Genomic DNA, 55,618 nt, shown 5'->3' on the forward strand with positions numbered 1-55,618 from the left:
GGCTGGCCGGCCGTGGGGTTCTCGTTACTGGGTTCGGTGCGCTGGCCGACGAAGCTGCCCAGGTTGGGGATCGTGTAGATGAGTTTCTCCTCGCGCAGTCGCTGCATGGCTTTGCGGAGGGTGCCGCGGGCTACGCCGAACTCCTGCATGAGTTGCACCTCGGACAGTAGGTGCTTGGGCCGGTAGGTGCCATCGCTGATGCGCTGGCGGAGGGTGTCGGCGATCTGCTCCCACCTGAAGCGATCGGGCTCGAACTCAATCACTCTCTAACCATAGGAATACCTGCACATACAGCTCGTTCCAACCCATGTGTTGTCATGGCATGGACAGGCCTGTACAGGGCTGGTTAGAGTGAAGCCATGGCGATGCGCAGCTATGACCTCGACGTTCTTCGCGCGGCGTTTCCGGCCTGGTCGCTCTTCAGCAGTGATGCGGGTGTGTTCTATGCCACCAGGCGCGGTGTGCGGCTCCGCAACGCGCAGATCGATGCGGGCCTTCACCAGACGGTGAGTGCCGATGATGCGGCGACGTTTGTGGCGCTGCTCCACGACCAGTGCGCCGGGCGGTGATGTCGTGGTCACCTGGACGATCCTGGCCGACTACCACGGGCTGCATATAGCGGCTCCGCACGTACAGGCCGAGTCGGTGGGCTGGCAGCAGAGCCGGCCACGGGCGAATCGGATGCGGGTGCGCGAGCACACGTGCAGCTGTCAGCGCCCGATCTTCGAGCTGTGTACGTCGGGCGGGCTCTGGTTCGTCCGGCGCATCTCCGGCGAGGGCCCATCAGAAGTCGTGGAGAGTGCCTGGCTGTCGGCCCGAGATGCCAGGGATCTGTGGGTGCAGATCTTGACTGGTCAAGCGCAGTGACCCATCAGCGGCACCTGCTCTTCGACCATGGCGTCCATCACCTACCGGGCGATCTCCTCAGGCGCGGCCTGGTCGGTGCAGAAGTGACGATGAAACAGCCCGTTGCCAGCGCAGTGCAGGTCGACGAATGTCTCACCCCACGTTTGCGCACGGTCAACGGAAGACGCGGCACTCAGGCTGCTGGGAGTCACCCCGGCGAGGAGGAGAGGAGAAAGGGCTTGAGTTGCTTGGCGAACTCGACGGCGTCGGCGCGAATGTCCCGACCGGGTGCGCCTCGTGCGATCCTGACGGAAAGCAGCTTGGATCCATCAGGCACCCATGCCAGCGCATAGGCGCCCACTGGGGTCCCCTCCTTATCCTTGATCAAGGCGCTGAACCCGGGCCCTAGACCGTTCGGCAGAGACACTCCCTTGTCGCTTGCCTTGGTGGCTTCGAGACTCTGGATGGACGTAGCCATCGGAGCTCGCAGCTCTATCAACATCCATGCGGGCTCTGAAGTGTCCGGCGCTCTCGTCACTTGGCAGTATGCGAAGTGCGCTATCGAGTCCGTTCCATCCGCATAGAAGTCATGTAAGCCTGTGGCGCGAGCAATGGCATCGCGGGAGATGAGGCCACATTCACGAGGCTCGGCGGTTACGTTACCCAACGGACGCCGATCCTGTTGTACAGGAGGGGATGAGCAGCCAGTCGTGAGCAGGAGAGCGGCGAGAGCGGCTGACAGCAAGACACGGCTGCTCATTCGTCCGCCTTCGGATCTGGTGGCGACCCTGGGGGAGTGAATCCGCTTCGGACCGAGGAGTCGATGCCGCTGAAGATCCGCGACGCCTTCGATTGTCCTAGCCATTCTGTATATGCGAAATCCTCTGTGGCGTCCATGGTGCTGCGCGGCTTGAGCTGTCCGTCCTTATTGAGGAAGTCTCCCGGTGAATCTTTGGCGTAGTTGCGGAAGGCGTGTGGATGTGTGCCGCCAGGGGTGGAATCCTCGCCGAACAGCCCGTGTCGTAGCATTGCGCCCGCGACAAGATCTTTGAACAAGTTCTGACTTTCGATTAGTGTAGATCCGGCTTGGGCTCGTGCTTTCTTGCCCTCCTCGAACTTGAAGGCGTCATCAAGGCTGTCCTGCATGCCCTCGTATCCCGCAACGACTTCATCTCCGGCGGGCGTGAGAACCATCTTTGTCGTATTTATGATCGCATCACTAAACGCCTCGTAGGATTCGTCCTTCCGATCCGCCTTATTGATGTCGGAAAGATTGCCTGCATCTACTACGAGGTAGAGGGATCTGCTCAGATTGAAAACCTTGGCCTTGAATTCTTCGGCCGTGGCGCTGACCATGCCCGCTTCGAGATTTTTCTGCCACTCTTTGGCAAGCTCGGCCTTGGTGGCGTTCGGATGGCTTCTCTGCCACTCTTTAAATGCTTTGGTGCTTGCCTCTTCAATTTGGTCTGCTTGTGCGTCCACAACCTTCAGGCTGTATCTGCCGTGAGCTTCGGTGATCGTCTTGAGCGCCTGGGGATCACCAAATGCCCACGTCATCATATCTTTGAGAGCCTTGCGTTCGAACTGGGCGCCGTACGGTTGCTGACCCGGCAGATTTGGATCCGAGTCAGCCAGGGGCGTAACACCCATGGTTTCTTTGGGGCTGCTTCCGGGGATTCGATTAACGTCGCTGATGTAGGCGGACAGGACGCGTGCTGCGCTCAGTTGCGTCTTTGGAAGCACCCACTGAGCTTTGTTGTCGGCCCAGAAGTGCACTGCCCATGAGGCGATCAAGGCTGACTTGTACCCTCGAGAATTTTCCGGAGGTTCGGCATGGTCTCGATACGTGGTCGTGGCGGCTTCGATCGCTCGTCCCATCTCCCGACCGCCGTCATCCCAACGGTTGTTCCGCATCAAGAAAGCGAGCGGTTTTCGCGCTGGGTCGGCGAAGAAATCTTGCGCAACCCTAGGATTGTTGGCCAGAGCCGCTGCCAGGCCTGAGCCAAACCCTATTATGCCTCCTCGATCACCAGGGCTCTTCTGCGTGTTGTCATATACCTTGTTCGCCAGGTCGCGCAGAAATGCGTCATCGAAGGTGCCGTGTCTCAGCAGCTCGTTCACGGTGGAGCTGTCTCGAACATCCTTGTTGCTGATCAACTGGTCGCCGTACCCCTTGGGCAACTTCATGTCGCCGACTCCGCGGGACGCCGTTCCTAATATGGTTCCGAGGGTGCTCAGAAGTCGCTGTGCATCAGACTCAGGCCCTTTATCATCCTTGCCGATGAGCATGGTTGCTTGAGACTGATCGAGGTCTCTGAGGAGCTCTTTGAGCTCCTCAGGTGGCATCTCTTTAGCGAACGCGATGGCAAAGTACGGATCATGCTGATGCTTCTCCAGCGCATCGAGCGTCTTGCCGCTGAGAGGTCGCTGTAGGAAGGGGAAGTTTCGTCGCGCGGCGCGCAACTCGTCGGCTACCTGCTTGGCCGCTGCCGCACCGCTGGTGGGCGAGTTCGACACCCAGAGCGACTCATCCGCCCAAACCACACCCTTGTCGAGCCCGATCTTCTGGGTCGCAATGATGAGGTCCAGGCGTCGCTGTAAATCGGGAATCCGCTCGCCGATCTGGAAGCTGATGTCCCTTAACATGCCTGGTCCGGACATGTTCGTGTCGGCTGCGCGCAAGGCGCTGCCGATCTGGTTGTCAATCTCAGGCCATGACTGCTTCAGTCGCCGAATCTCGTTGATCAGCTGATTCATCAGCGCTGGGTCTATACCGATGCGTGTCGGATGCGGGCTCATCAGCGAGGCGCCCCGGGATCGGTGCGAAAGGGAAGTTGTCCCCGCCCGCGTCCTAGGAGGTCGGTGGGCGACTCGGCGGAGCCGGGGGTCACGGGTGTGGATTCGAGCAATGCGAGTGCCCGGTGAAAGACGCCTTTGTAGGCGGCCTCCCAGGCTTGGCAGTCCTCGACAAGCTTGTCCGCTGCCTTGCCCTTCATCGCGCCGCTTTGGAGCAGACCGATGAGCTTACGCAGATCATTGGCATGCTGGTCGCGTAACTGCTCGATCGTGCGCCGAGCGGCGCTGATCTGTTCCTGTGTCGCCATCATCCGGAAACCCTGGATCTCTGCGGACGACTATCTGTGGGATCAATGTGACAATAAGGGACGCTCGGAGCTTCGTCGAGTGGAACTACTGAAGCGGCATTGGTGGCACGCTCGATTCGACTGGCTGCCCCCTCTTCCGCAACTCGGGCCTTGAGGTAGTTCTCCATCGCCAGCGGAGTATGGGCGACGTACAGGGTGAAGTTGGCCAGCGGTTGCCAGTCCGGTCGCCCGTTGCCGCGGCGGAGCATGACCAACTGGTCGAGCCAGTCGATGCACTCCGGACAGCCGGCACGGTGTTGGACCAGAGGTGGCGAGCGCGCACCACACAAGCCGCCCCTCCTGTAAGCCCTCGGCCACTTTCAGGGACAAGGCAACCGCCCTGTCCCGTTCAGCGCTACCAAGCTCGAGCTCAAGAAACTGCTCAAGGCGTACGGTCCACTCCGCGACACCAGCTCTGGTTAACCCTTCCACATCTCCTAGCGGTCAGTTGCTCCGGCGGCATCGTCACTGTGGGGCGCGCAGGCTACGGTGCTGATCGTGGGCGCTGCCCGACGACGGAGAGCGGCCCCTTAGCACCACCGGCGTCGGCTGCAGAATCGCGATTCGCCTCCGTCGCCGACGTGTACGTCAATATCCGTGTTGCCGTATCTCGTGTCCCCAGTGCTGGTGGACGACTCGTAGTTGTAGCCGATCACGAGCTTGATCTTCTGACCCAGTTTCAACGGCTTTCCGGCTTTCGGGGACTGCGCTAGCACCAAATGCTTCCCGGCGGGCACCTTTCGGCTCTCCCGTGTGGCCGTATCGTCGACTGCTGCTTCAACGGGCTCGAAGAAGCGCTCCGCCTTCTCCTCTGACCAGCCCACCACTTTCGGCATCTTTCGATGCTTATTGTACCAGGTTCGCTCCTCGCTGGTCGCCCATGTGACCGACGCTTCTCCGAACTTTTCCACCACGGCGCCCGGTTTGGGAGACATCCGGAATATGATGCAGTCGGTCTTGTCGTGACAGGAGCTGATCATGCCGATGCCCTCGTCGTCCAAGCGGATGTCCATCGTCCGGGCGGTGTTCTGAGCCTCGGTGAGGGACTTGCCGACCAGATCCGGCAGGCCAGCTGCTCGCGCAGTCTCGGCTATGGCTGCAGCCTTTCGGATTCGGTTTCGTAGCCGAACAGCCGCATGCAACCGCCCACGACGGCCAGGATCGCAAAGAGTGTGAGGCATCCGGCGGCCTTCGAGTTACCTGCCATATAGTGCGCTCCCGTGCTGGTGTGGAACGGCCCTCTGACCTGCCATCGTGATGCTTGCGTCACTTAAGCGATGAGCAACGACAGCGATCTCTAGTCGCCTCATCTGACGCTCTGGTGCCCGCGTGGGTTTACGCCACTGCTCATCGGCCGATCTGACGGACCACACCGGTCCCTACAAGGCGGGTGAGGCCAAACGCGATCCTGTCGGGTATGACTGCTGCATCTCGAATGAAAAGCAGAGCCTCTTCTTCACAAGTTACGACGTTTCACGCTCCCGAAGGACCATCGAGCAATACCTCGACTGGGCGCAGAAGAGCAGTCCGGCCGAACTGCCCAGAGAACTGGCCAAGGGATTGATCGCTGACTTCGAGGTCCGGCTCAATCCGTACCGGACGGTGGAAGCCTGGTTCCGCTGTGGATCCAACAACTCACTCATCGCCATCACCGTCAAACGGAACCCCGCACGAGACCAGGACCACGACCTCATTCAGCTCATGCAAATCGCCCAGCGGCGGTTCGCCGAGATGTTCAACTGCGAACCTGGCGGCTACCCAACCGGCAAATGACTCAGTCCGCTGCCAACGAGGGTGAGCACCTCCTGCTCGCGTGGGGTCGAGCGAACCTGGCTCACGGGGCCGGGACAGCAACTGCGAGACCACGACGGGGTCGAGTACGGTCTGTCCGGCCGCCACGCGACGCCCGGACTCCGGATCGCCGGTCCACAGCTGAGGACTGTTGACGTGCCCGCGCTGGATCATCGGTTCACGCTCGTACCAGTCCCTGAGTCGCGCCCGCATGGAACTACCTTTTGTTCTGGTTGGTCATGCTGGCTACTGTTTTCGGCATGCCGGAGTCTTTCGATCAACTGTCCTTTGACGCTGGTGACTGCCTCCCGCCAGCATCTCGCGATGGGATGGTGCCGGGATTGCGCTACATCGCCGGCTGGTTCACTCCCGACGCCTGCGCGTCACTGCTTTCATTCATCGACGCCGCCGAATGGTCGACACAACTGCGACGACGAGTGCAACACTACGGCCACCGCTACGACTACGGCCGCCGGAGTGTGGCGAGGAATCCCCTGGTCGCCGCCGCTCCGCCGATCCCGGCATGGGCACGACAGGACGCCATGCGCCTGTTCCGCGAAGGAATCATGGACAGCGAAGCGAACCAAGTGATCATCAACGAGTACCAGCCGGGACAGGGCATCAGCCCACACGTCGACTGCGTGCCCTGCTTTGGCCCGGTCGTCGCCGCGATCTCCCTGGGCTCCGCTTGCGTCATGGACTTCACCCATCCGGCGGACGGTACGAAGGTGGCGATATCTCTCGCCCCCGGCAGCCTGTGCGTCATGTCAGGACCTGCCCGCTACACCTGGCGTCACAGCATTGCCGCACGCAAGAGCGACCCCACCACGGCAGGCCGCATCTCGCGCACGCGGCGCGTGTCAGTAACCTTCCGCACGGTCAACGACCCGGCGCTGTAATCGGACTCTCGGGCTCCTGTCGGCCAAGGCCATAACAGGCGAACGTTGCTTGAGGCGGCACTAGCTGTGTAACGCGGGTCGAACGTATGGTCGACTGGTCGCGGTCCGGCTAGCATGGCGTGCCATGGCGGTCACCGAGGAGTTGATCTCGAGGCTGCGGGCCGCGGCCACCGCAGGGGATCCGGACTCCGCTCGCGAATTGGGCCGCCTGCTGTGCATGCTGAGGGCCGACTCCCTGGAAGAGCTCATGAACGGGGAGTTCCTCGCTACTTGGCCGGAGGAGCCATGGCTGCGCGCCGCCATGCGCGCCCGCCCCGACGATCAGCTCGCCGCCGTCATGCTCGCCGGGCGGCTCGTTCAGCAGATCGCCTACTGGCACATCGATGATGACCACGCGATCGCGCATGGTGAGGACGACCGCACTCTCGCCCGTAGGCGGGACGAAGCACACGCCCTCTACGCGCGGGTGCTGAACGCGGACCCCGGCAATCTCGCCGCGCGCGCCGGAGTCGCCACCCTGAGGGCCTTGGTCGACAGAACCGGCCCCATCGACGTACTGGAGAAGGAGCCTCCCTTCTCGTACTACGAGCTCCATCTGGAGATGGGGTCAGGCTCGTTCAGCCATTCCGAGCGTGTGGTCACCACTCATCCGGACGAGGTGCGCTGGGCCTGCTCCTGGCTCATGGCTCCGGTGGTGGCGGAGGTGGAAGAACCGCCCTTCGGCGTAGACCTTCATCTCTTCGCCTACACGGAGGGTCAGTTCGGCGGCACGATCCATCTCGGCGAGCATTTCCATGCAGACGGCACACTCAACTGGGACGCGGTCGAGATCCCACCGCTCATCGGCGAGCCACTTCCCGTGGGTCACCCGGCCGGCACGAGCCATTACGGCTACTCCTGCGATTGGGGATAAGTTCGGTCCGGCCTTTCAAACGCGGGTCTGAACCGATCCCGGTGGTCGAGAAACCACAGGTCTCGCCCGAAGTCGCCGGTCTTGGGGGTTGCGGCCTGCTTTGTCATGGGCGTCGGGGGCTTTCTATGCTCAGCGTGTGCTGGGGAGAGACGACGAGACCGAGGTGCTTGAGTCGTTGCTGCGGCACGTCGCCGAGGGACGCGGCGGCGGGGTGATCCTGCAGGGTGAGCCCGGAATCGGCAAGACGGCGCTGCTGTCCTACATCGAGGAGCGGGCCACCGGCTTCCAGGTGCTGCGCGCAGTCGGCGTCGCGCCGGAGTCCGGTTTCGCCTACGCGACGTTGCACCAGCTGCTGCTTCCCGTGCTCGGCTTGGTCGACGGGCTGCCGGGTCCGCAGGCACGGGCCATGAACATCCTGTTCGGGCGCGCGCACGGAGCACCGCCCGATCCGTTCCTGGTGGCGCTGTCGGTCCTGTCGCTGCTGTCTCTGCTGGCCGACCGCCAACCGGTGCTGTGCGTCGTCGACGACGCACACTGGGCGGATCAGCCGACGCTGAAGACCCTGGCATTCGTCGCCCGCCGCCTGGACAACGAGCCTGTCGCGCTGGTGCTGGCCGCACGGGTCGATGAGGGACACGGCATCGACCTGCCCGACCTGCGCCGCGTCCCGCTCATGGGTCTCGACCGGGAAGCGGCCAAGGCCCTGCTCGCCGAGCGCTTCGGCGAGCGACGACTGACCGAAAGCGCACTGAACCACTTGCTGGCTGCCACTGGCGGGAACCCACTGGCCCTGATCGAGCTCGCGGGAAGCCGGATACCGCCAGAGGGGACGCACGAGCCGCCGGCCATGACCGACGAACTCCAGCGGTCGTTCCTGACCAAGGTTCGAGCGCGGCACACCGAATCGCTGCCGCTGCTCCAGCTGATCGCCGCTGACGGCTCGGGCAGCACCGACGTCATTGAGAAGGCGGCCGCTTCGCTGCGGGTCGACATCGGCCCACTCCACCGCGGCGAGCTTGATGAGCTCCTGACCCATGACGGGCCCCGCCTGGTGTTCCGGCATCCGCTGATCCGATCCGCGATCCATCACAGCGCCACAGCGGACCGGCAGGCGGCGATCCACCGTGCCCTCGCTTCGGCCTTCGACGATCCGGCCGACCAGCATCGTCGTGCCTGGCACCTCGGGCAGGCCGCCGTCGACCACGATGAGCAGGCCGCCGAGCAGCTCGAGCGCTCGGCAGAACAGGCTGCCCTGCGCGGTGGCCCGGCCGCGGCCATGGCCGCGCTGTCGAGGGCGGCCGAGCTCACCGCGGACGGTCCGCGCCGGGGACGGCGGCTGTGGACCGCCGCGCACGCCGCACTCCATGGCGGGTTCACCGCCAAGGCCGAAGAACTGCTGGATCGAGCCGAGCGCGAACCCCACCTGAAAGAGGAGGACCGGATACCCCTGGCCGTGATGCGAGCCATCGTGGCCGTGTTCGCCGGCTCACCCGAGGACGCGCTGGACCTCATCCGACCGTGGATGCCGCGCGCGCTGCATCTCGACCGGCGCCGCTTCGCCCCGACTGTCGCGATGTACGGCGACCTCGGCATCCGCGCCCTCCGACCGCAGGCATGGTCGGACCTGGGCGGCTGGCTGGAGGAGATCACGCCGGCGCCGGACGACCCGGAGGAGGCGGTGCTGCTGCTCCTGCGCCGTGCCTGCCGGGCTCGTACCGGCCGCGATCCGGAACCCGCGGTACGGGACACCGCCGTGCTCGGGTCGCTCACCGATCCGATCACGATGACCCTGGCCGGGGCCGTCGCTCGCGGGCTCGGAGAGCACGAGCTGGGCAGGCGTCTGTACCGCGACGCCGGACGGCTGGCCCGCACCAGCGGATCACTCGGTGCGCTGGCCTGGAACCTCGAGTACCAGGCCGCCGACGAGATCGCGCGGGGCAGGTACGGCCTCGCCGAGGCTCACGCGGAGGAGGGCTGCCAGTTCGCCACCGAGGTCGGTCAGTCGAGCACAGCCTGCCGCAACCGAGGGCTGCTTGCCTTTTGCGCGGCCGTCCGGGGCCGTCCGGACGCCGGTGAGCTGGCCACCGAAGTGCTGGCCGAGGGGAGCGACCGCAGGCTGGCCGACGCGATGTCCTATGCCTGGCGGGCTCTCGGCCTGATCGAGTTGGGTGCCGGCAGATACCGCGAAGCCGTACGGCACTTCGAGGCGGTTGGCGCCTGGGACATCGACGCGCCCGCGGACCTGGTGATGGGCACCGTACCCGACCTCGTCGAGGCACTGGTCCGCGCCGGTGAGCGCGACCGGGCCGCCGCGGCCACGGCCCGCTACGCCCAGTGGAGCCGGCACACGGCCGCACCGGAGCTCGGCGCCCTCGCGGCTCGCTGCCGGGCGCTGACCTGCACCGATGGAGCGGCCGACGTTCACTATGCGGAAAGCCTGCGCCTGCACGCCAGTTCCGACTCCCCGCTGGAGCAGGCCAGGACCGAACTGCTGTTCGGTGAGTGGCTGCGGCGTGACCGGCGACGTTCGCAGGCCCAGCGACACCTGCGTGGCGCGGCGGAGACGTTCCGTCGCATCGGCGCGCTCGCCTGGGCGGATCGCGCGCTGGGTGAGTTGCGCGCCACCGGGGAATCGGTACGGGCCCCCGAGGCAGGTGCGCTGAGCTCGCTCACCCCGCAGGAACTGCGCATCACGCTGGCCGTCGGCGAAGGTCTGACCAACCGGGAGATCGCCGCGCAGCTGTTCCTCAGCCCGCGGACCGTGGACTACCACCTGCGCAAGGTCTTCCAGAAGGCCGACATCACCTCGCGAGCCGAACTCATGCGGCTGGTCCTCACCGAAAGCCCAGCCGGATACCAGACCTGAAACCAGCCTGAGACCGGCGAGTTCACTGATGCGGCGACCACCTGGATCTTCTTAGCGTTGGCGACGTCACGGCCGACGCCCTTGGCGGGCGCCCGGCGATTCGTCAACCCGGAGTGTGCCGAATGGCTCGCTCCCGGGAGCTCACCGAAGGAACACACACTCATGTCATCCGTGGATCTAGACGACGGCCGCCGCGCCGGTCTCAGACAATGGGCAGGGCTGGTGGTGTTGGTCCTGCCCGCCATGTTGCTGTTCATGATGCTCACCATTTTGTTCCTGGCCATCCCTCAGCTGACGGCCGAACTGCGGCCGACCAGTACCCAGGCCCTGTGGATCATCGACATCTACGGCTTCCTGATGGCCGGTCTCCTGGTCACCATGGGCACCCTCGGGGACAGGATCGGCCATCGCCGGCTGCTGATCGCGGGTGCGGCCGTCTTCGCCGTCGTCTCGGTGATCGCCGCCAACACCTCCGATCCCGCCCTGATGATCGTCTGGCGGGCGGTGCTGGGCATCGCCGCTGCCACCCAGATGCCCGCCACCCTCGGGCTGATCTTCTCCACGTTCGCCGACCCGCGGCAACGAGGCATCGCGGTCGGCATCTGGTCGGGCGGCATCTCCGTCGGCACCGGACTCGGCCCGGTGATCGGCGGGGCGCTGCTGGAGGCGTTCTCCTGGCGCGGGGCCTTCCTGGTCGCGGTGCCCATCATGGCCATCGTGGCGATCGGTGCCCCGCTGCTGCTGCCCAACCCCCGCAACCCGGCAGCCGGCCGCCTGGACCTGTTCAGCGTGCTGCTGTCGCTGGCGACCCTGCTGCCGATCGTGTACGGCGTCAAGGAACTGGCCAGGCCGGACTCGCTCCTGCCGGCGCTGGCCGGTATAGCGCTCGGGCTGGCGTTCGGCGCGTGGTTCCTCGTACGCCAGCTCCGCCTGCCCGAGCCGCTCCTGGACGTGCGGCTGTTCGCCAACCGTACGATCAGCGGTGCGCTGGGCGTATTCCTGCTCGCCGCGACCGGGCTCGGCGGTATCTACCTGCTGTTCACCCAGTACCTGCAGCTCGTCGAGGGACTCTCGCCGCTGCGGGCGGGGCTGTGGGTGCTGCCGGGCGCGGCCCTGCTGGTGGTCGTCTCCACGCTCTCGCCCATCCTGGTACGCCGTATCCGCCCCGGATACCTGATCGCCGCGGGGCTGGCCGTGCAGGTGATCGGCTACCTGATGCTCACCCAGGTCGACGTCGCGGGCGGGTTGCCGCTGTTGGTCACGGGCTTCATGGTGCTCTATCCCGCCGTCGCGCCGTCCATGGCGCTGACCACCAACCTGGTCGTAGGCTCGGTGCCGCCGCAGAAGGCAGGGGCGGCGTCCGGGCTGGCCACCACTTGCAGCGACCTGGGCATCTCACTCGGCATCGCCATCATCGGCAGCATCGGCGCCGTCGTCTACCGTGCCCAGGCCAGTACCGTCCTGCCCGGCGGCCTGCCGCCCGAGGCAGCCGCGGCCAGCCGCGACAGCCTCGGCGGCGCGGTGTCGGCGGCGCAGGCGCTCCCGAGTGAACTGGCCGCGGCGGTGCTCGCTCCCGCTCGTGAGGCCTTCGCCGGCGGGCTCAACGTGGCGGCCATCGTCGCGGCGGTCATCGCGGGCGGCGCGGCGGTTCTGGCGCTCCGCCAACTGCGTCACATTCCGCCCACTGGCTGAGAAGGGGACTCCATCAGGATGTCTCCGCCGAAGGGGCGAAGCCAGCCCGGAACTCCGCTTCAACCTCCTGGCCCGCTTACAACCGGCGGAACGAATCGGGTAGTTGCCATGTCGAGGTCATAGTGGAAAGCGCGGGCTCGCCTGGCAAAGGTGAGAACAAGGATTACATCGCATTCCAACGCCCTGGCAGCTACACGAACTCGGGCGCGGCCTCGAACCAATCGTCGTGTGGTGGCATCCAACAAGGTCACAGCATCAAAGGGACTTTATGTGACCATCTGGTTGAGCGGCCCCTTCGGAGGAGGCAACCATGTCACTGCGGATGGGCCTTTCGCCAGGCGACTGGGGCTGCGCGTGACGCAGGGCACCCTCGCAGCCGTGAGCGTGTCCCCGGCATGATGATCCGCAAACGCGCCCCACGCTCCACTCAGCGAATCGACGTGACCCGCCTTCCCGAAGACGTCGTAGCGCTCATCGACGCCCTCGAGCCCGGCGAGAGCCTGGTTCTCACGCGTGACGGCGCATCGATCGCGACGATCTCCAGCACCATTGACGTGGTCGAAGGCGCCATCGTCGATCCTGGCGCGCCAGATGAGGCCAACGATCAAGCACCGATCGACTACGAGAGCGCGACAGTCGTGGCCACCGCGATGGAGCTGTCGACCGCGGCTCGGGTGGCGCTGTCCACCCAGCTCGGGGCGGACTACGTGGTGCTCGATATGCACGCGGCTCCCGCGACAACCGATGTGCTGCTGGTACCTCCAGGCAGCCCGCAGCTGATCGCAGCGCTCCGATCGATGTTCCCGAAAGCTCGCGTCGTCGTCACCGAAATCGAGGACCACGAACTCGGAGTCCAGTACCACGGCCCGGTCCGGCGACTGCTCGACGCCGGCGCTGATGCGTATCTACCTCCGGCGACCCTCCCACACCTGGCCAGGCAGCTTGACTACACACTGAATCAAGGGCGGGAGATTACCGGCGGGATCGCGACACCACTGCAGATCGCGCCGACCGTGGAGCCGGCAGATCCAGAGGACGAATGACGAATCCGACCCTGTGGTCAACGATCGCGCTGACGCTTACCCTGGCGGCCGACGCTGACAGTGCGTACCGAGATGCCCTCGTCGGCGGTGGCGATGCCGACAGCGGCGCTGGTACCCATCACGCACGACCGGTCCGAGGCGTGTGCGGCCTCTATCAGGCCGCTCGGCGCCGTCGCCGTGGCGATGGTCTCGCCTTCGTGATCCAGCAGCGCCACCTCGAAATCGCTGACCAGCCACATGCGCTCGTCTCCGGCCGGCATGGCGAATGCGCCGTAGCCATGACGCAAGAGCCGGGCCTTCTTCCGGGGAGTGAGCCACCCAACGTGGGAGTCACGGCCCGCCCAGCGGGCGGTGACGAGAACTCCGCGAGCCGTGGCATAGCCCGTCAGCTCGGTTTCGTCGGCACCACCGGAGTGCCACAGTCCCAGGAGTTCCAGATCCAGGCTGAAATGCGCCACGACGCCGCGTTTCCCGTCTGCCACCACCAGTCCGTGTTCGGTGGCGGTCAGTGTTGGGTCGCCGCCGATGACGCGGGAGATCGGTGACTCGTCGGTTGCCGCGAGACCGGGTGCCGCGTCGCCGAGGTCATCCAGGAGCACCTCGTGCTCCCAGTCGCCCGGCTTCCCGACAGCCAGGCGGCAGACCCCGCCGGTAGGAGGAAGGACCGCCGCTAAACGCCCTTCGCCAAGGCCGGCCAGCCGCAACACCTCGTGCTCGTGGGCCGCGACGGGCGAGACATCGCTGAGCCGGAACTCCTGGAGCCGGTTGCCGGCCCAGATCCGGTCGGCTGCTACGTCGACCGCCAGCGGGGTCTTCCAACCAAGGTCGTGTCGGGCCTTCGCCTCGCCGGACACCGCGAAATCGCGCAGGACCCGAACGACCCTCGTCCGGTCACACGCGTGAACCACCAGCTCGCCATCGGTCCAGATTTCCATGCCGCCTCCCGCGCCTACTTGATCAAGAAGGAGACCATATCGGAGGCAACAGACAGACAAGGCAGATCGCGCTTGCCTAACCGAGCCGATCCAAAGCCCGCCCGACCGCTCGCATGAACGTACCGGGCGGATTTCTCGGCAGCTCGTCCTTCAGCAGGAAGACCCACAGCAACGCAAACAACCTGCGACATTCCAACAGTCGGCGTTCCTCAGCGGAGTCGAGCTCGAAACGCACCTCGCTCTCCCCGTTTACCCAGCACGATACGTGCTCGGCCATCTCGGCGACCTCGGTCGCCCGATCGCTACGCCCCGACTCCTCGAAATCGACAATCCTGACGCGCGCGCCGTCCCACAGGAAGTTCGCCGTGTTGCCATCACTGGCCCCGAACACCGGCCGAACCCCACGCTCACCCGGTTCCCACCCGGACAGCCACCGCGCGCCCTCTCTGACGGCCTGGTCCGCGAGCTCGTTCTTCGGCTGCCATTGCCCGGCCCACGCGAGTAATTGATCCCTGATCCGCTCCACCGGCCACAACCGCTGCGGTACGCGGTCGAGTACCTGCCGGGGCACTGCGCTATGCAGCCGGTCCACCGCCTCCACCAGTTCCTTCTCCGGTACGGCAGGCAGTAGAAGGAGCGGCGTGCCCTCGATGCGCGACATCACCACCAGATCGGTCCCGTACTCCACGGGTGAGGGCGCGAGCCCGGGCGCGTGCTCCGCGAGCAACTGCAGCGCCCGCCATTCCCGCTCGGCGGCGCCAGGCTTGCCGTCGGTGAAGCGTTTGCGCACCAGGTCGCCGTCGATCTGCACATCGTGGGTCTGCATGAGTGGATATTGAACCAGCCATGGGCGACGGCGCGGTCTGGGTCGAGTGCTGCCGTGAGGATATGAAGGACGGCTCTGGAAGGTGGCCAAGGACGAGACCACAGGCCCGGAAGGTGCGCCGGTCGCCGTATCAGGGTGTCTCGCGCTGAAGGTCTTCCCGCGGCAGGTCGGCGATCGCGCCCACCAGTAGTGGTCCGTTCAGCAGGTCGGCGGTGAACGTCACGCCGGTGAGGCGGGCCGCCATCGCGAACATCCGCGCGAGGCCATGCTCGGCCAGGTCGTCGTAGCGCTGGTCCCACTCCTCGTCCGAGCCCGCTTCCAGAGGCAGGCCGAACTCACGCATGAGGCCGGCGAGCCGGTCTGTGTCGGTACCGGAGCGATCTTCGGGAACGGTCGGGTCGAAAGCGGTGATCATGATGCCATCGGCGGCGTAGTGGAAGTAGTCGCAGGCGTAGTCATGTCGTAAGACGGACACCACGTCGGTGCCGGCCGACAGCCGCGCCAGCGTCGGGTCGCCCGTCCCCGACCAGCCGGACGGTTCCACCGCCGCACACCCGTCGCCGGTTGCGACCACTCCGACGTAGCCACCTCCGTCACCGCCGCCGGTCACCATCGTGAAGTCGGAGACCGCCAGATCCAGCTCGGCGAAGCTCATCTCCGTGCTCGTACGGGCGCCGAACCGCCGCAACACCTCGGCCGGGTCGAGCCCGCGCAGCAAGGTCACGCAGTAGATCTCGCCGAGGAGGTTGCCCTGATCGTCGTACGGCGGTTGCAGCCAGCGGAACGGCGCCAACGCATCGATCGTCATACCGGGATCTTGGCAGGCCCTACCGACATAGTTCGGCCCACTTCATTCTTCCGCGTATCTACTGTTCGAGAGTGACCTGATGCCGCTGGAATCACGGAAAGTCACTAACGCGCCCCTGGGCATCGAGAACTCGCGATAGTTGAACAGGCGACTCCAAGCTCAGCATCAACCCGTAGCCGCCAGGACCATCTCGCGATCGAGATCGGATAAAGCCATTGGATCACGATATGTCTGGAGGCCGACAGCCGCCGCAAGAGGCACGCAGGAGTCCCGCCGCGAGAGCGAGCGCGGCAGGACTCACAGATGCTGGTGGCAGGCGTCCAGTGGGGCAGGCCCCGCGGTCAGACTTCGACCGGCTCCAGCACGAACACCGGGATCTCCCGATCCGTCTTCTTCTGGTAGTCGGCATACGGCGGATACGCCGCCACCGCACGCTGCCACCACTCGGCCTTCTCCGCGCCAGTCACTTCACGGGCCCTCATGTCCTGCTTGACCGGGCCGTCCTGAAGCTCCACACGGGGCTCGGCCTTGAGGTTGAAGTACCAGACGGGGTGCTTGGGAGCGCCGCCCTGCGAGGCGACCACGGCGTATCGACCTTCATGTTCCACACGCATCAGCGGCGTCTTGCGGATCTTGCCGCTCGCGGCGCCCAGGTTGGTCAGCACAACAACGGGCAATCCCGTGTCCCTCAGGGTCGTGCCCTTGGTACCGCCGGAGCTCTCGTACAGCTCCACTTGCTCACGCACCCACTGCGCGGTGCTGGGTTCGTACTCACCCTCAAGAGGCATGTCATCCGTCCTTAGGTCGGCCGACTCGCGTGCGAAGGGTGCAACGCCCGCACCGTGCGGGTTTCATCCATGCATGGCGGTGACGGCGCCGGCAGCCGTTGGGAGGCGGGCCGAGAGCGGATCCATCCAGAGCGGAACCCGCAGTCGCTCGGCAATCCAGGCGAGCTCTTGGCGGCGTTGCAATGCATTCCTGAGAGGAACCACCCCGCCTTGAAGGCACGGCATCCCGCCGAGGCAACCACCAGTTCGACCTGGCCGTCACTGGGCGGCTCGACCTTCTCGCTGCGGCAGCGCATCGGCCAGGCGGCCGGAGTCGGTCTCCATCAGGCACACCTCGGCGGCCGGTCCGGCAGCCGCCATTCGCTAGCTCAGCTGGGATGATATCCGTACGACCTTGGCGCTAACCGAGGTTCATGGCCGCGACCCATCTAAGCAGCTGCTATCTGATGAGGAATTGGGATCATGTGGAAAGAGCTCATCAAGCTCCTGTATCCAGAAGCTGGATTCTCTGAAGGGGTGAGTGGCTCAACTCTGGCGACTGCCGAGCGAAATATGAACGTGCACATACCTGGTGATCTGCAAGAATTGCTGCGGCAAACCAATGGCGTGCTCGATCGCTGGGAAGTCGATGTGATATGGCCGATCGACCGGATAGTCCGGGACAATTCAACATTTCGAACTTTTCCGGATTTCAAAGAACTCTACATGCCGTTCGACTGTCTTCTTTTCTTCGGCGATAATGGCGGAGGGGATCAATTTGCTTACGTAGTGGAGCCCGATCGCCATGACATTTTTGTCTGGGATCACGAGAATGACAGCAGGCAATGGGTCGCGGGCAGTCTTGAGGAATATCTTCGGCGCAGACTGACCTCGTCCGGTGACGAGTGGTACAGAAGCGACTGACCTCGGTCTGTTCAGACCGCTGGCGTGGCATTCGGAGGTGTGGTCCGCCGCTCGAACCGGCACCGCCGGAGTACGTGACGCCGACGAAGCGGACGGGCAGTCGCCTGCGCAGTAGATTGCCAAGCCGGCGGGCGTTCCAGGACGTCCGCCGGCTCCTCATGATGGATGATGAGGCGTGCGGGAAGACGACTTCGATCACTACAAGGCGCTTGTGTCGGTGTGGTTCTCCGATCCGACATGCCTGACATGGTCTGAGCTGACCGGGTTGGACGACGTGGCGCGCGTCTTCGGTGCCGACCTCGCCGCAGCGGAACACATGAGCGTGGAAGATGCCCAGGTTGAGCAGTACAACGCGGACATCCCCGGCGTCCTGCCCATTCTGGTTGCCGGGACGATCGGCAGTTGGACGCTGGTCGTCGAACCGAACGGATGCGAGGGCGCGAGACCCGAAGTACTGCGGGCACTGTCGGCCCGCGGACGAGCGGTGAGCGTTCTGCTTGACAGCGGGCAAGGCGACCGTATGGGTTACGCCACCGCTGGCGAGTTGCGCGCCGTCCGGATGACGACCTCCCCACCTGCCCGACGCCGCCGCCTTTTGGGCGGCGCCGACGCGATCATCGACTTGGCCAACGCCGAAGATCTCTTCGCGCGGCAGGCCGCGGCCCTCCTGGCAGCGGAGCACATCACCGGTGAACGGCTTACGGAAGAGTGGCTCCTGAGCGGCCTCACGCGCATGTTCGTCGAGGATCCGCTCCCCGACGACATCGTCCCGGAGCGGTACCGTGATCATCGCGTGCTGAACGATCCCTGAGATCCGGGCGCTCATAGACGAGCCCTCACCTGGAAAGGTCGCCCGCATCAGAGCCCGGATGGTGAGGGCGATGGTGAAGGGTTCGCAACTGCGGCACCCCACTGCGGAGGAGGCTCTGGAGGTCCTGCGTGGTGACAAGGACGCCGCGCGACGCAGGGAACTTCGTCGCCACGTCGCGTCCCTGCGCGACGACCTCGTACGGGATGCCGCTCCGGAGCAGGCGCTGCGCCTGCGGGCAGTGAGCGTGCTGCTGGACGCGCTGGGAGACGACCTCGCCGAGTCCGCACGCGCAGTCGCCGACCACGCCTATATGGGGCATCTCACTGACGAACAGAAAGCCGTCATCGTTCTCAAGTCCGGAAAGTCTCTCAGCCGGTCTGGCCCAAGGTCACGGTGCGGGATCCGGGTGTGAAGTCGCCGAAGGAGTGTTGCCAGGACTCACCAGGCCAGTAGTACGTCACAAGGCCCTCGGCGGGCCGGTAGCGGGCTGTGTAGAGCGTTACCGTCCCCTGCTCGTCGACGGATCGATACAGCGGCGGCTTCAGCATCGCCGCCACGTCCGCACCCGCGGCGCGGATGGCGCGCAGCCGCTCCTGCGTCCGCATGGCCCGCTCCTGCTCGTCGGTCACCGGCAGGTGCTGGTGATTGGCGGCGCAGGCGTCCGGTGCCAGCGTCGGTGGCATATCCGGGCCCACGAACACCGTCACCGCCTTCTTGGGATCGACAAGGGTGAGGTTCTGGGGAACGGCGACCGGCAGGGACCGCAGCCTGCCGACCGCCTCATCGACGGTGTCGCACGTCTCCAGCAGGTAGCGCACGAGGATGAGAATGGCGAAGCCGCGTCCGTAGACGGAACGTCCGCCCCAGGTGAGCGAGACCGCGAGACCGGCGTCGTTCATCCCGTCCAGCAAGCCCCACAGCATGTCCTGCATCCCGATCACGGGGCGCAGGAAGCAGGAGGAGACGATGGTCCCCTCGCACTGATCGGGCCGTAGGTCATAGTTGCGGAGCAGAGTGCCGTTCTGGGCGATCTGGGTGCAGGACTGGGAGAACGGCCGCAGCGCCGCGTGGGTGAGGAAGACTTCCGCCTCGGGCCGGTCGAGCTGGCCGGCCAGGCGGTCCAGAACCGGGACCAGTTCCGGCATGTGCGCACGGAACATCGCCCGAACGCGGTCCGCGCCCCCCGGAGTTCGCCCCTCCGCGGTCAGCAGGCCCTCCATGTCCTGCCACAGGGCCCGGGCGTGGGCGGCCCACCGCCCGTCGCCGCCGTCGCCGACCTCGATCGCCTGGAAGGTCTTGTTCTGTTGCCGCATGGCTGCCACTTCCCTGTGAGAATCGGACGAGGTGCGGGCAACCTAGCTAATTGTGTGGGTAATTCACCAGGTTGCCGCCATCGACGACGGCCAGGCGCTGGATCTGATGAAGCCGCTGAACGCGAGCGTGGCCGCTTCCAAGTAGGCGATCATGTCCCGCGTTGGAGAACGACATAGGCGCCGGGTCAGGCGGTGCGGCGGGAGCGGGCCAGAGTCAGACCACCGAGGACCATGGCGATCGGTCCGACGACCAGGTCCACGTACCCCCCGACTATTCCGTAGCCGGTGCCGGGACCACCGTCGGCGGCGGCCACGACCAGCCCGCCGATGACCGCGCCTACCAGCCCCACCGCCAAGGCCACGATGGCTCCCCTCCTCCCGCCGTTGCCGACACGACGGACGGAGCGGGCCAGAGCCAACCCGCCGATGACGATGCCGGCCAGCCCCAGCAGCGCGGCCACCGCGGACCAGAGACGCCCGGCGGTCAAGGTATAAGCACTGACGGGCTGGGCCAGAACATGCGCGGCTGCCGGTGCGGCGTGCCCCAGAATTCCAAGCAGGGCGGCTTGCAGGTGAGGGACGGACATGAGGTTCCTTTCGGTCGGATGATGGGCGTCGGTGGCATATTCAGCGCTGTGGATCGCCTATGCCGGTCGAGGCGCTGGTGACAAGCGGGAGCGCCTGGGGGCTACGGAATCGATCACCGCCGTCGATGCGACAGCGCGGATGGCAGCAGGACGGTCACGCGAAAAGGCGCGGTGATGCCCGTTCAGTCGTGCGTGCCGGAAATGAAAGCCGAGTCGATGCTGCCGTCGGTCAGCAGTTGTCGCAGCGCGCGCTGCATGGATTCGGACTCGTTGAGGTGCGGGAACGGCTCGCCGACAGGAGCGTCGACGCCCAGGAACCGGCAGAGCGGCTCCCAGCCCTCGCGGACGTCGAACACCAGGAGGCGATCCGCGGGCAGGCTCTCCTGGACAACGGCCAGGTGCCGGTGGAACGCCGCTACCGCGAGCTCCTCGTCGGGCATGCCCCGCTGGAAGTCCCAGGTGTCGCCGAAGGTGGACTCTCCGATGAGGTCGAGAACCGGGCGGAGCCTCTCCATCGTCCTGAGTACCGCGGCCCCCGCCTCAGGCAGATCCGGCGGCACGTCCCGGCGGGTGGCGATCAGAGTCTGCATGCTGAGGTACCAGCGATGCGGATCGCGGACGGTCAGGATTACCTTCGCATCCGGGTAGACCTCCGCCTGCTCGCGCCAGAAGAAGCTGGCCGGCCAGTCCTGGGTGGAACGGTAGCCGTTGAGCACGCTGTCCCAGTCCAGCGGCAGACCGGAGGCGGCGGGCAGCCACCGGTCGACGTGGCCGGGATTGCTCCCGATTTCGGCCATGTGGTAGCAGGGACCGAATCCGAGCCTTTCCAGCGCCGCTTTCATCGATCTGGTTCCGGTACGCGGGAATCCCGCGCCGATCACGTGTAACACGTCAGCCTCCTGCTGTAGCGGCTGCGGCGTTCACCTTTCGGCAGACGTTGTCCGCGGCCTTGGCGTAGGTGTCGGATTGGTAGGGGGCTCACCCCGTACGGACGTACAGGCGAACAGAAGCGGATCGAGGGTCTCGATCGCGGGCCGGGGTCAGTTGCTCAGCTCGGGTTGGCGGGAGCGGGTCAGAGCCAGCCAGCCGAGGGCCGCACCGGCCAGCCCCAGCGCCAGGGCCACGGCTGCCCCGAATACTCCGTTGCCGGTGCCGAGACCGCCGTCGGAGACGGCCAGCTTCACCGCGCCATTGAGCCCACCGATCAGCCCCACCACCAGGGCCACGATGGCTGCTCTCCTCCCGCCGTTGCCGGTACGACGGACGGAGCGCAGCGCCAGCCAGCCGATGACCACGCCGCTCAGCGCCACCAGCGCGGCCACACTGGCCCAGATTCGGGCGGGGGTTCCGATGAAGGTATCCACACCCTGGGCCGCGCATTCTGCCTGCGTCGTACAGACTGGCGAGGTCGCCTGCGCGGCAAGCGTCAGCAGGACGGACATTGAGCTTCCTTTCGGGCGGATGACGGACGCCCGCAGCATGTCCAGCGCGGTGGATCGCCTGCGCCGGTGACGAGAGCGAGCGTCTGGGAGCGTTTACGGAATCGATCGTCGCGCCGTCGAGGCGGTCGCGGCCTCCGACAGCGGATGGCAGCGTCTACGCGGTTCTGCGTAGACGACTCGTGCCTCGGTACGCTTGTCGTCGTAGGCGGTCGCGCGTCCGGGCGGAGTGTTCCCGCAGGCAGGAACCGTAGGATCGCGGTATGGAACACCGAGTGGCGTCGTTGCGCCTGCCGGTGCCGGCGCAGGACGTGCTGGTCGCGCTCTTCATCACCGTGATGCAGGTGCAGGGCACGATAGTCCGCAATGCCGGCGAGGTGGTACAGCGTCCCCTTAGCGACCTCGGAAATCTGGGATATGTCCTGCTGGTCGTGAGTGGTGTGGTCGTTGTCGTCCGACGCCGGTGGCCGGTGCCGGTGTTCGTCACTGCCGCGCTCGTCAGCCTGGTGTACTACGGCCTTGACTTCCCGGACGGGCCCGGTTGGCTCGGGCTCTTCGTCGCCCTATACACCGTCACCGCTTACGGGGAGGGACGCCGGTCGCTGATGATCGCAGGCGTGGGCACCTCGGTGCTCGCCATCGGCTGGCTGGTCGCCGCGGCCGACATCGAGCCACGCGCCGCCATCGGCTGGGTGTACTTCCGGATCGGCGCGTCGGTGATGAGCGCGGCCCTCGGCGAGTCCGTCCGGTCCCGGCAGGTCATCGCGGCCGAAGCTCAGCAGCGCGCCGAGCTGGCCGAACGGACTCGCGAGGAGGAAGCGCGGGCGCGGGTGGACGCCGAACGGCTCCGGATCGCGCGCGAGGTCCACGACACCGTCGCGCACGCCATAGCGATCATCAACGTCCAGTCCGGTGTCACCGCGCACGTGCTCGACAGGAAGCCGGAAGTGGCGCGCGAGGCGCTGCGTGCCATCGAGCAGACCAGTTCTCGGGCGTTGCGGGAGATGCGGGCCATCCTCGGGGTCCTGCGTGACGACGACGGTGACGACGGCGACGGGCGTGTGCCGTACCCCGGGCTGGAGCAGATCGACGAACTGGCCGCCAAGGCACGCGCGGCCGGACTCGACATCGAGCTCAAGGAGACCTCGTCCGCGGCGCCGTTGCCCAGCGCGGTGGGAGGTGCCGCGTACCGGATCCTTCAGGAGTCGATCACCAACGTGATCCGCCACGTCGGCCCGACCGGAGTGACGGTGACGCTGAACCACGGGACCGAGACATTGGAGATCCGCGTGACCGATGAGGGCCGCCGCGCCGCCCCAGGTCATGACCCCGCGGACCCGCACCTACCGGCCCGGCATCAGACCGGCCGCGGAATCCTCGGCATGCGCGAGCGCTGCCACCTGCTGGGCGGAGAACTCGACGCCGGGCCGCTTCCAGGCGGCGGGTTCGAAGTGAGCGCACGACTGCCTCTCGCGCCGACCGGGCGGAGCCTATGAACGCGGCAGCCGCCGCACCGTTGATCAAGGTGCTGCTGGCCGACGACGAGGGTCTCGTACGATCCGGGTTCAAGGTCCTGCTCGACCTCGAGGAGGACATCACGGTGGTGGGAGAGGCCACCAACGGCGCCGAAGCCGTCGAGCGCGCCGTCGCCACCCGCCCCGACGTCGTGCTCATGGACATCCGCATGCCGAAGGTGGACGGGATTCAAGCCACCGCCCGGATCGCCCAGACGCGCGGGTTGGAGCAGGTCCGGGTCATCATTCTCACCACCTACGACACCGACGAGTACGTCTTCGACGCCTTGCAGGCCGGTGCCAGCGGCTTTCTGCTCAAGGACGCCGGACCGGCCGAGCTCCTGCATGCCATCCGGGTGGTCGCCGCGGGAGAGGCGTTGCTCGCGCCGCGGATCACTCGACGACTCATCGGCCAGTTCACCGCGCGACGTACAGCCGCCCGGGTCGCGGAGGACCGGCTCGCGGTGCTGACCGAGCGCGAGCGCGAAGTGCTGGCCCTGGTGGGACAGGGCCTGAGCAACAACGAGATCGGTGCCGAGTTGTTTCTGAGCCCGGCCACCGCGCGTACCCATGTCAGCCACGCGATGGCGAAACTGGGCGCGCGCGATCGTGCGCAACTGGTCGTCATCGCTTACCAAACAGGGCTGGTCAGCCCTGCGATGTAGTCACCTTGGCTCGGTGAAATGGATTACGGCGTATTTGCGGAAGGCCGTGACGAGGCGGCTGCGGTCGTCGGCTCGGGTGGCCAGCACGACGTGGCTGGGCTCGACGCCCTCCAGGGGGATCATGGTGAGGTCGGGGCGCAGTTCGCCGATGCGGGCGGTGGCAGGGACAAGGGCAACGGCCTGCCCGCTGGCGACGAGTTCGAGTTTGTCCTCGCCCGTCTCGATGAGGGGACCGTCGGGCGCCGGGCTTCCGTCGGGCCGGGGGTCGGCGCGCCAGAAGGCGTTCCAGACCGGGTCGAGCGCCCGGGGCAGGGGCTCGTCGGCGATGTCGTCGAGGGTGACCGATTCCTTGCCCGCCAGGCGATGATCAACGGGCACCAGCAGTGCCCGGGGTTCGTCGTAGAGCACCGTGACGTGCAGCCCGTCGGTGGGGAACGGCAGCCGGGCCACCGCCGCGTCCACCCGGTGGTCGAGGAGCGCGGCGCGTGGTTCGTCCCAGTCCAGGTGGAAGATCCGCACCTCGGTGCCGGGATGCCGCTGGCGCAGCTCGCGTACCGCCGGGGTGACGACGAGGTTGCCGATGTAGCCGATCGCGATCCGGCTGGGCTGGGCGGCGGTCCGGGCTCGTGCCGCCGCGCGGGTGGCGGAGCGCAGCACGGCGAGGGCCAGCGGGAGGAAGACCTCTCCGGCGTCGGTGAGCCGGCTGCCCTGCGGGGTACGGTCCAGCAGGCGGGCGCCCACCTGCTGTTCGAGTCGGGCGATCTGCCGGCTCAGCGAGGACTGGGTGAGGTGGAGGGCGGCGGCCGCGCGACCGAAGTGCCGGTGCTCGGCGACGGTGGTGAACGAGCGCACCAGCCGGAGGTCCAGGTCCACCGGAGGGAGCGGCGAGTCGGCCATACGTCCAGCGTAATGCTTCTAACTGCGGTGATGCGCGAATCGGGATGCGCCTTGCGAAACATTCATTGGACCCTGAGTGGGCTGCGGTCCCAAGCTGATGAGCAAGTTGAGCAGCCCAAGGAGCATTCTCATGAGGACCACCACCGTGGTCGACGCGGCCCGCCAGGCGTTGGGGCCGGTCGGCTTGACGCTGCCGGTCTCGTTCACCAGCGCCCTGTCCATCGACCTGCAGCGCGAGGCCGTCGAGCGGCTGGAACGCGCCGGCTACCACGTCGTCTGGACCAACGAGGTCGTTGGCGGAAAGGACGCCCTCGTGCAGCTGGCAGTGCTGCTGGCCGCCACGCGGCGGATGGTGTTCGGCACCAGTATCGCCAACATCTGGGCCCGATCACCGCAGACCATGCATGGCGCGGCGGCCGTACTGGCCCAGGCATATCCCGGCCGGTTCGTGCTCGGGCTGGGGGTCGGCTATCCGCAGCAGGCGGCCGACACCGGCCGGGAGTTCGGCAGCCCGCTGGCCACGATGCGCGACTACCGCGAGCGGATGGACAGCCCGACCTCGCCACCCGCACCCGACGTGGCCTATCCGCGGATCATCGCCGCGAACGGCCCGAAGATGCTCGCGTTGGCCGGCGAGATCGCCGATGGGGCGCTGCCCGCCGGGGGGCCTCCCGAGTTCACCGCGCAGGTCCGTCGGGTGCTTGGTCCGGACAAACTGCTGGTCATCGGGCTCTCCGTGGTCCTGGGCGGCGGCCGCGATCAGGCGCGGGAGATCGCACGGGAGTGGGTGTCGGGCAGCCTCCGCCAGTCCTGGTACGCGGCCGCCCTGGCCCGGCTCGGCTACTCGGACCAGGAGATCGCCGAGGTGAGTGACCGGCTGGTGGACGCGATCATCGCTTACGGTGACCCTGCCGACATCGCCGCCAAGGTACGCGAGCACCTGGCCGCCGGCGCGGATCACGTGACCCTCATGCAGCCGATCGGCACCGACTTCTCGGTCGGGGTGGACCAACTGGAGCGGCTCGCGCCGGCACTGCGCGACGTCACCGCCCACTCAGACCAGCGCGCCGGCGGCTGACCAGCGCTGGTAGAACGACAGTGTTCCTGCCGGTGTAGCGGTGCCGGCGGATCCTGTGTCAGCTGGATTTGAGTGAGTAATTGCTGTGCACGGCGCTCAACCATTTGGCGTCGATCTCGCGCCCGGTGATCCGGCCTGCCAACCGTAGGGCGGACGTGACGCTGATCTGGATGGTCACGGGGTCCTCGATCCCGTAGTCATCTGGGTTGTCCAGCTGGAAGGCGAGGCCCTCCATGAGCGTGTCGAGGGCGTGCGGGTCGGTGCCTCCTCGTTCGGTCGGCCAGTCGATGGCGAAGAGGGTGACAACGATCCCGTTGACTGCCCAGTCCAGGCGGTAGTTGTCGTAGCCGCATCGGATGCTGAGCGCTCGTGTGTCGCGCGACACCTCTTGAAGGAAGGACAGCGGTGTGCGGTAGAGGTTGAACAGTAAGGCCTGTGCCCAGCCGTTGGCTGTACCGGCCCACATGCCGGGACCTGGCTCAGGTTCGGGTCGCGCCAGGTTGTCGATGTCGCATCGGAACGCGCTGGCCGGGTCGCCGCCCAGGCGACGGCACAGCTCGTTGCCGCCCATGCCCTCCGCCCACAACAGGTGGAAGCCCGAGTATTCCTCGCTGTCGAGGCCGAAGGAGACCAGCAGGTCGTACAGATCGGTTGGGTGAGGCATGAGGGCCTTTCGATGAACGGTGGCCACGGTGGCCTTGACGCGCTTGGTGATGATTCGGGAGACGACGACCGCAATGCGTTCGTGCCCCTCGTGCCGCAGTTGGACCTCGTCACCAGGCCGGTTCGCGGGGGTGATCCGGCAGGACAGAAGACACCCGTGAACAGCCCATGATGAGCCTTTGCGATCATCCGGACACCTTGGCGTCCCAGTCGATCCGATAGTCAAAGATCCAGGTCATCTTCTCGGGCTTGCCCAGCTTGCCGAAGATCCGGATCGCGTAGGCGTTGACGACGCGGCCGACCGGCCCCGCCGCCTTGCTGGCGTTCTTGCGGGTCGTCTCCTTGATGACCCGCTCGACCCGGGGACGGCGCTCGGCCTCATAAGCGGCGAACGCCTCGGCATAGGGGAGGTCGCGTAGGCAGCGGGCGAGCTGAATCGCGCTCTCGATCGACAGGGACGCACCCTGCCCCGAACTGGACGACGGCGCGTGCACCGCGTCGCCGACCAGCACGATTCGGCCCCGGCTCCACGTGACGGTTGTGGGTGGCATGTTCTCCATCGGGCCGACGATCACCACGTCCGACAGGTCGGTCCGCTCGATCAGGTCCCGCGCCGGGGTGCCGTCGGAGGCGAACTTCTCCGCCAGGATCGGCAGCCACTCGGCGGCCGGGGTCGCCTGGACCTCGGCAGCGGTCATCGGCTCGGGGTGCGGGAGGTTCGCGAACCAGACGGCGTCGTCCGCGCCGAAGACCTGGTAACCGAAGAACGCCTTCTTGCCGAAGGTCATCGGCATCTTGCCCTCGGTCGAGGGGATCCCCGGGGCCCGGACGTGGGCGCCGAAGCTGATCAGACCTGCGTACTGCGGTCCTGGGGCCGCCGGGTCGATGAGGGAGCGGACGGTCGAGCGGATGCCGTCGCAGCCGATGAGGATGTCGGCGGTGGCCCGGGTGCCGTCCGCGAAGTGCGCGGTCACCCCGTCGGCGGTCTCCTCGGCCCGGACGAGGCGCTTGCCGTGCTCGGTTCGGATACCGCGCCGCGCGGCCTCGTCGTGCAGCACCCGGTAGAGCTCGTCGCGCCAGACGAACTGCATCGGCCGGATCCCGGGCGGGTTGCCGAACTCGGCGAGCGGACGGCCCTTCCAGTCCTGGAGCACGATGCCGGTCATCGGCGCGCCGAGCGGCCGGATCAGGTCGGCGCAGTCGATCGCGTCCAGCGCGTCGACTCCGTTGGGGGCCAGGCTCATGCCACCGCCGACCCCGTCGGCGGTCTTCTCGTACGCCTCGTAGACGGCGGCGTCGATGCCCGCCTTCTGCAGGGCCATCGCGGTGACCGGCCCGGCGATCCCGCCGCCGATGACGAGTGCTGTCTGCACGGTCGCGGTGTTCTGTTCCATGGCTGGATAGTTTCACTGCAACTAGTAGCGAGTCAACTAGTAGTTTTCGGAGTAGTGTCGGTGACATGAGTACTGCGTTCCGGGGTTCGCCGCTGGCCCTCACCGTCCTGGCGCTGCTGCACTACAAGCCCCTGCATCCGTACGGGATCCAGCGGCTGATCAAGGACTGGGGGAAGGATCTGGTCGTCAACGTCGAGCAGCGGACGAGCCTCTACCGGACGATCGACCGGCTCGCGGAGGCCGGCCTGGTGGCGGTGCTGGATACCGAGCGGGACCACGCCTATCCTGAGCGGACCGTCTATGAGGTCACCGACGCGGGCCGTGAGGCCGCCCGTGAATGGCTGGTGGACCTGCTCACGGTTCCGAAACGGGAGTTCCCGCAGTTTCCGGCGGCGCTGTCCCACCTGCTGCTGCTTTCGCCCGAGGAGATCCCCGACCTACTGGAGCGCCGGCGGACGGCCGTCGCGGCGTCGGTGGCGGAACTGCAGACCGCATTGACCGGTCAGGCCGAGGGGGGCCTGCACCGGGCCGGCCTGCTCGAACTCGAATATCTGCACGCGGTGGCCGTCGCCGAGGATCGCTGGCTGACCGCCCTGATCGATGACTTCCGCTCCGGCCGGCTGACCTGGTCCCCGGCCGACTTCGCCGACCCGCAATAGGTACGGGCTACTCATGCCGAGGCGAGCGCCGCAGCAGCGCTGCGCGCCCGGCGCCACGGATTAGGTGCGCCACTGGCGGGGCAGTCCACGATCGTGAACGCTTCTGGATGCCGATTCACATTACTTGTCAGTTCTGGTTGCCGACAAAGAGCGCTTGGGATGTACTTCATTTAAGCACATCAAGACATTCATCTTTGATCGTCGCGGGTGGTGCTCATGCGAGCGGTAGATATTGTGTTTTTCCTCTTTCTCTTTGTCTGGATTTCGGGAGTATTGGTCTATTGCGTGGCGGCAGTAGTCGTCGAGGGGAGGCGCAAGCGACGGGCGAGGCTTCGGCGGTCCCGCAGCGGCAGGGTGCGTGAGCGAGAAATACGCGCCTGGCAGGAAGGGGCTGCGTTGCATGAGTGGACACGTGAGCAGGCACTACATGAGCGCGCAGCAGAGGCTCGCCATGAACGCCAGGCTAAGGGGGAGGATCTTATCCCACCACCTGCGAATAGCATGGAGCGTCTGGAGCGCCTGCGTCGCCAGGCCAGGTACGAAGATACGGACTAGTACTCCACTGACACTTCGCGATCTTGGGCGTTCACGAGCCACGTCGCGCTGCCACCGCCTACGTCCGCGGGCTACTTTCCGAGCTCGAACGCAAGAACTGCTGGAATCTGGCCGAGCACGCCGGGCCGACCGGCCCGATTAAGAGGACGGGCCGAGTACGAGTGTGGGGGTGACGTAATGCTCCCCTGGGGTGCGGTCGTCGGCGAGAACGTTCGCGGCGGCGAGCTCTCCCATGGCCCGGAGTTCGAGGTCGATGGTCGTCAGCCGCCGGACCCCCTGATCGACGATTATCCCCTCCCAGTTGTCGACTCCGACAACCGCCAAATCTTGAGGTACGCGTAGCCCCTCGGCCTCGCAGACATTGAGCACCCCGCGGGCGATGTGGTCATTGCCGCAGAACACCGCGTCGACCTTCGCCCCGGAATCCAGCAATTCCCGCATGGCCTTGACTCCCGACCCTTCGGACCAGGAGCCATAACGTGTCGGAGCGGCAAGGCTGAGCCCGGCCTCTTTCAGCGTGGTGAGCATGCCGCGCTCTCGCAGGCGTACGGCGATGCTCGACGGATCGCCGGTGAGGTGGGCGATACGCGTGCGCCCGCGGTCGAGCAGATGGCGGGTGGCGAGAGCTCCCGCGCCCTCGTTGTCGGGCAGGTAGACGACGTCCGTGGGGTCGTCGGAGGCCGCGAAAGCGTACGTCACCGGCACGGTGAAATGGTGGGTGATCGAGGGTGACTGGCGCTCGTGTCCGTCGCCTATGACGAGAAGTCCATCGATTTGGCGGGCCTGGAACTGGCGAATGCTCTCGGTTATCTCGCGATGGACGAGAACGTCTTCGTCGAAAACGAGGGCGGCTTGCTGGAGCTTGCCGAGTTGCACGACGGCGCCGATGACCACAGGGCCGGAAAACGTACTCGCCGCGCGGTGGGTGAGCACGCCGATCGTGCGGCTTCGGCCCAGCGCGAAGGAACGCGCGAGCTGATTCGGCCTGAAGTCGAGGCGCTCGGCGACGGCGAGCACCCGCGCACGCGTCGCTTCGGAAATCCGGTCCGTTCCGTTGAGCACTTTCGAGGCAGTCGAGAGGGATACTCCTGCGATCGCAGCCACATCACTCAGCCGAACACTGCCCTTGCGGTTGGACGGCACCGCCTGAGTGTACCGAAGGCCGGACCTGGAGACGGCGCCTCGTTCGGCAGGTCCTCCTTGACAGCGACGGAGGCTGCCGCTCACACTGCGGCCAATGCGAAATCGGTTTCGCACCGGTGATGTCATGGACCAGCGAGGAGAGCGCGCATGTCGGTTGGCCCCACCCCCGCACGCCGATTGACAGGGAAGAATCCATTACCTAGACGGCTCGCTTCCGGGCTGGTCGCGATCGCTGTAGCCGTGACAGCACTCGTCGCACCAACCGCATCAGCCCAGGCCGCACCAGGTGATGCCGTACTCGGAGACTTCGAGAACGGCGTCACCCCATGGTTCACGGCGGCCAGCGGCAGCACGAGCGTGTCGCTGACCGTGACCTCCGACACGCCCGCGAGCGGCAGCGGCGCCGCCCGTCTCAGCGTGAACGCGCCCAGCGGGACCGCGGAGCTGGCACGCGGTGTCCCTTCGATCGACGCCCGCTCACTGACCTTCGCCCTCCGCAGCACCCAGCTGAAGGGCATCGTCGTCCGGCTGGTCGACAGCACCGGCCAGGCACACCAGCAGACCCGCCCGCTCACTCCCGGATCGCAGTGGCAGACAGTCACCGTGAGCGACTTCGCCCCGGCCGGCGCGGCGGAGTACATCCACTGGGGCGGTGCGAACGACGGCGTCTGGCATGGCCCGCTCAAGCAGCTGTCGCTCCTGGTCGACGCGTTCCGCGTGGTCAACGGCCCGGCCGCGACGATCGACGTCGACGACGTGACCGTGCAAGGGCCGGCGCCCGACCTCGCGATCGTGCCGAAGGTCACCGGTAACGCGTTCAGCACCGGGGACGAGGTGTCGTTCGGCATCCGGACCGCGGCGAAGTCCGTGGAGTGGACCGTACGCGACGTCGACAACGCCGTGGTGGCCTCCGGCGCGCGGGAGACCTCGGAGTTGGGCGGCACGCTGACGCTGGGGAAACTGCCCACCGGCTGGTACGCGGTCGATCTCGTGGCCGTCCAGCCCGACGGCCGCCGCGTCGCGGGCGGCACTGACGTGTCAGTGCTCCCCGCGTCAGACGCGCGCGAGGAACGCATCGGCGTCGCGACGCATTACGGGCAAGCCTGGTCTCCTGACACGATCCCGCTCATCGCCAACGCGGGAGTCGGCTTCGCCAGGGATGAGGCCTATTGGGCCCAGGCGGAGAAGGTCAAGGGCACGATCGACTTCCCGGCGAGGGTGGACGCCTACACCGCCGCGCTGTCGAAGAACGGCCTCAAGTTCTTCGACATCCTCGCGTACGGCAACAGCCTCTACCACGAAGGCGAGGCGCCGGCCACGCAGGTCGGGCGGGACGCGTTCGCGAACTACGCCGACGTCTCGGTCGCCACGTTCGGCACGGACGACACCTTCTACGAGGTGTGGAACGAGTGGAACCTGCGCGACCGGACCGGGCCCGCCGGTGCGACCGCGGCGAACTACGCGGCGCTCCTGGCGACGACCGCCAAGCGGGTCCGCGCGGCTCATCCCGGCGTGCGGCTGGTCGGCCCGGCGCTGGCTCCGATGGACAACTGGTCGAGCTGGGTGGACGACTTCATCGCCGCCGGCGGCCTGGACAACCTCGATGCGTTCACCACGCACCCCTACGACTTCGGCGCGGAGCCGGAGGCGTTCATGAACCACGTCGCTGTGATCCGCGCGAAACTCGACGCCGCCGGGCACCGCGACATGCCGATCTGGCTCAGCGAGCACGGCTGGCACACCTCCGACACGCCGCTCGGCGCCGATGAGAAGTCGCAGGCACGTGATCTCTCGCGTGCGCAATTGCTGGCTCTCGGCAAGGGGATCGGCCGCTACACCGTCTACGACTTCAAGGACGACGGCACCGACCCGAAGAATCCCGAGCATCGCTTCGGAATGATCCGGAATGAGAACGACCCTCGTGGGGCGTACACCCCGAAACCGGCCTTCGTCGCGCAGGGCATCCTGACCCGACAGACCGACGACCGCGAGGTCCGGCAGGCGCTGGCCCTCGGCAGCGGCCAGTACGGCGTGGAGTTCGGCGCCCGCGCCGGCGAGCCCGCCGCGACCCGCATGCAGGCTCTTTGGGCACTGAAGCCGGAGACCTGGAGCGTCAAGGCGGCGGGCGAGGTCACGGTGACCGACCTCTACGGCGCCCAGGCGACGCTGCGGCCGGACGCCGACGGCCGCGTCCACGTCGCCGTCGGCAAGGATCCGGTCTATCTCACCGGAGAGCTGGGGGAGGTGCGGACGCAGTCGCCGTACGCCCTCACGGTCGACAAGGCCATCGAGGGTCTCGCGCCCGCGGCGAAGTGGACGGTCACCGCCGGGGACCGGGCGCTGGACGTGTCCCTGCGGACCGGCACCGGAACGGCACCGGCGCAGGTGGCGGCGGGGGAGAGCCGGTCTGTGGCCGTCACGCTGCCGGCGGCGGGCGTGGGTAGCCGTACCTGGACCGCCGAGGTCCGCGAGGGTGATCGCACGATCGGGCTGCTTACGGCGAGCGCCGAGGTGGTGGCTCGGCTCGGGCTCACCGGTACGCACGCGCTCAGCGCCACCGGTGCCGACCTGCTGCGACTCACCCTCGTGAACCACGGCGCCGAGCCCGTCAAGCTGGATGGGATCGATTGGACCGTGGGCTCGTCGAGCGGCCGGTCCCTACCCGGCACGACTGTCGCCGGGGACGGCAGCGTCTCCGTTGACGTACCGCTGACCGAGCTCGGTGCCTGGTCCGCCACGGCCGTCGGCGACGCGACCGCCACCGCGCACGGGACCCTCGTCGACGCGGATCCGGTCGATGTGCCGTTCCGCCCGGTGAAGGTGGACGGCAAGGTCGACAAGGCCGTGTCCGTCCTTCCCGCGCAGACGCTCGGCGCCGCCGAGCAGGTCATCACCGGCTGGGCGGGAAATGACGATCACAGTGGCCGTCTCTGGCTCACCCACGACGCCAAACGCCTGTACGTGACCGCCGTGATCACCGACAATGCGCATGCCCAGCCCGCGCGGGCCCTGAACATCTGGCAGGGCGACAGTGTCCAGCTCGGTGTGACGCCAGGGTGGCCCGGCGAAGGCGCCATGCCGGTCAATGAGATCGGTACGGCTCTCACCAGCGCCGGTCCAGTGGATCTCGCGCGCTGGTTGCCGACGAACGCCACCACCGAGGGGCTCGCGTCGGCGGTCAAACGTGACGAAACCGCGAAGACGACCACGTACGAGTTGTCCGTCCCGTTCAGTGCGATCGGGGTGAAGCCCGCCAACAGGATCCTTTCGGCGACCGTTGCCGTCAACGAGAACGACGGCACCGGCCGGCGCGGATGGAGCACGTGGGGCAAGGGCGTGGCGGAGTCGAAAGACCCCGCGAAGTTCCGGTCATTGCGCCTGCTGGCGGTCATCGCGGCCAAGCCCTGACCGGCTGGACGGGACGTCCCGGGGTTCGCCTCAGAAGGGCGAACCCCGGCATTCCGTACGCCTCAGAAGGGCGACCCCGGGCATTCCGCACGCCTTACCGACCATCCGCCAATGCGGATTAATACGGCGATTGACACGTTCTGCGATCTTGTGGTGTTCTACGAAAGCGGTTTCGCAAATAATGATGCTTGGATCTTTAGGACAGCACTTGACTGATTCCGCCTCGCCCATGAAGCCCACGCGCGTGCTGGTCACCGGTGCCGATGGCACCATCGGCCGGCCGGTCGTGGAGGCGCTGCTGAGCGCGGGCATCCCTGTGACGGCACTCTCGGCCGCATGGTCGGCGCCGTCGCCGGCCGACCGGGTGTTCACCGGTGACGCCGCTGACGCGACCCTTGTCCGACAGGCGCTCAAGGACGCGGACGCCGTCGTGCACCTCGCCGCGATACCGCATCCTGGCCTGGGAACGGCGCGCGAGGTCTTCGTGGGCAACACCTCGGCCACCTTCACCGTGCTGGACGCCGCCGGCGAGCTCGGCGTTCGCCGCGCGGTCATCGCGAGCTCGATCAACGCGTTCGGGGTGCCACTCAACCGGCACGATCTCACTCCCGCCTACTACCCGCTCGACGAATTGTCACCGGTCGCGCACGACGATGCCTACTCCCTGTCCAAGTGGGTCGATGAGCAGACCGGAGCCTGGGCGTACAGCCGCTGGGACATCACGGTGATCGCCCTGCGCTTCCCTCTCGTACGCGACCTTCCTGAGTTGCGCGCGGCGGCCGCGCGGCTCAGCCAGAACCCGGATGAGCAGGCACGTCTCGCCAGGGAAGGATGGGCGTATCTGGCGATGGCGGACGCGGTGGACGCGGTGTTACGCGGGCTGACCCGGCCGGTCTCCGGGATGCACACCTTGTTGCTGGCCGCGGAGGACACCCTCGTGGAGGAGCCGACCGATCTCCTGCTCGACCGTTTCGCACCGAAGAGCGAGCGGCGCCGGAACTTCCCCGGCCGCACCGCCCCGATCGACACCGCCGCCGCCCGCCGCGTCCTCGGCTGGATCCCCCGGCACCGCCTCAGCGACCCGATCTTCCTGGAGACGCCCGCATGAGTGACAACACCAGCGCGTTCGAGCAGCCGTGGGAGGCGCCGGACGATGTGCGCATCACGGGCGTTCGGGTTATCGCCACCGCCCCCGAAGGCATCCCGCTGCTCGTCGTGAAGGTGACCACCAGCGACGACGGTCTTTACGGGCTCGGCTGCGCCACGTACGCACAGCGGTGGCGCGCGGTCGCCTCGTACATCGAGGAGCATCTCGCCCGGCTCGTCATCGGGCGATATCCCGGTGACATCGAAGACCTGGTGCGTCTGGCCCGCTTCTCCGGCTACTGGCGGGAAGGACCGGTGGGCAACAACGCGATCTCCGGGCTCGACCAGGCATTATGGGACATCGCAGGGAAGCGAGCCGGACGGCCCGTGCACGAGCTGCTGGGCGGGAAGGTACGCGCCGCCGCCGACACGTACCTGCACGCGGGCGGGTCCTCGATCGAGGAGACCCTTGACCAGGCCGAAGGTCTTCGCGAGGCCGGGCTGCGGCACATCCGGCTCCAGGTCGGCCAGTCGGGCCGCGGCACCTACGGCGCTCCGCCGACGGCTGAGATCTCCGACGCGTCCGCGCCGTACCCGGGTGGCTGGCGCATGTCCGAGTATCTGCGGCGTACGCCGGAGCTGTTCGCCGCCGCCCGTGAGCGCTTCGGCGGCGAGATCGAGCTGCTCCACGACGTTCACTCGCGTCTGACCCCGAAGCAGGCGGTCGTTCTCGCCCGTGCCCTGGAGCCTTATCGGCTCTTCTTCCTCGAGGACGTCGTCGCCCCCGAGCACTGGGATCGGCTGCCGGAAGTGCGCGCCGCCTCGCCCGTACCGATCGCGGTCGGTGAGCTGACGACGTCGGTGACGGACGCCGCGCGCCTGGTCCTGGGGGGCGGCGTGGACTTCATCCGCTCACATGTCTCCGACATCGGCGGGCTGACGGCCGCGCGCAAGATCGCCGCGGCGGCCGAGCTCGTCGGCGTCCGTACGGCCTGGCACGGTCCCGGCGACACCTCGCCGATCGGCGCCGCCGCCAACGTCGCGCTCGACGTGACGAGCCCGGCGTTCGGCATCCAGGAAGGACACCTGTACCGCGAAGCCGTGCACGAAGTGTTCCCGGGAACCTTGCGCATCGAGAACGGCTGGCTTCGCCCGAACGAAAGTCCAGGCTGGGGGATCGATCTCGACGAGTCCGCCGCCGCCCGCTACCCCGCCGGCCTATCGGGGCACGACGCCTGGGCTGCCCGCGTCCGAGGGCTGGACGGAGGACTCATCGCCCCCTGATCGCAGCCCTCATGAGAACACCAGCACCAAGTACTGAGGAGACCCATGCCCCCCACCCATGTCCGGAAGTTCGCTGCCGCCCTCAGTGCCGGTGCCGCGGCGCTCGCTCTCACGTCGGGCTGTGCCGCCGAGAGCCCGTCGAAGCCCGGCCCCGTGTCCATCACCGTCGCCGGTCAGCCCACCCAGGAGAACCCCGATCAGCTCAAGGCGTTCAAGCGTAAGATCTCCGACTTCACCACGGCCAACGCCGGCATCAAGGTCACCGGGGACGAGTCCACGTTCGACGTGAACACCTTCCAGGCGCTGGTCGCCGGCGGGAAGCTCCCCACGGTGTTCTACGTGCCGTTCACCGAGATGCAGGGGATCATCGCCCGGCAACAGGCCGCGGACATCACCAGCTATGTCGGCGCCGACTCCGCTGTGAAGCGGATCAACCCATCGATCCTGAAGGTCGCCACCGGTCCGGAAAGCCATGTCTTCGGGGTTCCCGTCCAGGCGTACAGCATGGGACTGCTGTACAACCGCGCCCTGTTTACCAAGGCCGGCCTCAACCCCGACGCGCCGCCGAAGACCTGGGACGAGGTACGGGCCGCCGCGAAGACCATCCACGCCAAGACCGGTGTGCAGGGGTTCGGGGCCATGACCAAGGACAACACCGGCGGCTGGGTGCTCACGACCATGAGCTACGCCTACGGGAGCAAGATCCAGTCGGATGACGGCAAGCAGGCCACCATCAACAACAACGCCACCCGCGGCGCGCTCGAGTTCTACCGCGCACTGCGCTGGGACGACGACACCTTCGGGTCCAACTTCCTGGTCGGGTACAAGGACATCACCAACGCCCTGGCCAGCGGCAAGGTCGGCATGATCGTGCAAGGCGCGGACACCTACACCCCCGTTGTCCAGTCCCTCGGGATGAAACCGGACGACTTCGGCCTCGCCCCGTTGCCGCAGGCGCCCGGCGCCCTCGGCACCCTGGGCGGCGGATCCGTGGCCATCATCAACCCGCGGGCCTCGGCGGAGGAGATCAAGGCCGCGCTCAAGTGGATCGACTTCGCCGAGTTCAACAAGTACAACAACCAACAGGCAGCCGTGACGGGCGCCAAGGCCGCCGCCGCCGACAAGCTACCGGTGGGCGCACCGGTGCTCCCGCTCTTCGACCAGGCCACCACCGACCGGTATCTGACCTGGGTGAAGGATTACATCAACGTCCCGCGCGAGCACTTCGCGGCCTACTTCGACTCGGCCAAGAACCTGCCGCTCGTGCCCGAACCGGCGGCGAAGGCGCAGGAGACGTACGGAATCCTCGACACCGTCACGCAGGCGGTGTTGACGCGACGAGACGCCGACATCACCGCCCTGCTCGATGACGCCCAGAAGAAGGTCCAGGCCGCAATTGACGCGGGCTGAACCGTCGCTTCCCGTCGCGCCGGTGGTTCGCCCCGGCGCGCCGGGGTCGACAGTGCAGAAAGGGGCTTCCGGCACGATGACGGATGCAATCACCACCCCTGAGCCAGGGCGTTCGGGCCGGGTCGCGCGCTGGGTCCGCCGGGGCGGGCTCTCGACGTTGATCTTCTTCATTCCGCTGCTGGTGTCATTCGGGTTGTTCTCGTGGTGGCCGATCCTCCGCTCCCTGCTGCTCAGCCTGCAGCGGACGAACTTCCTCACCTCCGAGTGGGTCGGCCTCGACAACTTCGCCCGCGTCCTGCGGGACCCTCTCCTGCTGACCGCGGTCTCCAACACGCTGTGGTTCACGGTCCTGGCCTTCGTGATCGGGTTCCCGGTTCCCGTGCTGGTGGCGGTGTTCATCGCCGAGTTGCGGCGCGCGAGGAAGATCGCTTCCGTTCTCGTCTACTTACCGGTCATCTTCCCGCCGGTCGTCGCCGTGCTGCTGTGGAAGGCGTTCTTCGACCCCAGCCCGCAGGGCGTGTTCAACTCCATTCTGGGCTGGTTCAACGTCGGTCCTGTCGCCTGGCTGAACAATGGCGATCTGGCCATGCCGTCGATCGTGCTGCAGGCGACGTGGGCGTCGTTCGGCACCGCGACGATCATCTATCTCGCGACGCTGATGAGCATCCAGACCGAGTTGTACGACGCGGCCGAGGCCGACGGAGCAGGGGTGCTTCGCCGGTTCTTTCACATCACCCTTCCCCAGATGCGCGCGGTCCTTCTGGTGATGTTCCTGCTCCAGGTCATCGGCACCTTCCAGGTCTTCACCGAGCCGTACATCATGACGAACGGCGGCCCGGAGAACCGCACCGTCACGGTCTTGATGCTCATCTATCGGTACGCGTTCATCTCGGGCGACTACGGCCGAGCCACGGCCTTGAGCATCTTGCTCGCGCTCGTTCTCTCGGCCCTGTCCGCCGTATATCTCAGGGCGACCAGACGCTGGAGCACCTCATGACCACCGGACCCGAACCATACGAGCGCGGGATCCTCTCCTTCATCGATCGTCGCCGGCCGACCGTCCGCGTCGCGATCGGGGTGATCGGAACGCTCGTCGTCACCGGCCTGGTGATCCTGTGCGCCGGCCCGCTCTTCTGGCTCTTCAAAGCCGCGACGTCGACCACCACCGAGACGCTGTCGGCGCCGTTCTCCCTTTGGCCCAGCGGCATTCACTGGGACTCCTTCGTTCAGGTGTGGACGCGCGTCGACTTCGGCCGATACTTCTGGAACACGCTCGCGCTCATGGCCGGGTCGCTGTTCCTGGGGCTGCTGGTCGCCACGACCGGCGGATACGGTCTGGCCGTTCTCAAACCGAGGTATGCCAAGCCCGTGTTCGCGGCGATCCTCGCCACCTTGTTCATTCCCGGCGTGATCTCCCTGGTGGCGCTCTACCTGACCGTCATCGACATTCCGCTCGTTCACGGCAGCCTGCTGGGCTCGATGTGGGCGGTATGGCTGCCATCCTCGGCCAACGCCGTCAACGTGCTGCTCATGCAGCGCTTCTTCGCCAACATCCCCGGCGAACTCTTCAACGCGGCGCGCATCGATGGAGCGGGACCGTTCAGGATGTTCTTCTCCATCGTCCTGCCGATGTCACGCCCCATCCTCGGTGTCGTCAGCCTCCTCACGCTCGTCGCCTCTTACAAAGAGTTCCTTTGGCCGCTGCTCGTCCTGCCGAACCCGCAGGACCAGCCGATATCGGTCGCGCTGCCGAGGCTGCAGAGCACGATCGACTTCTCCCAGTTCATGGCCGCGCTCTTCATCTCGGTCATCATCCCCGTCGGTCTCTTCCTCATCCTCCAGCGCCAGTTCCTCCAGGCGGCTGGGAACGCCGGCGCCCTCAAGGGCTGACCTGCCTCGGAGAAAGGACACCAATGCCCCACTTCGACCAGCTTGGCGCGCGCTTCGGGGTCAACTATCTGCCGCGAGAGAACTGGTGGTACGCCTGGGCGGAAGACGACGACACCTTCGCCGAAGATCTCCACCAGATCGCCGCCCTGGGGTTCGACCATGTCCGGGTGCAGTGCCTGTGGCCGCTCTTCCAGCCCAACCCGTCGTGGGTGTCACCGCGCGCGCTCCGCCGTCTCGTCCACCTGCTCGACCGTGCGGCGGAGAACGGACTGGACGTCTGCGTGACCGTGCTGGACGGCTGGCTGAGCGGCTTCGACTTCCGGCCCTGCTGGTTGGCGGACGTCGATCCGTTCACCGACCCCGAAGCCGTCGACGCCGCGGAACTACTCGTCGGCGCGGTCGCGCGTGCGGTCGAAGGTCACCCGGCGCTGTGGTGCGTCGACGTCGCGAACGAACCCAACGTACTCATGAGGCACCTCAAAGCGGGAGAAGGCGAGGCATGGGCCGCGCGGATGCTTGGCGCCGCGCGTGCGGCCGCCGTGCCGGTCACCGTAGGAGTCGACCATGTGCCGTGGATGAGCGACGACGTTCCGATCGGCCGGGCGTTCCTGGCCGGCGCGTGCGATCTCATTCCGGTGCACGCGTGGCCGTACTTCACCGGGGCCCTCGCCCGGGTCGGCGAGGAGCGCGCCTGGGCCATTCCCGACTATCTCTCGCAGGTCGCTCGCGCGACTGCCGGCGCCGCGGGCAAGCCGTTGTGGATCCAGGAGGTCGGGGTCTCGCCGCTCTGGCTTGCGGACGTGGCGGTGGAAGACTTCGCCGAGCGGATGTTGCGGCGAGCCGCTGCGATCCCCGGACTTGGCGCCGTGACCTGGTGGGCGTCCCACGACATCAGCCGCCGCTTCACGGGGTTCGATGAGCTGGAGTACGGCCTGGGCCTCATCGATGCCGAAGGGCGGACGAAACCGGTCGGGGCGCGGGTGGCCGAGGTGGTCGCGGAGCTGCGTGATCGGCCGCGTGTACGGACGGCAGCGGAGACGGCGATGGTCCCGCCGAGTGGACAAGCGGGGGAGCCGGCGATCGTCCTGCCGACCGGACGGGCGCCTGACATCGACTTCGCCGAAGAGTGGTTCGCACACATGGGAGCGACCGTCGGACCTGCGATCGAGCTCGAAAGGAGTGTGTCATGACGGTGCTGCATACGGACCTTCTGGTCGTCGGAGGAGGGCTCGGGGGAGTCGCCGCCGCCTTGACCGCGGCGCGCCTCGGCATCCGTGTGGTGCTCGCCGAGCGGTCGGACTGGCTCGGTGGCCAGCTGACCACGCAGGCGGTTCCGCCGGATGAGCACCGCTGGATCGAGACCGATCTCGGATCAGCCTCGTACAGGGAGCTCCGCGAGAACATCCGCGCTCACTATCACCGCCTATATCCGCTTACGCCGGACGCGGCCGTGGACCCGCGGCTGAACCCGGGCCGAGGCAACGTCTCGGCGCTGTGTCACGAACCGAGGGTGGGCGCCCTGGCGATCGAGGAGCTGTTGTCTCCGCACCTCGCCTCGGGAGCGATCACCGTGCTCCGTGAACACGAAGTGGTGCACGTGGACCGCCGTGACCGGCAGATCACCGGCGTACGGCTGCGCGGCCGGGATGGCGGCACCGTGGAGGTGACCGCCCGCCTCGTGGCCGACGCGACCGAAGAGGGCGATCTCCTTGAGCAGGCCGGCATGCTGTACACGATCGGGGCGGAATCGCGCGACGAGACCGGCGAGCTGCATGCGCCGCTGGAGCCGGATCCACGAGACCAGCAGGCGATCACCTGGTGCGTGGCGCTCGAATATCGCGAAGGCGAAGACCACACGATCGACCGTCCCGCCGACTATGAATACTGGCGCGACACTGTCGACCCACGGTGGCCCGGCCCGCAGCTGTCCTGGAAGGACATCGTGCCCGACACGGGGGAGGTGCGGTGGCGGCCGTTGTTCGTCCACTCGCCTGAAGACGCGGTTCACACCAGCGCCGACGACCTGTGGCACTACCGTCGAATCCTGTCGCGGCAGAACCTCGACCCGAGCTTTCCCGGTGGCGAGATCACGCTGGCGAACTGGCCCCAGATCGACTATTGGGAGCGCCCACTGCTCGGGGTGAGCCCGCAGGAGCGCGAGCAGGCGCTGGCGGAGGCGCGATCCCTCACGCGCGCCTTCGTCTACTGGATGCAGACCGAGGCCCCTCGCCATGACGGCGGTAACGGCTATCCCGAGCTGCGCCCCAGGGGCGATGTCATGGGCACTTCGGATGGCTTGGCGAAGGAAGCCTACATTCGCGAATCACGCCGGATCCGCTCGGTGTTCCGGGTGACCGAGGCACACATCGGGGTGGAAATGCGGGGGCCAGGCGCGGGGAGCGCCCTTCTCGAGGACAGCGTCGGCATCGGCCACTACCGCATCGATCTGCACCCCAGTACGGCCGGCAGAGGCTATGTCGACATCGACTGCTTCCCCTTCCAGATTCCGCTCGGCGCCCTCATCCCGGTCGACGTCGACAACCTCGTCGCCGCGAACAAGAACATCGGCACCACCCACATCGCCAACGGCGCGTACCGCTTGCATCCGGTCGAATGGTCGATCGGCGAGGCGGTCGGCGCGCTGGCGGCCCAAGTCGCCGAGACGGCGCAGACACCGGCGCGGCTCCGGGCCGACCCCGCGAGTCTCCGCCGCCTGCAGCGGCGTCTTCGTGACGACCTCGGTGTCACTCTCGAATGGCCCGACGACATCCGCACCGGTCGATCTACGAGCTGAACCCCGGCTTCGGCGCTCCATCGCTCGGCGCCCCCTTGCTCGGCTGGCTCCAGGTGATGATCTGGCCTCGCTCGGCGATGCGTTTCCGCAACTGCTCGATATCGATGTCCTGAACGGCGACATGATCCCGGAGCGACAACGTCGCCGCGACGGCGGCCGACTCAGCGAGTACGCAGAAGACAGGTTCCATGCGGGTGGCCGCGTACGCGATGTGCGTCGCCGACAGGCACACGGGCACGAGCAGGTTCTCGCAGTCGCTCTTGCGCGGGGTGATGGCGCGATAGGGGACGGGATACGGCTGGCCCGTCCCCATGTGTCCGCCGATGAACATGTCCCCCTCGGTCGCCACCCCGAGTCGCGCGGTTTCGGGATCGCGATGAGCGATGCGCCGAGCGGGGTACACATCCACGCCGAAGAGGGCGAGGCCGATGGCGTCGGAAGGCTCCGTCTGATTCAGCACATCCGCGTGCGTGAGGGTGTACTCGCCCTTGAGCCGCCGAGATACCCGTACATAGAGCTGGTGCGGCCACCCGCCGGTCTCGGGAAAGACACTGGCGTCCAAGCCGTACGCGGCCGTCTCTTGCCGGAACTCGCCGGGCACCTCCGGGTGGGTCGAGAGGAAGTGGTGCAGGCCGCGAAGGTAGTCGATGTGATAGCGCCAGATCCGCGATCGGACGTTCCAGTCGCCGTCCTGGTAGTCGTGGCTCACGCCGACAGGCGCATTCGTGACGAGAGAGGCTCGCTGGTAGTTGTATTCACCTGAGTTGAGCCATCCGGGAAATATATCGCGGAGCCTGTCCAGCTGGTCGCCGGAGCTCCTACTTACGGACTTGATGTGCTCGACGTATCTACGGACCAATTCAAACGTGTCCGGCGAGTAGTCGTCCGGCGCGGTGATCTCGGCCTTGTTCCGTATGTCCGTCGTCAGATAGAAGCGGAAGTTGTATGCCTGTGTGTAGCCGTCCGCCGAGCCGATCGGCAATCCGTGATCATCGTCGATGAGCGGGAGGAGCTTGCTGGTGCTGTCGCCAGGCACGACATAGGGGTCGATCGGCGTCCAGTTCGTGATCTGCCCAACACCGGCCGGTGTCTCGCCGAACGCCTGGCGCGATTCGCGTCCGGTCCGATAAGGAACCCCCGCGAGAGCCATGAGGTCGCCTTCATAAGAAGCATCCACGAAAACCGATGCCGATATGTCGCAAGGCTCTCCCGATTCGGCTGCCGGCGCGGGAACTCCCCAGGCGTCCGGCGGTGCAGGCGCAACATGGATCGTGTCGATATGGTCGCCATTTCGCGTCACCGCGACGATGCGGTGCTCGAAAATCACGGTGATGCCGGCCTCGGCGACCCACTCATGGAATTTGCGCACGATGTCCGGGGGATGGTTTCCGAAGCGGAAGATCACATCACTCGTCAGACCGCCCACGGCCTCGGGAACTGGGCAGTCCTGCAAGGGTTTGATTCCCGAACCCAGCATTCCACCCAGCCAACGACCTGGCTCGACGAGTATTACGGACGCGCCCTCCTGATGTGCCGTGATAGCGGCGACACAGCCCGCGGGCGTGCCTCCGTACACACAAATATCGGCCCTCATCTGTTATCGATTCCGTCCTGTTGGAGCGTTGGGTGCACGCCATGGAAGGCTGCGGAGTCTGCATATCTTCTCGGGCTGTGACAGCCCGCGGAATAGCCGTTCTGGTCGAGGCCATGCACATTTTTGACGGGAGACCACAGGATGCCCGTGAGCCTTGATGGCTATGTCCTGGCGCCCCGGCGCCCTGAATTCAGCCGCAGCTCCGATATTTACGAGGGGTGGTGCATGCTGCTTCCGAGGAGCGGAGCGTTCTCCTACGAAGTCGATGACGTAGTGGCGTCTGGAAACGGACGTAGACCTGTGGGTGAGAGGGGGCTTCGCGGCGAAGCGCGCTTCGGCGATGTGGTCATCAGCCCACCCGGCAGCACACTACGGCGGCAGATGCACGAGCCGACGTCGTTCTTCTTCGCGCGATTCCTGACCGTCCTGGAGCCGCCGATCGGCTGTAGCCGACTGCGCGACGTCGACCGGCTGCACGCCAACCTCTCACTTCTCGAATCCACGCGGTTGGATGCCGACCTGGTCACAGCCCATGTGGTCAACGATGTACTCATAGCCGTACATGGGGATCGGACGCGTGAGGATGCCCTGGTGCGTAAGGCGATCGTCTTCATTCTGGATAATTTCGCGTCGCCAGATCTTTCGCTTGGCGACCTCGCGAGAACGCTGGGCGCCAGCCCTTCGTCGCTCTCGCGCCGCTTCCGTGACGTTCGAGGCGTCACCCCGATCCAATACCTGCGCGGCGTAAGGTTGCGGAAAGCGCGGGAGCTACTGAGCGGGACCGACTTCACCCTGCAGACCATCGCCGAACAGTGCGGGTATCGCAGTGCGTTCTATCTCAGCCGAGTCTTCAAAGCCGGCACCGGTCAGTCGCCTTCTGAATACCGAGCGGGGAGCCGCGTTTGAGGCCGCTGGTTCTACGCGTGAGTTTCGCTGCCGGCGGCGAAGTGCATCGATGCGAGCTTGGCGGGATCGGCCACGATCGCGATGGCGGCAATCCGATCGTCGGCGACCGTGAACGAGATGATGGAGAGCGGGGTTCCGTCCTCGCGCCACGAGACGTACCCGGGAAGGCCGTTGACCAGCACCGCCTGATGTCGTGCGACAGAGCCGGAGACCATCTTCGCGCCGGTGGCGACCGCGGTGGCGCCGAGGGTGACGACCACCCCGTTCGGAGTGTCGACCGTCAGTTTCACGTCCGGGTCCAGCACGCGCAGCAGCGCCTCGAAATCGCCGCCCATCGCGGCCGCGCGGAAGGCGTTGATGACCTGTCGTTGTTCTCGTCTGGCGATCGTCGGCCCTTCGGTTGCCTGTACCTTCCTGCGGGCGCGGCTGGCGATCATCTTGGTGGCGTCGGCCGACTTGCCGAGGATCTGACCGATCTCGGCGAACGGCACCGCGAACAGGTCGTGCAGCACGAACGCCAGTCGCTCGCTGGGCCCGAGCGAGTCCAGGACGACGAGCAGCGCGAGCCCGACCGAGTCGGCGAGCGACACGATCTCCTCGGGTTCGGCGCTGTCGTCGACCGTGATCACGAGCTCGGGCAACCCGTCTCCGTAGGACGCCTCGCGGCGGGACCGCAGGACGTCCAGGCTGATCCGGCCGACGACCGTGGTCAGCCAGCCCGCCAGGTTCTCGATGGTCGTCGCGTCCTGGCGAGCGAGCCGCATCCAGGCCTCCTGCACCACGTCCTCGGCGTCGGCGTGCGATCCGAGCACCCGGTAGGCGACCGCGCTCAGCCGGTCGCGCTGGGCCTCGAACGCCTCGGCCAGCAGGTCTGTCCGGCTGGTGTCAGTCATCGGGTGGTTTTCCTCGGATCAGGGGTTATGACGGGCCTGGAGCGTCGCATGGTCTACGGTCGGTCAGCCGTCGGCACGGTTTGGGCGGCGCCGCTGGCGGAGTGAGATCTGGTTGCCGTCCGGATCCACCGCCTCGATGCGAACGCCGAACGGGTAGTCCTCCGGTTGGGGCCGATCGAAGGTTACGCCTCGCCGGCGAAACACCTCGAAATCCTTCCTCAGGTCGTCCGACTCGAGAATGAGCGGACCGGCGGCGGCACCCGACTGCTTCACTGTCGGCGCGTGCGACCAGAGGATGATCTCGACGGGACTGTCGCCAACGCCCACGGTGAGGAAGCGTCCTTCCGGCCCCGGGTAGTCGATGCGCTTCTCCAGGCCGAGCCCTTCGGTGTAGAACTTCAGTGCGCGGTCCTGGTCGGTGACGTTGACCGTCACATACATGATGTTCGTCAGCACCCTGGTCTCCAATCTCGTTGTTGGTCCGACGACCGTGGGCGTACACGGCCGTCGCTCCTATGACGGCCGCGGGCGCCAGAAGGTAACGAGTGGACCGAGCTCAGCGGCGGCAGGGGGTATCCGCGCGGATCCGGTTCTATAGGTGGTCGCTGATTGCCTCTCGCCAGCAGGGCGTTCGATGAGCTCGCTACCGGGCTCACCTGTTCGATGCGGTGTGCCCGTTCATTCCGAGTGGGGCCCGGTGCCCCGCCCCTCCGCCGTCGGGCGTCCGAGCAGCTTGTCGAGGCTGCGGCGTTCGCGTTTGGTGGGGCGGCCCGCGCCGCGAGCTCGTACGGCCACTGTGACGATCTCTTCGCGTGGAGGGGGCGGGGGGCTTTTGTCGATGTAGCATTCGGCGGCCACGGGGGCGCCGACGCGTTTGGTGATGATCCGGGAGACGACCACGATGCGTTCGTGTCCGTCGTGCCGTAGTCGGACTTCGTCGCCGACTCGGACGGCGTGCGCGGGTTTGACCCGTACTCCGTTGACCCGGACGTGACCGCCCCGGCAGGCGTCGGACGCGATCGATCGGGTTCTGGTCAGCCGCACCGACCAGATCCAGCTGTCCACCCGAGCACTCAGCTGCTCACCTGCCACTCCCACACTGTACTGAGACCGTCGCATGGCTCCCGGCCTCTACGGGACGACCTCCCGCTACAGCGCCGATCTCGCGGTGTCCGGACGGCACAGCGGATACCTCAAGGCGCACAACGTACTGATCCAGCCCAATGCCATGACCGGCACGATCGAATCCCAGCTCGACGGCCGACACCTCACCCTCGGCCCTCTCCCCCAGCGGGTGGCTAATCGAGCTTGGCTTCGCGGCCGTGGACGATGAGCGCGTACAGCACGAGCACGTCGACCGCGATGACGGCGAGTGACCACCAGGGGTTCACGGCGATCCAGGTCAGTTGCGTGATGGCGTTCAGCATCACCAGAACGATGCCGACCAGCCTGGCCCAATCCTGGCCCAGGGTGACGGCGATGCCTGTGGCCAGCACGAGCACGCCGAAGAGGAGATGGAGCCAGCCCCAGCCGGTGACGTCGAAAAGCAGGAGCCGGGCGGGCGTCTGCACGTAGACCCGATTGGCGAAGACGGCGGCGAGACCGGTGATGATGTTGAACAGCCCGGCCAGGACCATCATCATCCCGCCGAACCAGATCCAGCCGACCCAGCCGGTCACATGGCGTGCTTGGTGATAGGTCATCGAAATCCCCCTTGAGCTCTGACTTCGTCGTGGGGCCTGGCTCCCTTGTTCGAGGCCGCACCCCAGTTGCTTCCCTCACCAACCCGACAAACACGACAGAAAGGGATGTAAAGGCATGTGGAGGGACAGTGTTTCCCCCGCCTTGGCGAATTCGATACGCAAGATCGTCCTCCCATGGCAACCCCGCTGAGTCGGGCCGGACCTGGCGTCCGAAGGATCACGATTCCGATACGTTGGGCGGTATGCTCCCCGCTCTCCCTCAAGCCGCTCGTGCTGACGTGCGACAGGTTCCGTCCCGGTTCGCCTGGCTGGACGCGTTGCGCGGCATCGGCGCGCTGGCGGTGGTGGGGGAGCATCTGACGACCTGGGCGATGCCGTGGCTGCGGCCGGTCTCCTTCAACCTCGGCGTCTACGGCGTGCTGGTGTTCTTCCTGGTCAGCGGCTACATCATCCCGTCCTCGCTGGAACGGCACGGCGACGTGCGGGCCTTCTGGATCGGCCGGTTCTTCCGCCTCTATCCGCTCTACCTGGCGGTCATCGCCCTGGTCCTCGCTCTGGCCTGGTGGATCCCGGTACGGCCGGAGGTGCCCAGGGAGCTGTCCTCGGTGGCCGCGCACCTGACGATGCTGCTGGACACGGTGGGTACGGCAGGTGTGCTGAACACGATGTGGACGCTGTCGTACGAGATGGTGTTCTATCTGCTGGCCGCGGCCCTGTTCGTGACCGGCGTACGCGACGGACGGAACCTGCTGCCGGCCGTATTGGCGCTGGTCGCCGCCGCCGCTGGGCTGGTCCTGACCGGGCCGCCGCTGTCGGGCGGCTGGCTGGCCTGGGTGTCGTCCGGCCTCTTCGTGGTGGGGCTCGGCTGCGTGGTCTCCGGCCGCGGGCGTACGGTCGCGGCCTGCGCGCTGGGCTTGATGGCGCTGGCCTTGGTGCTGCTGAGCAGCCGCGTTCCCTGGTTCGGGGCGGCGATCCTGGCGGTGATGTTCGCCGGTACGGCGATCCGTCGCTGGGAACGCGGGCAGGCGCCGCTGTGGCCCGTGGTGGTCACCGCGATGGTCGTGGCCGCGACGCCGCTCTGGGCGCTCAACGCCGGTTGGTGGTGGGTGCAGCCCGACGTGTGGGGGCTGACCGTCCTCCTCGCCGCCCTCACCTTCGCCGGTGGCATGGCCTTACGTGCCCGCCCCCTTCCTGCCGTGCTCACCTGGCTCGGCACGATCAGTTACTCCCTCTACCTGGTCCACCTGCCGTTGCTGCTGATCGTCATGGAGCTGGCCGGTGAGATGCGCTGGTCGCCGCTGCCTCTGCAGATCGGGATCAGCGTGATCTTCCTGAGCCTGCTCATGCCGGCCAGCTGGCTCAGCCACCGCCTCATCGAGGGCCCCATGCAGCGCCTCGGGCGTCGGGTCATTTCCCAGCAGGTCAGTCTTCGGCGAGGACGATGACCAGGTCGCGGGGGCCGAGGGTGACCGGGTCGGACTTGCCGGGGTTGAGCACCACGCCGAAGTTGGGCGGGGCGGTGGACTCGACCGCCAGCCGGTAGCCGATGGCGGTCTCGCCACGGGCCCGGGCGGCGGCGATGACGGTGGCGAAGCTGACCGTCATTCCAGGGCGGACGTAGTCGGTCGCGGGCTTGAGGTAGATCTCCGACCCGTCGGCGTCGAAGAGGTAGCGGAACACCGCGCCCAGATGCGGGTTCTCCGACAGCTGGGTCATCAGCAGGCTGATCAGCTTGGTGCCGACCACGAAGTCGTCGGCCTTGGTCACCTGGGCCAGGCGGCGGTTGCGGTCGTCGTTCATCTCGCTGACGATCGGGAAGCGCTGCCCGGTACGGGAGGCCAGGTCGCGCAGGTGCAGCAGCGTCACCAGCGTGCGTGAATCCGCGTACTGCGACTCCAGTCGGTCGTCGGCCAGCACGATGATGTGGTCGAACATGCCCGGCTCCAGCGACTCCAGCGTGATCCGGTCGGTGGTGTCGCACTCCTTGACGTTCAGGGCCAGGTTGGTGAGCTCGAACGCGAACTCGGATTCGTCGACGGCGGCGGCCACGTTGAGGATCGAGCCGGGGGCCACGTACTGGTCGAGCTCGGCGACGATTTTCGGGGCGCGGCTGTTCCAGCCGAGCATCAGTGTGCTCTCCGGGGGCGCGGCCTCGCGGACGGGAAGGGAGATCGCCTGCTGGACGATGGGCGGGAAGCTGCGGACGAGCCGGACGGTGGAGTCGTCCTCGGCGATCACGATCATCTGGTCGCCCTCCATGACCTGGGTGTCCATGGGCGGGTTCAGGACCACCGAGCCGTCGCCGCGCCGGATCCCGATCAGTGAAGCGGTCTCGTACGCGAACAGCGCCTCCCCGTACGGGAAACCGGTCAGCTTCGGCTCCGTCCGCATGTAGATCTCGTCGCCGCCGAAGTCCAGCAGGTCGGTGACCACCACCGACAGGCCCGACTGGCGGCAGGTCTGCACGATGAGCCGGGAAGCGATGTCGTCGGCGTCGACCACCTGCGCGTGCCCGTTGGCGGCCAGTTCGGCCGCGACGCGGTTGCCGGAGTCGGTCACCGAGGCGATGATCGGCGGGCGGCGGCGGCGCCAGTTGCGGTTGGTCAGACCGAGGAGCGTCTTGACGACGTGCGCGTCCGGATCCTCGCCCGATGGGGAGAGAACGATGACGGACCGGGCGGTGTCCAGGCTGAGCATGTCGAGATCGGTCGGTTCTATGGTGCTGCCACTGCGTACGACGACACGGGTCTTGCCGGTGTCCTCGACCCGCGTGCGCAGTTCCTCCTCCATCTCCAGCTTGTCGCCGTCGCCGAGGATGGCGATGCAGGACTTGCCTTCGCTGGCGTTGGCCTCGACCAGCTCGGGGATGATCGTGAAAATCTGGTCCGACCAGCCGACCAGCACCGTGTGGCCGGACTCGACGATGCGGGAGCGGCCCTTGCGCAGCTCGGTCAGCTTGTTGTCCAGGCCGGTGGTGAGCACACCGACGAGGCTGGAGACGATCAGCAGGCCGCCGATGGTGATGGCGAACCCGAGGACCGTGAACATCGTGCTGCCCTCGTTGTCGCCCGCGACCGTGCCCGGGTCCATGGCGCGCATGAGGCTGCCCCAGAGCGCCTCGTACCAGCTGTCGTGGACATCGCTGTCGGCGAAGAGAATGGACAGGCCCGCGAAGATCACGACCATCACGACGGTGACGAGTGCGAGCCAGCCGATGAGGGCGGGTGTGCCCTTCGACATGCTGTTGTCGAACCGGTAACGCAGACGTTCTCGTCGTGTGGCCATGACCTAACCCATCGTTTTGGGCATCCTCTCGCCAGAGGCGGTAGGGGATGTGCGAAAAGTACCAATCGCCACAATTTTCCCCTTACTTCTGTCCTGCCGCTTGCATCTCGCTAACAAAGGGGTGAAGTAGCGCCGCTAGGTTTTCGCCTTGGTGGGCACGCATGACGAGTCCAGCGTGTCCAACTGCTGGGTGGGCTGGCGTGGTGACCGCGTGGTGGTGGGCGTACTGGTGGTCGTACTGGACGGAGAGGGGGTGGCGACCTTGCCGGCGCGGGCGATGGCGAACTTGACCGCCCGGCGGATGCGCGGGTAGTCGGGATAGGCCGGGTTGTACCTAGGTGGTACGAAGTTCACCTTGGCCACCTTGGCGCCCTTGACCTGCTGAGCGAGCGGCACCAGATCCTGCAGCAGATCGCGCGGGATGTCGGTGAGGAAGGTCTGCTTGGCGGCCTTGGCCAACGCGTTGAACTTCAACAGCACGTTGCCCGGGTTCAGCTGCTTGAGCATGGCGCTCATCACGCACTGCTGGCGCGCCATGCGGGTGTTATTGTCGGCGCCGGCGCAGGTGCTGCCCGGATGGTCGCGGGCCCTGCCGTACCAGAGGGCCTCGTTGCCGTCGAGGGTACGGGTGCCGGCCTTGACCACGCCGCCGTCGGCGCGTCCTACGCCGTAGCAGACGTCCCGCTCGACGTTGATGGTGACGCCGCCGAGAGCGTCGATCAGGTGTGCCACGCCCCACATGTTGACGAGCATGTAGTAGTCGATCTTGAGGCCCAGGATCTGGCCGAGCGTGCCCTTGACGGCCTCCGGGGCGCGGTCGGCGGAGCGGCCGACCACCTCGGGGTGCATGTCGGCGTACGCCCAGACCCCGTTGAGCAGGTCGGACGAGCCGCGGCCCTGGCCCGGCGGCAACGAGAAGTTCTTCGGCGGCGGGAACCGCTTGGCCAGCGCGGACCCCGGCGGGAACGGCGCGTTCTCCAACTCGCGCGGCAGCGCCAGGACCACGGAGTTGCCGGTGCGGACATCGATGCTGACCACGTTGATGCTGTCGGTACGGATGCTCACGCCCTTGCGGGAGGCGGCGCCGTCCCCGCCCAGCAGGGCGATGTTGAGCCGATCGCGTCCCTTCCACGGATCCTTGTGATCGATCGGCTTGGACGGTGAGGACTTGAAGACGCTGCCGATCGCGTCGTCAGAGGTACGAGCGGTCGTGGCGGCCAGCCCGAAAGGCAGCGCGACGGTCACCGACAGCACGCCCGCGACCGTGGCCGTACCGAGCTGTCCCCACTTGCCGAGCCTGGCGGGTCGCAACACGATGTACGAGCTGATCACGACCCCGGCCCAGGCCAGCCCGCCGACCACGCACAGGACGGTGATCACGGTCAGCCAGGTCGGATCGAGCAACAGGCCGGCCAGCGCGTTACGGTTGATCAGCGCGATCACGGCACCGATCAGCAGCACGCCGAAGGTGCCCATCATGATCATGCCGGTACGCTTACGGCCTGCCAGAAAGTGCGCGACGCCCGGAACGACGACCGACGCGAGCGTCCAGCCGATCACGGATGGAGCAGTCCACCTGCGCATCCAACCTCCCCCATAGGCAACATATGCCTCATTGCGTAGGGAATTTAGCAACTCACCACGCTTGGGGTGACCTAGACGGAGGTTCCCTGGGTTTCCTGGCAAGTGAAACGGCCACGGGCACAACCCGTGGCCGGGACGCTCTAGCTTCCGCGTTTGCCGTACAGGCCGACTGTCAGAGAGACGCCCAGCGCGGCCAGGGCGACCTGGATGCCGAGCTCGATCCAGTCGATGCCGCGGGTGTCGGCCACGCCGAGCGCGGCGGCGAAGGCGGTGCCGACGAGCGCCGCGACGACGCCGATCACGATGGTCAGCCAGATGGGGATGCGCTGGCGTCCGGGTACGACGAGCCGTCCCAGAGCGCCGATGACGATGCCGATGATGAGGCCGGAGATGATGCCGGTGACTTCCATGCTGAGACTCCCGATTGGTCGGCAACCTATCCGGGCAACGAACCACCTCCCGGACAGGGTTCCTCAGTCGGGCGGCGGGAGGAAGACCTTAAGAGAGTCGTAAGTCGGCTCTGCGAAGCTTCAGGCACATCGAGAACCGGTCCTTACCAGGAGGAACATCATGAGGACGATCGCCGCAAGCCTCTTCATCTCCCTCGACGGTGTTGTCGAGGAGCCGGCGGAGTGGCATTTCCCGTACTTCAACGACGAGATGGGCGCGGCCGTGGGCGGTCAGATGGCTGACACGCTGCTGCTGGGTCGTAAGACGTATGACAGTTTCGCCGGGGCGTGGCCGGAGCGGGAGGCGGAGGGTGGCGAGGACGCGGGTTTCGCCAAGACGCTTGGGGAAGCCCGGAAGATCGTGGTGTCGCGCCAGCCGTTGGAGTTCACCTGGCGTAACTCCGAGCTGCTTCAGGGCGACCTGGTGGAGGCCGTGACCGCTCTGAAGAGCGAGCCGGGCGGCCGGATCGCGGTGAGCGGCTCGGTCTCGGTGGTCCGGCAGCTGTTGCAGGCAGGGCTGCTGGACGAACTGCACCTGCTGGTGCACCCGATCGCGGTCCGCAAGGGCGAGCGGCTGTTCGACGAGGGGGACACCACCGTCCCGCTGGAGCTGATCAAGTCGGAGACGTTCACGACTGGGGTGCTGTACCTGGTCTACCGGCCTGCCCAGGCCACCGCCGACGCCTCCTACGGCGACGCCAAGACGCACCTGCCCCAGGACGAGCAGTAGAAGCCAACGTGTCACGGGGTCCGGAGGGGACCCCGTGACGTCGCGGGTTGGCATCCATTAGGCGGCGTCGAGGGCTTCGGTGATCTTGCGCGCCATTTCGGTCATGGTGGGGCTGGGCTGGCCCTTGTGGGGTCGGGTGGCGGCTTCGATGGCGACGATGACGGTGCGGCGGAAGTTGTCGGCCTCGGCCGGATCCTGCTTGAGCAGGCTCATGGATGCCGTCAGGGCCGGGAGTACTTGGTCGGCGAGTGCGGCGACGGTCTTGCCGTACTTCACGCCCTTGGGCGCCTTGGCCAGCACGTGTCCGACCAGGCCGGTCGCGGAGGTCAGGGCGATGGAGCCTTCGGTGGCGGCCTTGTGGGCCGAGCCGGCGGCGCCGGCGGCGGACATCAGCGAGACGGCGCCCCAGCCGGCGGTGCGCAGGGTGAGCTTGTCCTGGTCGGTAAGGGTGATCGACATGGTGGTGTGCTCCTTCAAACTCTTACGAGGTTCGACCGAACGGACAGACGCTGAACCGTTCATGGGCTCTACCATCCCCGATCGTTCTGATACCGGGCCGATGCCGTCCTGACGCGGCCGCTGACACGACGAAGGCTGATGGGCTCAGGTGTGTCGGGGGGAGCGGATCAATAGGGTGGCCAGCACCTCGTCTGGGCCGACAGCGCAATAGATGTGTGGGACGTCGGCCTGCCAGGAGACGTGCTCACCCGGGGCGGCCAGCAGAGGGACGTCGGCCGGGCCGGCGCGCAGCACGCCCGCGTAGACCGTTACGTGCTCGGTCACGCCGGGGGCGTGTGCCGGCGAGTGCTGTACGACGCCGGGGCGGACGCGCATGCGCAGCAACTCGAACGTCGCGGTCGGCTCTTCGAAGACCTCAAGCAGCGTGGCCGTTACGGCGGCGCCGGGCACGTGGACGGCCTCCGCGGGCGGTGCGCCGGGCTCCAGAACCAGGGCCGTCAACGGTACGCCCAAGGCTCCCGCCACCGCGTAGAGCGTCTCCAGTGTCGGGTTGCGGGTGCCCAGTTCCAGGCCGGACAGGGTGGCCTTGCCGATGCCGGCGTTGCGGGCCAGCGCCGACAGGGAGATGCCGCGGGCCTCCCGCAATCGCCGCAACCGGCTCCCGATTTCCGTGTCACGGCCGTCCACCCGGCAATCTTTGCACTCGTCTGCCGGACTTGTACCAGGGTGCCTGCATGGTTAGGGTTCGTTCCGTAAACGGAACGGTTAAGGGGGAGTGGGCGTGCGGGTGCAGGCCGTCATGGCGGGGCTGGTCAGTGCGGTGGTCGGCTACGCCAGTTCGTTCACCGTCGTGCTCGCCGGACTGCGTGCCGTCGGGGCGACGCCGGGGCAGGCCGCGTCCGGGCTGCTCGCCCTGTGCTGCGGCATCGGCGCGGTGGCGGTCGTCCTCGGGCTGCGGTACCGCATGCCGATCAGCATCGCCTGGTCCACCCCCGGCGCGGCGCTGCTGGTGGCGACCGGTCCCGTGCCCGGCGGCTTCCCGGCCGCGGTCGGCGCGTTCATCGTCTGCGCCGGGCTCATCGTCCTGGCCGGCCTGTCGCCCTGGCTGGCCCGGGCGATCGCCGCCATCCCGCGTCCGATCGCCGGTGCCATGCTGGCGGGCGTCATCCTCAGCCTGTGCACCGCACCGGTCCGCGCCGTCGTCGACGTCCCGCTGCTGGCCGTGCCCGTCGTCCTGACCTGGGCGGTGTTACTGCGGTACCTGCGGCAGTGGGCCGTTCCGGGCGCGCTCGTCGTGGCGGTCATCGCCATCGCGGTGCACGGGCCCGGCAACGGCCTGTCCGGCGCGTCGCTGCGACCCGTGATCGAGCTGACCACCCCGACGCTGAACCTCTCCGTAGTGGTGAGCATCGCCCTCCCGCTGTTTCTCGTCACCATGGCCGCGCAGAACGTCCCCGGTATGGCGGTCATGGCGACATACGGCTACAAGCCGCCCCTGCGCCCGGTCCTCGTCGCGACCGGCCTGGCGAGCGCGGCGGCGGCACCGTTCGGCGGTCACGCCATCAACCTGGCCGCGATCACCGCGGCGCTGACCGCCGGCCCGGACACCCACCCTGACCCCGGCCGCCGGTGGATCGCGACAGTGGCCCTCGGCGCCGGGCAGCTGACGCTCGGCCTCGGCGCCGGCCTGGCCATGGCCCTGGTGCTGCTGTCCCCACCCGTGCTGGTCATCGCGGTGGCCGGCCTCGCGTTGCTGCCGGCGCTCGGCTCGTCGCTGGCGGGCGCGGTGACCGAACCGGAGGGGCGGGAGGCCGCGGTGGTCACTTTCGTGGTCACCGCGTCGGGGATGACGATCCTGGGCATCGGCGCGGCGTTCTGGGGCTTGGTCGCGGGCGGCCTGACCGCACTTCTTCTGCACCGGCGACCACCGTTGGAACGGCGACCGTCATCCACCGTGGAAACCGGGGCGGAA

53 protein-coding genes and 2 pseudogenes (2 of these 55 only partly in view) are annotated in these 55,618 nt (G+C 66.9%); 29 read left to right on the forward strand and 26 right to left on the reverse strand.

Translation table 11 applies throughout. The features are described from left to right. Positions 1-263 carry the 5' portion of a GntR family transcriptional regulator gene (locus tag ACQP2T_RS06525; RefSeq protein ID WP_433515290.1) on the reverse strand. The gene continues 13 nt to the left of window position 1, outside the view, so the window shows 263 of its 276 coding nt (coding positions 1-263); it begins with the start codon at positions 261-263; its stop codon lies beyond the left edge, outside the window. A 96-nt stretch (positions 264-359) separates the two neighbouring features. Here ACQP2T_RS06525 and ACQP2T_RS06530 point away from each other — a divergent pair, with 96 nt between their 5' ends. Next, positions 360-569 carry a hypothetical protein gene (locus ACQP2T_RS06530; protein WP_433515291.1) on the forward strand — a complete coding sequence of 70 codons (210 nt, stop codon included), beginning with the start codon at positions 360-362 and terminating at the stop codon, positions 567-569. A 4-nt stretch (positions 570-573) separates the two neighbouring features. Further along, positions 574-867 (forward strand): hypothetical protein, encoded by a 294-nt coding sequence (locus ACQP2T_RS06535; RefSeq protein ID WP_433515292.1) that lies wholly within the window; start codon positions 574-576, stop codon positions 865-867. A 735-nt stretch (positions 868-1,602) separates the two neighbouring features. Here the strand turns inward: ACQP2T_RS06535 and ACQP2T_RS06540 are convergent. Then, positions 1,603-3,603 (reverse strand): hypothetical protein, encoded by a 2,001-nt coding sequence (locus ACQP2T_RS06540; protein ID WP_433515293.1) that lies wholly within the window; start codon positions 3,601-3,603, stop codon positions 1,603-1,605. Between the two features lie 41 nt (positions 3,604-3,644). Next, positions 3,645-3,953: a hypothetical protein gene (locus ACQP2T_RS06545; protein WP_358181541.1), complete on the reverse strand. Its 309-nt coding sequence runs from the start codon at positions 3,951-3,953 to the stop codon at positions 3,645-3,647. Between the two features lie 267 nt (positions 3,954-4,220). Here ACQP2T_RS06545 and ACQP2T_RS06550 point away from each other — a divergent pair. After that, positions 4,221-4,409: pseudogene (locus ACQP2T_RS06550) on the forward strand (hypothetical protein); the annotation flags it as partial. Positions 4,410-4,519: 110 nt separating this feature from the next. Here the strand turns inward: ACQP2T_RS06550 and ACQP2T_RS06555 are convergent. Further along, entirely contained in the window at positions 4,520-5,002 is a 483-nt protein-coding gene (locus ACQP2T_RS06555) for a PASTA domain-containing protein (RefSeq protein ID WP_433515294.1), read from the reverse strand. A 316-nt stretch (positions 5,003-5,318) separates the two neighbouring features. Between ACQP2T_RS06555 and ACQP2T_RS06560 the strand changes: the two genes are divergently transcribed. The 6 genes from ACQP2T_RS06560 (at position 5,319) to ACQP2T_RS06585 (ending at position 13,193) form a co-directional block, all read left to right on the forward strand. Further along, on the forward strand, positions 5,319-5,762 hold the full coding sequence (locus ACQP2T_RS06560) for a hypothetical protein (protein WP_433515295.1): 444 nt from the start codon (positions 5,319-5,321) through the stop codon (positions 5,760-5,762). 242 nt (positions 5,763-6,004) lie between these two features. After that, entirely contained in the window at positions 6,005-6,679 is a 675-nt protein-coding gene (locus ACQP2T_RS06565) for an alpha-ketoglutarate-dependent dioxygenase AlkB (protein WP_433515296.1), read from the forward strand. 124 nt (positions 6,680-6,803) lie between these two features. After that, positions 6,804-7,592 carry a hypothetical protein gene (locus tag ACQP2T_RS06570; RefSeq protein ID WP_433515297.1) on the forward strand — a complete coding sequence of 263 codons (789 nt, stop codon included), beginning with the start codon at positions 6,804-6,806 and terminating at the stop codon, positions 7,590-7,592. 136 nt (positions 7,593-7,728) lie between these two features. Further along, the gene (locus tag ACQP2T_RS06575; RefSeq protein ID WP_433515298.1) at positions 7,729-10,458 is read left to right on the forward strand and encodes an ATP-binding protein; all 2,730 of its coding nucleotides are present in this window, start codon (positions 7,729-7,731) and stop codon (positions 10,456-10,458) included. Positions 10,459-10,620: 162 nt separating this feature from the next. Next, positions 10,621-12,150 (forward strand): MFS transporter, encoded by a 1,530-nt coding sequence (locus ACQP2T_RS06580; RefSeq protein WP_433515299.1) that lies wholly within the window; start codon positions 10,621-10,623, stop codon positions 12,148-12,150. Between the two features lie 395 nt (positions 12,151-12,545). Further along, positions 12,546-13,193, forward strand: a complete 648-nt coding sequence (locus tag ACQP2T_RS06585; protein WP_433515300.1) for a hypothetical protein — start codon at positions 12,546-12,548, stop codon at positions 13,191-13,193. A 17-nt stretch (positions 13,194-13,210) separates the two neighbouring features. Here ACQP2T_RS06585 and ACQP2T_RS06590 read toward each other — a convergent pair whose 3' ends face one another. The 4 genes from ACQP2T_RS06590 to ACQP2T_RS06605 form a co-directional block, all read right to left on the reverse strand. Next, positions 13,211-14,128: a hypothetical protein gene (locus ACQP2T_RS06590; RefSeq protein ID WP_433515301.1), complete on the reverse strand. Its 918-nt coding sequence runs from the start codon at positions 14,126-14,128 to the stop codon at positions 13,211-13,213. A gap of 76 nt (positions 14,129-14,204) precedes the next feature. Continuing rightward, complete coding sequence (locus ACQP2T_RS06595; protein WP_433515302.1) at positions 14,205-14,954, reverse strand: phosphotransferase family protein; 750 nt, start codon at positions 14,952-14,954, stop codon at positions 14,205-14,207. 130 nt (positions 14,955-15,084) lie between these two features. After that, positions 15,085-15,762 (reverse strand): DUF6461 domain-containing protein, encoded by a 678-nt coding sequence (locus ACQP2T_RS06600; protein WP_433515303.1) that lies wholly within the window; start codon positions 15,760-15,762, stop codon positions 15,085-15,087. Between the two features lie 341 nt (positions 15,763-16,103). Further along, on the reverse strand, positions 16,104-16,550 hold the full coding sequence (locus ACQP2T_RS06605; RefSeq protein ID WP_433515304.1) for a nitroreductase family deazaflavin-dependent oxidoreductase: 447 nt from the start codon (positions 16,548-16,550) through the stop codon (positions 16,104-16,106). Between the two features lie 462 nt (positions 16,551-17,012). On the opposite strand from ACQP2T_RS06605, the gene ACQP2T_RS06610 reads away from it, so the two are divergent. The 3 genes from ACQP2T_RS06610 (at position 17,013) to ACQP2T_RS06620 (ending at position 18,676) form a co-directional block, all read left to right on the forward strand. After that, the gene (locus ACQP2T_RS06610; RefSeq protein WP_433515305.1) at positions 17,013-17,453 is read left to right on the forward strand and encodes an SMI1/KNR4 family protein; all 441 of its coding nucleotides are present in this window, start codon (positions 17,013-17,015) and stop codon (positions 17,451-17,453) included. 175 nt (positions 17,454-17,628) lie between these two features. Then, positions 17,629-18,264 (forward strand): DUF6461 domain-containing protein, encoded by a 636-nt coding sequence (locus ACQP2T_RS06615; RefSeq protein ID WP_433515306.1) that lies wholly within the window; start codon positions 17,629-17,631, stop codon positions 18,262-18,264. A gap of 70 nt (positions 18,265-18,334) precedes the next feature. Continuing rightward, positions 18,335-18,676 (forward strand): hypothetical protein, encoded by a 342-nt coding sequence (locus tag ACQP2T_RS06620; protein WP_433515307.1) that lies wholly within the window; start codon positions 18,335-18,337, stop codon positions 18,674-18,676. Here the strand turns inward: ACQP2T_RS06620 and ACQP2T_RS06625 are convergent. From ACQP2T_RS06625 to ACQP2T_RS06640, 4 genes are all read right to left on the reverse strand, one after another. Continuing rightward, positions 18,633-19,577: a C45 family autoproteolytic acyltransferase/hydolase gene (locus ACQP2T_RS06625; RefSeq protein ID WP_433515308.1), complete on the reverse strand. Its 945-nt coding sequence runs from the start codon at positions 19,575-19,577 to the stop codon at positions 18,633-18,635. The genes ACQP2T_RS06620 and ACQP2T_RS06625 overlap by 44 nt on opposite strands. A 185-nt stretch (positions 19,578-19,762) precedes the next feature. Then, positions 19,763-20,164, reverse strand: a complete 402-nt coding sequence (locus tag ACQP2T_RS06630; protein ID WP_433515309.1) for a DUF6223 family protein — start codon at positions 20,162-20,164, stop codon at positions 19,763-19,765. A gap of 182 nt (positions 20,165-20,346) precedes the next feature. Further along, entirely contained in the window at positions 20,347-21,006 is a 660-nt protein-coding gene (locus ACQP2T_RS06635) for a sulfotransferase family protein (RefSeq protein ID WP_433519721.1), read from the reverse strand. 198 nt (positions 21,007-21,204) lie between these two features. Beyond that, a complete protein-coding gene (locus tag ACQP2T_RS06640; RefSeq protein WP_433515310.1) occupies positions 21,205-21,606 on the reverse strand; it encodes a DUF6223 family protein in 402 nt (133 codons plus the stop codon). A 260-nt stretch (positions 21,607-21,866) separates the two neighbouring features. Between ACQP2T_RS06640 and ACQP2T_RS06645 the strand changes: the two genes are divergently transcribed. Beyond that, a complete protein-coding gene (locus ACQP2T_RS06645; protein WP_433515311.1) occupies positions 21,867-23,099 on the forward strand; it encodes a sensor histidine kinase in 1,233 nt (410 codons plus the stop codon). A gap of 20 nt (positions 23,100-23,119) precedes the next feature. Continuing rightward, positions 23,120-23,782 carry a response regulator gene (locus tag ACQP2T_RS06650; protein ID WP_433519722.1) on the forward strand — a complete coding sequence of 221 codons (663 nt, stop codon included), beginning with the start codon at positions 23,120-23,122 and terminating at the stop codon, positions 23,780-23,782. Here the strand turns inward: ACQP2T_RS06650 and ACQP2T_RS06655 are convergent, their stop codons facing one another. Continuing rightward, positions 23,783-24,679, reverse strand: coding sequence for a LysR family transcriptional regulator (locus tag ACQP2T_RS06655; RefSeq protein WP_433515312.1), 897 nt, complete (start codon positions 24,677-24,679; stop codon positions 23,783-23,785). A 130-nt stretch (positions 24,680-24,809) separates the two neighbouring features. On the opposite strand from ACQP2T_RS06655, the gene ACQP2T_RS06660 reads away from it, so the two are divergent. Further along, entirely contained in the window at positions 24,810-25,757 is a 948-nt protein-coding gene (locus ACQP2T_RS06660; protein ID WP_433515313.1) for a TIGR03620 family F420-dependent LLM class oxidoreductase, read from the forward strand. A gap of 58 nt (positions 25,758-25,815) precedes the next feature. On the opposite strand, the gene ACQP2T_RS06665 is transcribed toward ACQP2T_RS06660, so the two are convergent. Beyond that, positions 25,816-26,421: a DUF6461 domain-containing protein gene (locus tag ACQP2T_RS06665; protein ID WP_433515314.1), complete on the reverse strand. Its 606-nt coding sequence runs from the start codon at positions 26,419-26,421 to the stop codon at positions 25,816-25,818. 184 nt (positions 26,422-26,605) lie between these two features. Continuing rightward, the gene (locus ACQP2T_RS06670) at positions 26,606-27,814 is read right to left on the reverse strand and encodes an FAD-dependent oxidoreductase (protein ID WP_433515315.1); all 1,209 of its coding nucleotides are present in this window, start codon (positions 27,812-27,814) and stop codon (positions 26,606-26,608) included. A 65-nt stretch (positions 27,815-27,879) separates the two neighbouring features. On the opposite strand from ACQP2T_RS06670, the gene ACQP2T_RS06675 reads away from it, so the two are divergent. Together ACQP2T_RS06675 and ACQP2T_RS06680 are read left to right on the forward strand one after the other, a co-directional pair. Continuing rightward, entirely contained in the window at positions 27,880-28,473 is a 594-nt protein-coding gene (locus ACQP2T_RS06675) for a PadR family transcriptional regulator (RefSeq protein ID WP_433515316.1), read from the forward strand. A 575-nt stretch (positions 28,474-29,048) separates the two neighbouring features. Next, a pseudogene (locus ACQP2T_RS06680) lies at positions 29,049-29,165 on the forward strand (IS701 family transposase); the annotation flags it as partial. Position 29,166: 1 nt separating this feature from the next. Here ACQP2T_RS06680 and ACQP2T_RS06685 read toward each other — a convergent pair. Next, entirely contained in the window at positions 29,167-30,171 is a 1,005-nt protein-coding gene (locus ACQP2T_RS06685) for a LacI family DNA-binding transcriptional regulator (RefSeq protein ID WP_433515317.1), read from the reverse strand. A gap of 240 nt (positions 30,172-30,411) precedes the next feature. Here ACQP2T_RS06685 and ACQP2T_RS06690 point away from each other — a divergent pair, with 240 nt between their 5' ends. From ACQP2T_RS06690 to ACQP2T_RS06725, 8 genes are all read left to right on the forward strand, one after another. Continuing rightward, positions 30,412-33,579 (forward strand): sugar-binding protein, encoded by a 3,168-nt coding sequence (locus ACQP2T_RS06690; protein WP_433515318.1) that lies wholly within the window; start codon positions 30,412-30,414, stop codon positions 33,577-33,579. Between the two features lie 208 nt (positions 33,580-33,787). Beyond that, positions 33,788-34,687 (forward strand): NAD-dependent epimerase/dehydratase family protein, encoded by a 900-nt coding sequence (locus ACQP2T_RS06695; protein ID WP_433515319.1) that lies wholly within the window; start codon positions 33,788-33,790, stop codon positions 34,685-34,687. Then, positions 34,684-35,949 (forward strand): enolase C-terminal domain-like protein, encoded by a 1,266-nt coding sequence (locus tag ACQP2T_RS06700; protein ID WP_433515320.1) that lies wholly within the window; start codon positions 34,684-34,686, stop codon positions 35,947-35,949. The genes ACQP2T_RS06695 and ACQP2T_RS06700 overlap by 4 nt, the downstream gene beginning before the upstream one ends. A 45-nt stretch (positions 35,950-35,994) precedes the next feature. Beyond that, the gene (locus ACQP2T_RS06705; RefSeq protein WP_433515321.1) at positions 35,995-37,359 is read left to right on the forward strand and encodes an extracellular solute-binding protein; all 1,365 of its coding nucleotides are present in this window, start codon (positions 35,995-35,997) and stop codon (positions 37,357-37,359) included. Between the two features lie 76 nt (positions 37,360-37,435). Beyond that, the gene (locus tag ACQP2T_RS06710; RefSeq protein WP_433515322.1) at positions 37,436-38,356 is read left to right on the forward strand and encodes a carbohydrate ABC transporter permease; all 921 of its coding nucleotides are present in this window, start codon (positions 37,436-37,438) and stop codon (positions 38,354-38,356) included. Beyond that, entirely contained in the window at positions 38,353-39,249 is an 897-nt protein-coding gene (locus ACQP2T_RS06715; protein WP_433515323.1) for a carbohydrate ABC transporter permease, read from the forward strand. Before ACQP2T_RS06710 ends, ACQP2T_RS06715 begins: the two co-directional genes overlap by 4 nt. A gap of 23 nt (positions 39,250-39,272) precedes the next feature. After that, positions 39,273-40,439, forward strand: a complete 1,167-nt coding sequence (locus ACQP2T_RS06720) for a glycoside hydrolase 5 family protein (protein ID WP_433515324.1) — start codon at positions 39,273-39,275, stop codon at positions 40,437-40,439. Beyond that, complete coding sequence (locus tag ACQP2T_RS06725) at positions 40,436-42,043, forward strand: FAD-dependent oxidoreductase (protein WP_433515325.1); 1,608 nt, start codon at positions 40,436-40,438, stop codon at positions 42,041-42,043. Before ACQP2T_RS06720 ends, ACQP2T_RS06725 begins: the two co-directional genes overlap by 4 nt. Here the strand turns inward: ACQP2T_RS06725 and ACQP2T_RS06730 are convergent. Beyond that, complete coding sequence (locus tag ACQP2T_RS06730; RefSeq protein ID WP_433515326.1) at positions 42,033-43,637, reverse strand: FAD-dependent oxidoreductase; 1,605 nt, start codon at positions 43,635-43,637, stop codon at positions 42,033-42,035. The two genes, ACQP2T_RS06725 and ACQP2T_RS06730, sit on opposite strands and share 11 nt — an antisense overlap. A 147-nt stretch (positions 43,638-43,784) precedes the next feature. Here ACQP2T_RS06730 and ACQP2T_RS06735 point away from each other — a divergent pair, with 147 nt between their 5' ends. Next, complete coding sequence (locus ACQP2T_RS06735; RefSeq protein ID WP_433515327.1) at positions 43,785-44,543, forward strand: helix-turn-helix transcriptional regulator; 759 nt, start codon at positions 43,785-43,787, stop codon at positions 44,541-44,543. 11 nt (positions 44,544-44,554) lie between these two features. Here ACQP2T_RS06735 and ACQP2T_RS06740 read toward each other — a convergent pair whose 3' ends face one another. The 4 genes from ACQP2T_RS06740 to ACQP2T_RS06755 form a co-directional block, all read right to left on the reverse strand. After that, complete coding sequence (locus tag ACQP2T_RS06740) at positions 44,555-45,436, reverse strand: sigma-70 family RNA polymerase sigma factor (protein WP_433515328.1); 882 nt, start codon at positions 45,434-45,436, stop codon at positions 44,555-44,557. 63 nt (positions 45,437-45,499) lie between these two features. Further along, complete coding sequence (locus tag ACQP2T_RS06745) at positions 45,500-45,892, reverse strand: VOC family protein (protein ID WP_433515329.1); 393 nt, start codon at positions 45,890-45,892, stop codon at positions 45,500-45,502. A gap of 222 nt (positions 45,893-46,114) precedes the next feature. Continuing rightward, positions 46,115-46,528: an RNA-binding S4 domain-containing protein gene (locus tag ACQP2T_RS06750; RefSeq protein ID WP_433515330.1), complete on the reverse strand. Its 414-nt coding sequence runs from the start codon at positions 46,526-46,528 to the stop codon at positions 46,115-46,117. Positions 46,529-46,734: 206 nt separating this feature from the next. Continuing rightward, positions 46,735-47,139, reverse strand: a complete 405-nt coding sequence (locus ACQP2T_RS06755) for a DUF7144 family membrane protein (protein ID WP_433515331.1) — start codon at positions 47,137-47,139, stop codon at positions 46,735-46,737. Between the two features lie 278 nt (positions 47,140-47,417). On the opposite strand from ACQP2T_RS06755, the gene ACQP2T_RS06760 reads away from it, so the two are divergent. Then, on the forward strand, positions 47,418-48,584 hold the full coding sequence (locus ACQP2T_RS06760; protein ID WP_433515332.1) for an acyltransferase family protein: 1,167 nt from the start codon (positions 47,418-47,420) through the stop codon (positions 48,582-48,584). Here the strand turns inward: ACQP2T_RS06760 and ACQP2T_RS06765 are convergent. From ACQP2T_RS06765 to ACQP2T_RS06775, 3 genes are all read right to left on the reverse strand, one after another. Further along, positions 48,562-50,424, reverse strand: coding sequence for a CASTOR/POLLUX-related putative ion channel (locus ACQP2T_RS06765; RefSeq protein WP_433515333.1), 1,863 nt, complete (start codon positions 50,422-50,424; stop codon positions 48,562-48,564). The genes ACQP2T_RS06760 and ACQP2T_RS06765 overlap by 23 nt on opposite strands. 135 nt (positions 50,425-50,559) lie before the next feature. After that, entirely contained in the window at positions 50,560-52,008 is a 1,449-nt protein-coding gene (locus tag ACQP2T_RS06770) for an LCP family protein (RefSeq protein ID WP_433515334.1), read from the reverse strand. A gap of 140 nt (positions 52,009-52,148) precedes the next feature. Continuing rightward, a complete protein-coding gene (locus ACQP2T_RS06775) occupies positions 52,149-52,418 on the reverse strand; it encodes a GlsB/YeaQ/YmgE family stress response membrane protein (protein WP_433515335.1) in 270 nt (89 codons plus the stop codon). A 160-nt stretch (positions 52,419-52,578) separates the two neighbouring features. Between ACQP2T_RS06775 and ACQP2T_RS06780 the strand changes: the two genes are divergently transcribed. Next, complete coding sequence (locus tag ACQP2T_RS06780) at positions 52,579-53,187, forward strand: dihydrofolate reductase family protein (protein ID WP_433515336.1); 609 nt, start codon at positions 52,579-52,581, stop codon at positions 53,185-53,187. A 57-nt stretch (positions 53,188-53,244) separates the two neighbouring features. On the opposite strand, the gene ACQP2T_RS06785 is transcribed toward ACQP2T_RS06780, so the two are convergent. Then, the gene (locus tag ACQP2T_RS06785; protein ID WP_433515337.1) at positions 53,245-53,646 is read right to left on the reverse strand and encodes a hypothetical protein; all 402 of its coding nucleotides are present in this window, start codon (positions 53,644-53,646) and stop codon (positions 53,245-53,247) included. 144 nt (positions 53,647-53,790) lie between these two features. Further along, positions 53,791-54,333 carry a helix-turn-helix domain-containing protein gene (locus ACQP2T_RS06790; RefSeq protein WP_433515338.1) on the reverse strand — a complete coding sequence of 181 codons (543 nt, stop codon included), beginning with the start codon at positions 54,331-54,333 and terminating at the stop codon, positions 53,791-53,793. A 94-nt stretch (positions 54,334-54,427) separates the two neighbouring features. On the opposite strand from ACQP2T_RS06790, the gene ACQP2T_RS06795 reads away from it, so the two are divergent. Then, positions 54,428-55,618 carry the 5' portion of a benzoate/H(+) symporter BenE family transporter gene (locus tag ACQP2T_RS06795; RefSeq protein ID WP_433515339.1) on the forward strand. It continues 48 nt past the right edge of the window, so the window shows 1,191 of its 1,239 coding nt (coding positions 1-1,191); the start codon lies at positions 54,428-54,430; its stop codon lies beyond the right edge, outside the window.

Origin of the sequence: Nonomuraea sp. CA-143628, from assembly GCF_050942315.1 — a bacterium.
Taxonomy (GTDB): Bacteria; Actinomycetota; Actinomycetes; order Streptosporangiales; family Streptosporangiaceae; genus Nonomuraea.

What these genes read in the sequence shown, in the direction of transcription:
- ACQP2T_RS06635 (WP_433519721.1), bottom strand. Translation starts at nt 21,006, where the DNA reads ATGAAAGCGGCGCTGGAAAGGCTCGGATTCGGTCCCTGCTACCACATG.
- ACQP2T_RS06670 (WP_433515315.1), bottom strand. Translation starts at nt 27,814, where the DNA reads ATGGAACAGAACACCGCGACCGTGCAGACAGCACTCGTCATCGGCGGC.
- ACQP2T_RS06725 (WP_433515325.1), top strand. Translation starts at nt 40,436, where the DNA reads ATGACGGTGCTGCATACGGACCTTCTGGTCGTCGGAGGAGGGCTCGGG.
- ACQP2T_RS06600 (WP_433515303.1), bottom strand. Translation starts at nt 15,762, where the DNA reads ATGACGATCGATGCGTTGGCGCCGTTCCGCTGGCTGCAACCGCCGTAC.
- ACQP2T_RS06610 (WP_433515305.1), top strand. Translation starts at nt 17,013, where the DNA reads ATGTGGAAAGAGCTCATCAAGCTCCTGTATCCAGAAGCTGGATTCTCT.
- ACQP2T_RS06740 (WP_433515328.1), bottom strand. Translation starts at nt 45,436, where the DNA reads ATGACTGACACCAGCCGGACAGACCTGCTGGCCGAGGCGTTCGAGGCC.
- ACQP2T_RS06645 (WP_433515311.1), top strand. Translation starts at nt 21,867, where the DNA reads ATGGAACACCGAGTGGCGTCGTTGCGCCTGCCGGTGCCGGCGCAGGAC.
- ACQP2T_RS06765 (WP_433515333.1), bottom strand. Translation starts at nt 50,424, where the DNA reads ATGGCCACACGACGAGAACGTCTGCGTTACCGGTTCGACAACAGCATG.
- ACQP2T_RS06620 (WP_433515307.1), top strand. Translation starts at nt 18,335, where the DNA reads ATGGTGAAGGGTTCGCAACTGCGGCACCCCACTGCGGAGGAGGCTCTG.
- ACQP2T_RS06570 (WP_433515297.1), top strand. Translation starts at nt 6,804, where the DNA reads ATGGCGGTCACCGAGGAGTTGATCTCGAGGCTGCGGGCCGCGGCCACC.
- ACQP2T_RS06780 (WP_433515336.1), top strand. Translation starts at nt 52,579, where the DNA reads ATGAGGACGATCGCCGCAAGCCTCTTCATCTCCCTCGACGGTGTTGTC.
- ACQP2T_RS06590 (WP_433515301.1), bottom strand. Translation starts at nt 14,128, where the DNA reads ATGGAAATCTGGACCGATGGCGAGCTGGTGGTTCACGCGTGTGACCGG.
- ACQP2T_RS06675 (WP_433515316.1), top strand. Translation starts at nt 27,880, where the DNA reads ATGAGTACTGCGTTCCGGGGTTCGCCGCTGGCCCTCACCGTCCTGGCG.
- ACQP2T_RS06775 (WP_433515335.1), bottom strand. Translation starts at nt 52,418, where the DNA reads ATGGAAGTCACCGGCATCATCTCCGGCCTCATCATCGGCATCGTCATC.
- ACQP2T_RS06545 (WP_358181541.1), bottom strand. Translation starts at nt 3,953, where the DNA reads ATGATGGCGACACAGGAACAGATCAGCGCCGCTCGGCGCACGATCGAG.
- ACQP2T_RS06665 (WP_433515314.1), bottom strand. Translation starts at nt 26,421, where the DNA reads ATGCCTCACCCAACCGATCTGTACGACCTGCTGGTCTCCTTCGGCCTC.
- ACQP2T_RS06755 (WP_433515331.1), bottom strand. Translation starts at nt 47,139, where the DNA reads ATGACCTATCACCAAGCACGCCATGTGACCGGCTGGGTCGGCTGGATC.
- ACQP2T_RS06720 (WP_433515324.1), top strand. Translation starts at nt 39,273, where the DNA reads ATGCCCCACTTCGACCAGCTTGGCGCGCGCTTCGGGGTCAACTATCTG.
- ACQP2T_RS06715 (WP_433515323.1), top strand. Translation starts at nt 38,353, where the DNA reads ATGACCACCGGACCCGAACCATACGAGCGCGGGATCCTCTCCTTCATC.
- ACQP2T_RS06530 (WP_433515291.1), top strand. Translation starts at nt 360, where the DNA reads ATGGCGATGCGCAGCTATGACCTCGACGTTCTTCGCGCGGCGTTTCCG.
- ACQP2T_RS06655 (WP_433515312.1), bottom strand. Translation starts at nt 24,679, where the DNA reads ATGGCCGACTCGCCGCTCCCTCCGGTGGACCTGGACCTCCGGCTGGTG.
- ACQP2T_RS06730 (WP_433515326.1), bottom strand. Translation starts at nt 43,637, where the DNA reads ATGAGGGCCGATATTTGTGTGTACGGAGGCACGCCCGCGGGCTGTGTC.
- ACQP2T_RS06540 (WP_433515293.1), bottom strand. Translation starts at nt 3,603, where the DNA reads ATGAATCAGCTGATCAACGAGATTCGGCGACTGAAGCAGTCATGGCCT.
- ACQP2T_RS06555 (WP_433515294.1), bottom strand. Translation starts at nt 5,002, where the DNA reads ATGGACATCCGCTTGGACGACGAGGGCATCGGCATGATCAGCTCCTGT.
- ACQP2T_RS06595 (WP_433515302.1), bottom strand. Translation starts at nt 14,954, where the DNA reads ATGCAGACCCACGATGTGCAGATCGACGGCGACCTGGTGCGCAAACGC.
- ACQP2T_RS06700 (WP_433515320.1), top strand. Translation starts at nt 34,684, where the DNA reads ATGAGTGACAACACCAGCGCGTTCGAGCAGCCGTGGGAGGCGCCGGAC.
- ACQP2T_RS06580 (WP_433515299.1), top strand. Translation starts at nt 10,621, where the DNA reads ATGTCATCCGTGGATCTAGACGACGGCCGCCGCGCCGGTCTCAGACAA.
- ACQP2T_RS06625 (WP_433515308.1), bottom strand. Translation starts at nt 19,577, where the DNA reads ATGCGGCAACAGAACAAGACCTTCCAGGCGATCGAGGTCGGCGACGGC.
- ACQP2T_RS06585 (WP_433515300.1), top strand. Translation starts at nt 12,546, where the DNA reads ATGATGATCCGCAAACGCGCCCCACGCTCCACTCAGCGAATCGACGTG.
- ACQP2T_RS06640 (WP_433515310.1), bottom strand. Translation starts at nt 21,606, where the DNA reads ATGTCCGTCCTGCTGACGCTTGCCGCGCAGGCGACCTCGCCAGTCTGT.
- ACQP2T_RS06710 (WP_433515322.1), top strand. Translation starts at nt 37,436, where the DNA reads ATGACGGATGCAATCACCACCCCTGAGCCAGGGCGTTCGGGCCGGGTC.
- ACQP2T_RS06660 (WP_433515313.1), top strand. Translation starts at nt 24,810, where the DNA reads ATGAGGACCACCACCGTGGTCGACGCGGCCCGCCAGGCGTTGGGGCCG.
- ACQP2T_RS06605 (WP_433515304.1), bottom strand. Translation starts at nt 16,550, where the DNA reads ATGCCTCTTGAGGGTGAGTACGAACCCAGCACCGCGCAGTGGGTGCGT.
- ACQP2T_RS06770 (WP_433515334.1), bottom strand. Translation starts at nt 52,008, where the DNA reads ATGCGCAGGTGGACTGCTCCATCCGTGATCGGCTGGACGCTCGCGTCG.
- ACQP2T_RS06785 (WP_433515337.1), bottom strand. Translation starts at nt 53,646, where the DNA reads ATGTCGATCACCCTTACCGACCAGGACAAGCTCACCCTGCGCACCGCC.
- ACQP2T_RS06705 (WP_433515321.1), top strand. Translation starts at nt 35,995, where the DNA reads ATGCCCCCCACCCATGTCCGGAAGTTCGCTGCCGCCCTCAGTGCCGGT.
- ACQP2T_RS06630 (WP_433515309.1), bottom strand. Translation starts at nt 20,164, where the DNA reads ATGTCCGTCCCTCACCTGCAAGCCGCCCTGCTTGGAATTCTGGGGCAC.